The sequence below is a fragment of the Mesorhizobium sp. GbtcB19 genome (genome assembly GCF_019091085.1).
Lineage (GTDB): Bacteria > Pseudomonadota > Alphaproteobacteria > Rhizobiales > Rhizobiaceae > Mesorhizobium.
Window position 1 is genome coordinate 795040 of record NZ_JAGXJY010000001.1, and the last position, 56093, is coordinate 851132.

At 65.5% G+C, this 56093-nt stretch carries 53 protein-coding genes and 1 pseudogene (2 of these 54 only partly in view); 24 read left to right on the top strand and 30 right to left on the bottom strand.

Annotation, left to right across the window (positions count from 1 at the left end):
• The 7 genes from KVT37_RS03715 to KVT37_RS03745 all read right to left on the bottom strand — a co-directional run.
• Window positions 1-278, bottom strand: partial view of an ABC transporter permease gene (locus KVT37_RS03715; RefSeq protein WP_217569734.1) — the start only. The gene continues 511 nt to the left of window position 1, outside the view; the window shows 278 of its 789 coding nt (coding positions 1-278); it begins with the start codon at window positions 276-278; its stop codon lies off the left edge, out of view.
• Window positions 278-1147, bottom strand: a complete 870-nt coding sequence (locus KVT37_RS03720) for an ABC transporter permease (protein WP_217569735.1) — start codon at window positions 1145-1147, stop codon at window positions 278-280. The genes KVT37_RS03715 and KVT37_RS03720 overlap by 1 nt, the downstream gene beginning before the upstream one ends.
• A gap of 28 nt (window positions 1148-1175) precedes the next feature.
• The gene (locus KVT37_RS03725) at window positions 1176-2240 is read right to left on the bottom strand and encodes an ABC transporter substrate-binding protein (RefSeq protein ID WP_217569737.1); all 1065 of its coding nucleotides are present in this window, start codon (window positions 2238-2240) and stop codon (window positions 1176-1178) included.
• A 39-nt stretch (window positions 2241-2279) separates the two neighbouring features.
• The gene (locus KVT37_RS03730; RefSeq protein ID WP_217569739.1) at window positions 2280-3254 is read right to left on the bottom strand and encodes a PfkB family carbohydrate kinase; all 975 of its coding nucleotides are present in this window, start codon (window positions 3252-3254) and stop codon (window positions 2280-2282) included.
• Window positions 3251-4285 carry an ADP-ribosylglycohydrolase family protein gene (locus KVT37_RS03735; RefSeq protein ID WP_217569741.1) on the bottom strand — a complete coding sequence of 345 codons (1035 nt, stop codon included), beginning with the start codon at window positions 4283-4285 and terminating at the stop codon, window positions 3251-3253. The genes KVT37_RS03730 and KVT37_RS03735 overlap by 4 nt, the downstream gene beginning before the upstream one ends.
• Window positions 4286-4287: 2 nt before the next feature.
• Window positions 4288-5013, bottom strand: coding sequence for a GntR family transcriptional regulator (locus KVT37_RS03740; protein ID WP_217569743.1), 726 nt, complete (start codon window positions 5011-5013; stop codon window positions 4288-4290).
• 337 nt (window positions 5014-5350) lie between these two features.
• Entirely contained in the window at window positions 5351-6133 is a 783-nt protein-coding gene (locus tag KVT37_RS03745) for an IclR family transcriptional regulator C-terminal domain-containing protein (protein WP_217569745.1), read from the bottom strand.
• 92 nt (window positions 6134-6225) lie between these two features.
• Here KVT37_RS03745 and KVT37_RS03750 point away from each other — a divergent pair, with 92 nt between their 5' ends.
• Genes KVT37_RS03750 through pcaF form a run of 3 tightly spaced genes read left to right on the top strand, consistent with a single transcriptional unit; the run spans window position 6226 to window position 9080 of the window.
• Window positions 6226-7083 (top strand): CoA transferase subunit A, encoded by an 858-nt coding sequence (locus KVT37_RS03750; protein ID WP_217569747.1) that lies wholly within the window; start codon window positions 6226-6228, stop codon window positions 7081-7083.
• Complete coding sequence (locus KVT37_RS03755; protein WP_217569749.1) at window positions 7080-7874, top strand: CoA-transferase subunit beta; 795 nt, start codon at window positions 7080-7082, stop codon at window positions 7872-7874. The genes KVT37_RS03750 and KVT37_RS03755 overlap by 4 nt, the downstream gene beginning before the upstream one ends.
• Complete coding sequence (gene pcaF, locus KVT37_RS03760; protein WP_217569751.1) at window positions 7875-9080, top strand: 3-oxoadipyl-CoA thiolase; 1206 nt, start codon at window positions 7875-7877, stop codon at window positions 9078-9080.
• 10 nt (window positions 9081-9090) lie between these two features.
• On the opposite strand, the gene pobA is transcribed toward pcaF, so the two are convergent.
• The 6 genes from pobA to pcaD are packed head-to-tail and all read right to left on the bottom strand — an operon-like array spanning window position 9091 to window position 13895.
• Entirely contained in the window at window positions 9091-10263 is a 1173-nt protein-coding gene (gene pobA / locus KVT37_RS03765; protein WP_217569753.1) for a 4-hydroxybenzoate 3-monooxygenase, read from the bottom strand.
• On the bottom strand, window positions 10263-11315 hold the full coding sequence (locus KVT37_RS03770) for a 3-carboxy-cis,cis-muconate cycloisomerase (RefSeq protein ID WP_217569755.1): 1053 nt from the start codon (window positions 11313-11315) through the stop codon (window positions 10263-10265). Before KVT37_RS03770 ends, pobA begins: the two co-directional genes overlap by 1 nt.
• Before the next feature lie 11 nt (window positions 11316-11326).
• Window positions 11327-11941 (bottom strand): protocatechuate 3,4-dioxygenase subunit alpha, encoded by a 615-nt coding sequence (pcaG, locus tag KVT37_RS03775; RefSeq protein ID WP_217569757.1) that lies wholly within the window; start codon window positions 11939-11941, stop codon window positions 11327-11329.
• Complete coding sequence (gene pcaH, locus KVT37_RS03780; RefSeq protein WP_217569759.1) at window positions 11941-12693, bottom strand: protocatechuate 3,4-dioxygenase subunit beta; 753 nt, start codon at window positions 12691-12693, stop codon at window positions 11941-11943. Before pcaH ends, pcaG begins: the two co-directional genes overlap by 1 nt.
• Window positions 12686-13090: a 4-carboxymuconolactone decarboxylase gene (pcaC, locus tag KVT37_RS03785; protein ID WP_217569761.1), complete on the bottom strand. Its 405-nt coding sequence runs from the start codon at window positions 13088-13090 to the stop codon at window positions 12686-12688. The genes pcaH and pcaC overlap by 8 nt, the downstream gene beginning before the upstream one ends.
• Window positions 13083-13895 (bottom strand): 3-oxoadipate enol-lactonase, encoded by an 813-nt coding sequence (gene pcaD / locus KVT37_RS03790; protein WP_308642546.1) that lies wholly within the window; start codon window positions 13893-13895, stop codon window positions 13083-13085. The genes pcaC and pcaD overlap by 8 nt, the downstream gene beginning before the upstream one ends.
• Window positions 13896-13987: 92 nt before the next feature.
• Between pcaD and pcaQ the strand changes: the two genes are divergently transcribed.
• The 8 genes from pcaQ to KVT37_RS03830 all read left to right on the top strand — a co-directional run bounded on the left by pcaQ (window position 13988) and on the right by KVT37_RS03830 (window position 22106).
• Window positions 13988-14905, top strand: coding sequence for a pca operon transcription factor PcaQ (gene pcaQ, locus KVT37_RS03795; protein WP_217569765.1), 918 nt, complete (start codon window positions 13988-13990; stop codon window positions 14903-14905).
• Window positions 14906-15085: 180 nt separating this feature from the next.
• The gene (locus KVT37_RS03800; protein ID WP_217569767.1) at window positions 15086-16399 is read left to right on the top strand and encodes an ABC transporter substrate-binding protein; all 1314 of its coding nucleotides are present in this window, start codon (window positions 15086-15088) and stop codon (window positions 16397-16399) included.
• 28 nt (window positions 16400-16427) lie between these two features.
• Window positions 16428-17159, top strand: coding sequence for an ABC transporter ATP-binding protein (locus KVT37_RS03805; RefSeq protein WP_217569927.1), 732 nt, complete (start codon window positions 16428-16430; stop codon window positions 17157-17159).
• On the top strand, window positions 17156-17878 hold the full coding sequence (locus KVT37_RS03810; protein WP_217569769.1) for an ABC transporter ATP-binding protein: 723 nt from the start codon (window positions 17156-17158) through the stop codon (window positions 17876-17878). The genes KVT37_RS03805 and KVT37_RS03810 overlap by 4 nt, the downstream gene beginning before the upstream one ends.
• Window positions 17875-18771, top strand: coding sequence for a branched-chain amino acid ABC transporter permease (locus KVT37_RS03815; RefSeq protein WP_217569771.1), 897 nt, complete (start codon window positions 17875-17877; stop codon window positions 18769-18771). The genes KVT37_RS03810 and KVT37_RS03815 overlap by 4 nt, the downstream gene beginning before the upstream one ends.
• Complete coding sequence (locus tag KVT37_RS03820) at window positions 18768-19832, top strand: branched-chain amino acid ABC transporter permease (RefSeq protein ID WP_254633764.1); 1065 nt, start codon at window positions 18768-18770, stop codon at window positions 19830-19832. Before KVT37_RS03815 ends, KVT37_RS03820 begins: the two co-directional genes overlap by 4 nt.
• A gap of 2 nt (window positions 19833-19834) precedes the next feature.
• Window positions 19835-20620 (top strand): coniferyl-alcohol dehydrogenase, encoded by a 786-nt coding sequence (locus KVT37_RS03825; RefSeq protein ID WP_217569929.1) that lies wholly within the window; start codon window positions 19835-19837, stop codon window positions 20618-20620.
• A 40-nt stretch (window positions 20621-20660) separates the two neighbouring features.
• Window positions 20661-22106, top strand: a complete 1446-nt coding sequence (locus tag KVT37_RS03830; RefSeq protein WP_217569773.1) for an aldehyde dehydrogenase — start codon at window positions 20661-20663, stop codon at window positions 22104-22106.
• Window positions 22107-22278: 172 nt separating this feature from the next.
• On the opposite strand, the gene KVT37_RS03835 is transcribed toward KVT37_RS03830, so the two are convergent.
• The 5 genes from KVT37_RS03835 to KVT37_RS03855 all read right to left on the bottom strand — a co-directional run bounded on the left by KVT37_RS03835 (window position 22279) and on the right by KVT37_RS03855 (window position 27168).
• On the bottom strand, window positions 22279-23133 hold the full coding sequence (locus KVT37_RS03835; protein WP_217569774.1) for a sugar phosphate isomerase/epimerase: 855 nt from the start codon (window positions 23131-23133) through the stop codon (window positions 22279-22281).
• A 1-nt stretch (window position 23134) separates the two neighbouring features.
• On the bottom strand, window positions 23135-23911 hold the full coding sequence (locus KVT37_RS03840; RefSeq protein WP_217569776.1) for an ATP-binding cassette domain-containing protein: 777 nt from the start codon (window positions 23909-23911) through the stop codon (window positions 23135-23137).
• The gene (locus KVT37_RS03845; protein ID WP_217569778.1) at window positions 23908-24900 is read right to left on the bottom strand and encodes an ABC transporter permease; all 993 of its coding nucleotides are present in this window, start codon (window positions 24898-24900) and stop codon (window positions 23908-23910) included. The genes KVT37_RS03840 and KVT37_RS03845 overlap by 4 nt, the downstream gene beginning before the upstream one ends.
• A 139-nt stretch (window positions 24901-25039) precedes the next feature.
• Window positions 25040-26029: a substrate-binding domain-containing protein gene (locus KVT37_RS03850; RefSeq protein ID WP_254633766.1), complete on the bottom strand. Its 990-nt coding sequence runs from the start codon at window positions 26027-26029 to the stop codon at window positions 25040-25042.
• A gap of 77 nt (window positions 26030-26106) precedes the next feature.
• Window positions 26107-27168 (bottom strand): LacI family DNA-binding transcriptional regulator, encoded by a 1062-nt coding sequence (locus KVT37_RS03855; RefSeq protein WP_217569782.1) that lies wholly within the window; start codon window positions 27166-27168, stop codon window positions 26107-26109.
• Window positions 27169-27311: 143 nt separating this feature from the next.
• Here KVT37_RS03855 and KVT37_RS03860 point away from each other — a divergent pair, with 143 nt between their 5' ends.
• A complete protein-coding gene (locus KVT37_RS03860; RefSeq protein ID WP_217569784.1) occupies window positions 27312-28343 on the top strand; it encodes a hydroxyacid dehydrogenase in 1032 nt (343 codons plus the stop codon).
• A gap of 16 nt (window positions 28344-28359) precedes the next feature.
• Here KVT37_RS03860 and KVT37_RS03865 read toward each other — a convergent pair whose 3' ends face one another.
• Entirely contained in the window at window positions 28360-29037 is a 678-nt protein-coding gene (locus KVT37_RS03865; protein WP_217569786.1) for a GntR family transcriptional regulator, read from the bottom strand.
• 139 nt (window positions 29038-29176) lie between these two features.
• Between KVT37_RS03865 and KVT37_RS03870 the strand changes: the two genes are divergently transcribed.
• From KVT37_RS03870 to KVT37_RS03905, 8 genes are all read left to right on the top strand, one after another.
• On the top strand, window positions 29177-29764 hold the full coding sequence (locus tag KVT37_RS03870) for an amino acid synthesis family protein (protein ID WP_217569788.1): 588 nt from the start codon (window positions 29177-29179) through the stop codon (window positions 29762-29764).
• Window positions 29757-31595: an alpha/beta fold hydrolase gene (locus tag KVT37_RS03875; RefSeq protein WP_217569790.1), complete on the top strand. Its 1839-nt coding sequence runs from the start codon at window positions 29757-29759 to the stop codon at window positions 31593-31595. The genes KVT37_RS03870 and KVT37_RS03875 overlap by 8 nt, the downstream gene beginning before the upstream one ends.
• Window positions 31596-31600: 5 nt before the next feature.
• The gene (locus KVT37_RS03880) at window positions 31601-32653 is read left to right on the top strand and encodes an LLM class flavin-dependent oxidoreductase (protein WP_217569792.1); all 1053 of its coding nucleotides are present in this window, start codon (window positions 31601-31603) and stop codon (window positions 32651-32653) included.
• Window positions 32650-34125 carry an aldehyde dehydrogenase gene (locus tag KVT37_RS03885; RefSeq protein ID WP_217569794.1) on the top strand — a complete coding sequence of 492 codons (1476 nt, stop codon included), beginning with the start codon at window positions 32650-32652 and terminating at the stop codon, window positions 34123-34125. The genes KVT37_RS03880 and KVT37_RS03885 overlap by 4 nt, the downstream gene beginning before the upstream one ends.
• Before the next feature lie 66 nt (window positions 34126-34191).
• Window positions 34192-35196 carry an ABC transporter substrate-binding protein gene (locus KVT37_RS03890; RefSeq protein ID WP_217569796.1) on the top strand — a complete coding sequence of 335 codons (1005 nt, stop codon included), beginning with the start codon at window positions 34192-34194 and terminating at the stop codon, window positions 35194-35196.
• Window positions 35197-35259: 63 nt separating this feature from the next.
• Window positions 35260-36120 (top strand): ABC transporter permease, encoded by an 861-nt coding sequence (locus KVT37_RS03895; RefSeq protein ID WP_217569798.1) that lies wholly within the window; start codon window positions 35260-35262, stop codon window positions 36118-36120.
• A 1-nt stretch (window position 36121) separates the two neighbouring features.
• A complete protein-coding gene (locus KVT37_RS03900; RefSeq protein ID WP_217569800.1) occupies window positions 36122-36922 on the top strand; it encodes an ABC transporter permease in 801 nt (266 codons plus the stop codon).
• On the top strand, window positions 36919-37995 hold the full coding sequence (locus KVT37_RS03905) for an ABC transporter ATP-binding protein (RefSeq protein WP_217569802.1): 1077 nt from the start codon (window positions 36919-36921) through the stop codon (window positions 37993-37995). Before KVT37_RS03900 ends, KVT37_RS03905 begins: the two co-directional genes overlap by 4 nt.
• Window positions 37996-38124: 129 nt before the next feature.
• Here the strand turns inward: KVT37_RS03905 and otsB are convergent, their stop codons facing one another.
• From otsB to KVT37_RS03945, 8 genes are all read right to left on the bottom strand, one after another.
• A complete protein-coding gene (otsB, locus tag KVT37_RS03910; RefSeq protein ID WP_217569811.1) occupies window positions 38125-38907 on the bottom strand; it encodes a trehalose-phosphatase in 783 nt (260 codons plus the stop codon).
• Window positions 38904-40691 (bottom strand): trehalose-6-phosphate synthase, encoded by a 1788-nt coding sequence (locus KVT37_RS03915; RefSeq protein ID WP_217569812.1) that lies wholly within the window; start codon window positions 40689-40691, stop codon window positions 38904-38906. Before KVT37_RS03915 ends, otsB begins: the two co-directional genes overlap by 4 nt.
• 152 nt (window positions 40692-40843) lie before the next feature.
• Window positions 40844-43006: an amylo-alpha-1,6-glucosidase gene (locus KVT37_RS03920; RefSeq protein WP_217569815.1), complete on the bottom strand. Its 2163-nt coding sequence runs from the start codon at window positions 43004-43006 to the stop codon at window positions 40844-40846.
• A 39-nt stretch (window positions 43007-43045) separates the two neighbouring features.
• Window positions 43046-44104 (bottom strand): glycosyltransferase family 4 protein, encoded by a 1059-nt coding sequence (locus KVT37_RS03925; protein ID WP_217569817.1) that lies wholly within the window; start codon window positions 44102-44104, stop codon window positions 43046-43048.
• Between the two features lie 72 nt (window positions 44105-44176).
• Window positions 44177-44995, bottom strand: coding sequence for an ABC transporter permease (locus KVT37_RS03930; protein WP_217569819.1), 819 nt, complete (start codon window positions 44993-44995; stop codon window positions 44177-44179).
• Between the two features lie 2 nt (window positions 44996-44997).
• Window positions 44998-46278, bottom strand: a complete 1281-nt coding sequence (locus KVT37_RS03935; protein WP_217569821.1) for an ABC transporter permease — start codon at window positions 46276-46278, stop codon at window positions 44998-45000.
• A 9-nt stretch (window positions 46279-46287) separates the two neighbouring features.
• Window positions 46288-47340 carry an ABC transporter substrate-binding protein gene (locus tag KVT37_RS03940; RefSeq protein ID WP_217569823.1) on the bottom strand — a complete coding sequence of 351 codons (1053 nt, stop codon included), beginning with the start codon at window positions 47338-47340 and terminating at the stop codon, window positions 46288-46290.
• On the bottom strand, window positions 47337-48515 hold the full coding sequence (locus KVT37_RS03945; protein ID WP_217569825.1) for an ABC transporter ATP-binding protein: 1179 nt from the start codon (window positions 48513-48515) through the stop codon (window positions 47337-47339). Before KVT37_RS03945 ends, KVT37_RS03940 begins: the two co-directional genes overlap by 4 nt.
• A 286-nt stretch (window positions 48516-48801) precedes the next feature.
• Between KVT37_RS03945 and KVT37_RS03950 the strand changes: the two genes are divergently transcribed.
• From KVT37_RS03950 to KVT37_RS03965, 4 genes are all read left to right on the top strand, one after another.
• Window positions 48802-50190 (top strand): PLP-dependent aminotransferase family protein, encoded by a 1389-nt coding sequence (locus tag KVT37_RS03950; protein ID WP_217569827.1) that lies wholly within the window; start codon window positions 48802-48804, stop codon window positions 50188-50190.
• 4 nt (window positions 50191-50194) lie between these two features.
• The gene (locus tag KVT37_RS03955) at window positions 50195-51448 is read left to right on the top strand and encodes an FAD-binding oxidoreductase (protein ID WP_217569829.1); all 1254 of its coding nucleotides are present in this window, start codon (window positions 50195-50197) and stop codon (window positions 51446-51448) included.
• A gap of 161 nt (window positions 51449-51609) precedes the next feature.
• Window positions 51610-52815 (top strand): ROK family transcriptional regulator, encoded by a 1206-nt coding sequence (locus tag KVT37_RS03960; protein WP_217569831.1) that lies wholly within the window; start codon window positions 51610-51612, stop codon window positions 52813-52815.
• Between the two features lie 6 nt (window positions 52816-52821).
• Window positions 52822-53316 carry a peptide deformylase gene (locus KVT37_RS03965; protein ID WP_217569833.1) on the top strand — a complete coding sequence of 165 codons (495 nt, stop codon included), beginning with the start codon at window positions 52822-52824 and terminating at the stop codon, window positions 53314-53316.
• Between the two features lie 10 nt (window positions 53317-53326).
• Here KVT37_RS03965 and KVT37_RS03970 read toward each other — a convergent pair whose 3' ends face one another.
• From KVT37_RS03970 to KVT37_RS03980, 3 genes and pseudogenes are all read right to left on the bottom strand, one after another.
• Window positions 53327-55336 (bottom strand): beta-N-acetylhexosaminidase, encoded by a 2010-nt coding sequence (locus tag KVT37_RS03970; protein WP_217569835.1) that lies wholly within the window; start codon window positions 55334-55336, stop codon window positions 53327-53329.
• 33 nt (window positions 55337-55369) lie between these two features.
• Window positions 55370-55846, bottom strand: a complete 477-nt coding sequence (locus KVT37_RS03975; RefSeq protein WP_217569837.1) for a GNAT family N-acetyltransferase — start codon at window positions 55844-55846, stop codon at window positions 55370-55372.
• Window positions 55847-55859: 13 nt separating this feature from the next.
• Window positions 55860-56093 (bottom strand): annotated as a pseudogene (locus KVT37_RS03980) (ABC transporter ATP-binding protein); it runs 705 nt beyond the window's last position.

Genomic DNA, 56093 nt, shown 5'->3' on the forward strand with positions numbered 1-56093 from the left:
TCGTAGCGATAGAGCGCCAGCGAGGCCATCGAGCCGAGCACAGTCGAGATCAAAGTGGTGATGACGGCGATCTCGATGCTGTTCCACGTCGCCGCGATCAGCTGGTCGTTCTGCCAGAGCGAGGCGTACCAGTCCGTCGTCCATTCGAACGGCAGTTGATAGAAGGGCGAGGCATTGAAGGACATTGCCGCCATGATGATGATCGGCAGATAGAGGAAGCCGAGCAACAGCACGATGTAGAAGCGCCCCAGTCCTTCGAGGATGCGCGTCGTCGCCATCAGCCGGCCCTCCGCAGCACAGGTGCTGCCAGCGCCAGGATGATCAGCACCACAGCGAGCAGAATGAAGGAGAGTGCGGCGCCTAGCGGCCAGTTGAAGACGGCGACGAACTGGTCCTCGATGACTGTGCCGTAGAAGGTGCCGGTGCGGCCGCCGAGGATGCGCGGCTCCATGAAGGAGCCGACGACCGGCACGAAGATGAGCGCTGAGCCCGCGATCAGGCCGGGCATCGACAGCGGAATGATCACCCGCCACAGCACCTGCCGACGCGATGCGCCGAGCGAGCGCCCCGCCTCGATCAGCGAGTCGTCGATAGCCTGCAGCGTGAGATAGCAGGTCAGCACCATGTAGGGCACGTAGGAGTGCACGAGGCCGATGATGACGGCCGGATAGGAATACATGAGATCGATGTTGATCTTGAACGGCAGCACGGCATTGAGCGCCGTGTCGAGGATGCCACCTTCACGCAGCACCATCGCCCAGGAGAAGATGCGCACCAGCCCGTTCGACCAGAACGGCAGGATGACGAGCAGGAAGATCGCCTCGCGGCTACGCCCCTTCAGCACCTTGGCGAGCACGTAAGCCGCCGGATAGCCGATGACGACGCACCACAGCGTCACCTCGAGCCCGAGCCGCAACGAGGCGAACAGCAGCGTCGAATAGAGGCTTTGCGAAAAGAAGGCCGCATAATTGCCGAGCGTGAAGGCCCAGTCTTTGCCTGCCAGCGGGAGGTCGGTCATGAACGAGAAAAAGACCATGGCCGACAGCGGCAGGAAGATCGCCACCGTCAGCCACAGATAGGCGGGAAGGAGAAGCGGCAGGGCCGGCCTCAGTCCGCGGCGCGAACCGATCGCAAGCTGGTCAGCCATGATGCCTCTCCTCCCCGAAAGACGTCGATTACTTGACGTTGACCTTCAGCTCCTGCCACAGCGCCAGGTACTTCTCGCGCTGCTCGTCGGTGACCGGCGCCTGGAACTGGATGCGCTTGGCGACATCGGGGCTGCCCATGACCTTGCGGTTGAAGGCATCCTCAGGCAGGGCGTCGACCGCCTTGGTGTTGGCCGAGACCGGCGCGCCGACCTTGGTGACCCATTCGACATAGAATTTCGGGTCGATCATGTAGTTGATGAAGGCCTCGGCGCCGGCGACATTCTTGGAACCGGCCGGGATCGAGAAGGCATCGAGCCAGGCGACGGAACCTTCCTGCGGGATGACCAGCGAGACCGGCAGCTTGAAATGCGTCTTGGCGCGATCGGCCGAGCCGCTCCAATAGGTGCCGATGTCGATCTGGTTGGAGGCGACCATCTGGTTCCAGTCGTTCTCCGAGCTCCAGAAGGTCTTGATCTGCGGCATCAGCGAGGTGAGCTTCGCCTTGACCGCTTCCATATCCTTGATGTCGTTGATGTTCTGCCCCGAGGCCAGCGCGCCGAACTGCACCGCCTCGACGGCGTCGTCGCGGATGATGACGCGGCCCTTATGCGCCGGGTCCCACATTTCGGCGATGCTCGTCGGCGGCTTGTCGAAGGATTTTTCATTGATTGCGAGCGCCGTCAGGCCCCACACCCACGGCACGCCGTAGACCTTGCCGTCATGGTTGAGCATCGGCGAGCCGGCCTTGTCCTTGGCGATGTCGGCATAGTTGGAAAGCTTCGAGACGTCGATCGGCTGGATCAGCTTGCCGGCCATCGCCTGGTCGTTGAAGGCGGCGTTGATCATGACGACGTCGTAGAGGCCGGGATTGGTGCGGATCTTGGTCAGCATCTCCTGTTCGGAGTTGAAGAAGTCGTTGACCACCTTGAAGCCGGTCGCCTTCTCGAAATTGGCGACCGCCCACGGCTCGTCGGCGCCATAGCCCTTCCAGTTGAGGACGTGCACTTCTTCGGCGGCCTGAGCGGCCAGCGTGAAGGCGGAAACGAAGACGGCCGTCGCCGTCAGAAAAGCGGTCAGTCTGGGCATGCGCATGTTTCTTTCCTCTCATTGTTCGCCCGGTTTGCGGGCTTGTTAAGTTGTGGCCTCTTGTTCCTGGCCCTGCGCGCTCGCCGCTCGATCGCGATGGGCAAGGAATTCCTGGATTTCGCTGTCGGTCGGCGCCGATGACCCGCCATGGCGGGTGACGGAAAGCGCGGCCGCCGCATTGGCGTAGCGGGCCGCGTCGCAAGCGCGCATGCCGCGCGAAAGGCCGCTGACGAAGGCGCCGATATGCGTGTCGCCGGCACCATTGGTATCGACGGCTTCCACCTTGAAGCCGGGCACCGAACGGGTACCGCCCTCGGCCATGCGCACGAGACAGCCATGCGCGCCGGCGCGGATGACGACGCCTTCGGCCCTGGGGCAATGCTCGGCGAGCAATCGGATGGCGACGGTCTGGGCATCGCCGGCGCCGGCGATTTCGGCGGCCTCGTCGGTGTTGCAGCTCAGCCAGTTCGTACGCGCCAGCACCCGGTCCAGGATCGAGCGCGGAATGTCGGCGATCACCGGCGTCGGATCGAACACGAACGGAATGTCAGCCGGCAATGCCTCGATCCAATCGGCGAGCGCGTCGCGGCTGCCGGGATAGCTCAGCGTATAGCCCGAGGTGAAAACCCAGTCGTCCTGAACGACTTGGACCGGCGCCATCATGTCGAGCGTGAGCCGGCTCTCGGCCCCCGGCCAGGAAACGAAGGTGCGCTCAGCGTCACCGCTGATCATGGCGACGCAATTGCCGCTGTCCATCAGGGGTGACGGCGGTGTCAGCGTCTCGATGCCTTCGGCGGCGAAAGCGGCGCGCAGGAAGTCTCCGTCCGGCCCGGTGCCGAGCTGGCCGCCGAACACCACCGTCATGCCGGTGCGGCTTGCCGCGACCATCATGTTGAAGCCGCCGCCGGCGACCCGCGCGTAAGCCGACGCGGTCTTTTCCGTACCAGCTGCCGGCAAGGCATCGATGCGGTAGACATAGTCGACCACGGCGCTGCCGACATGGACGAGCCGCCCGCTCATGCGGCGTCCTCCTTGCCTGAACCGGCCTTGGAGCCGCGTGCCGCCACCAGATCGCCGGCCAGCGCTCGGACGTCGGCGATGTCGATGCCATGCAACTCGGCAATACGATCTTGCGGCAGCATCGACAGGCCGGTGCAGGCGCCGGCCATGCCGGCGGCGATCGCGCCGATCGTGTCGGTGTCGCCGCCGAGATTGGCGGCGATCACGGCAGCCCGCCATGCATCGCCCTGCGCGACCTCCAGCACCGCGAAGGCCGCCGGAACCGATTCCTGGCTGGCGACGCCGGTGCCGACCAGGTCGACGATCAGCTTGATGGCTTCCTTCTCCGCCTTGCCGCGCACTAGCTCCTGCGCCCAGACAATGCGCGCGGCGATGTCGCCGCCGGTAACCCAATGACCAAGCTCGGCGCCCAGCCGTGCCGCCGCGACGGCATGGCCGCAAGCGGCGCGCCAGTCGCCGCCCGAGACACCGAGGCTGACAGCGGCGGCGACGGCGCTGGCGGAAGCTATTGCGATGGATGTGTTGTGCGTGGCCCGGCAGGTTTCCGCCACCTTGGCGACCAGTGCCGCGAGCGGCTCCGGTGGCATCATGATGCCGACCGGGGCGATGCGCATCGCGGCACCGTTGGTGTCGCCGCTGCGCCCGGCCTCTTCGGCCGCCACGCCGCTGTTGATGGCATCGATGGCGCGCTTGGTCGACGGTCCAAGCAGGTCGTAGCTGCCGCGCGCCTTGACGTCGCGCTCCCAATCGAGCAGCGCGTTGACCCAGCGCGCATGATCGAAACGCTCGCCTGACTCGACGAGGATGCGGCCGAGAAGAAGCGCCTGCTCGGTGTCGTCGGTGATGGCGCCGGCCGGCAGTCCCTTGGAAACCGGATGGTCGTCGGATGGCGCAACGAATCCCTCGACATGACCGTAGAGCTCGGCGATGCGGGCCGGCGACAGAAGCTGCGTCGGCATGCCGAGCGCATCGCCAAGCGCGCCGCCGATCAGCGCGCCCATTGCCCGATCCATCGAGGCAGCGTCCGCCATGCTCAGAACTCCAGATGCAGCGCGAAATGCGCCGGGTTGAGCAGGCTGGTGACGAATTCGATGGCGCGTCCGTCGGCGGCGCGCGTCAGGCGGCGTGTGCGCAGGAACGGCGTGCCGGGCGCGCAGTCGAGAATGGCGGCATCCGCCGCGCTCAGCATCTCGATGTCGGCCCATTCCTCGCCATGGTCGGGCACGAGCCCTGCCTCGCGCAGCGTCTGGTGCAGCGAGCCTTCACGCAATCCACGCAAAGGCACATCTTCCAATTCGGGCGACAGCGGCAGGCGGCTGCGCTCGATCGAGATGGCGTGGCCGTCGTCGGCATTGGTGCGGGCGCGGTCGACGGCGATGAAGGACGGGTTGTCGACCCCGAGCCTGGCCGCCAGTTCCGCATCCTCGATAATCTCGAGACGCAATGTGCGAGTCTCGGCATTGGCGCCGGCATTGGCAAGCGCACGCGACCAGCCGATCGCATCATCGACCGGCATGCCGTCGAAGGTGACGAAGGAGCCGATACCGACCTTGGTGGTGATCAGCCCGCGACTCGACAGTTCTTCGAGCCCTTTGCGGACGGTGTTGCGGCTGACGGAGAAGCGCTGGACAAGCTCGTTCTCGCTCTGCAGGCGGTCGCCGAAGCCGAGCACGCCGGAGCGGATTTCATGCTCCAGAACCGTCGCGATCTGCTCGGGCTTGCCCGTGCCGGGAGTGATCTGCGTTGCGCGACGGGCCATATCGATACCTGTTCAATGAACCTGTATAATCCTGTTCAATATTGAAGTTTCGACGCGCGGTCAACGGTATATTTTGTTTCACGCATATGCGCTCCCTTCGCCCTCAGGTGTCGCTTGTTTGCACGGCGATGCTAATCGGATAGGGCGCTCCCCTCTCCGTCTCGGCTTCGCCGATCCACCTCTCCCCACTATCGTGGGGCGAGGAACCCAAGCCTTTCAACGGCAGCGACCCTCGAAGATTAGCGTTTCCTCGCCCCCACAACGTGGGGGAGAGGTGGCTCGGCGAAGCCGAGACGGAGCGGGGGCCTGCGCTGCCTTAGACGATTGGCCGCCCCACTCAAACGAAGAAGAACTCCTCCACCCGCTGCTTGGCTGTCCGCAGCGCCGGCAGAACGTCGCGCTCCATTGCATCGACCTCAAACCGCGCCGACTGCGTCGAGACGTTGATCGCCGCGACGGTGCGGCCGGCGCGATCCTTGATCGGCACCGCGATCGAGCGCAGGCCGAGCTCCAGTTCCTCATCGACGATAGCGAAGCCGTCCGCTCTCGCCTGGTCGATGGCCATGCCGAGCGCGGCGCGGCCGGTGACCGTCTTCGGCGTCCGCCGTTCGATCCTCGCCTCGCCGAGAAACGTCTTCAATTCATCCGGGGCCAGGCCAGAGAGCAGCACACGGCCCATCGAGGTGCAGTAGGCCGGCAGCCTCGTGCCGACATCGAGCGCGACGCTCAGGATGCGGCGCCCGGGAATGCGCGCGACATAGACGACATCCTCGCCCGACAGCACAGCCGCGTTGCAGGCTTCGTCGAACCTGGCCGCCACCTCGCGCATGACCGGCGCCGCGAAGGTCCACAGCGAAGCGCCGCCGAGCCAGGTCCGCGCTACGGTCAAGAGGCGCGGCGACAGCGAAAACAAGCGCCCCGAATGCGTCGCGTAGCCGGTCGCAGTCAGCGTCAGCAGGAAGCGCCGCGCGCCGGCGCGGGTCAATCCGGCTTCCTCGGCCATCTCGGTCAGCGTCATGCCTTCTGGATGGCGCGCGAGGATTTCCATCACCGTCAGGCCGCGCTCCAGCGAACCGACATGGTCGCGCGAACCAGCCTCATCGTCCGCCGCCGCTTCCATGACGTTGACTCCCAATAATTGTCAGATTAAAAAGTATCGCATATCAAACATATGTTCGCAATGCGAACTTTTCGGACCGCCGGAGTTTGGAAATGGTGAAATTCCTGCCGCTGAAAGAGGCTGTCGCGGAAAATCTGCATGACGGCGACAGTGTCGCTTTCGAGGGCTTCACCCATCTGATCCCGACCGCTGCCGCGCATGAAGCGATCCGCCAGGGTTTTCGCGACCTGACGCTGATCCGCATGACGCCGGACCTGATCTACGACCAGATGATCGGCATGGGTATGGCGAGGAAGATCGTCTTCTCCTATGTCGGCAATCCGGGCGTCGGCCTGCTGAGGCGCGCCCGCGATGCCATCGAGACCGGCTTTCCCCGCGCCATCGAAGTCGAGGAGCACAGCCATGCCGGCATGGCCAATGCCTATGAGGCAGGCGCCGCTGGCCTGCCTTGCGCGGTGTTTCGCGGCTATCGCGGCGCCGGTCTGGCTGAAGTCAATCCCAACATCAAATCAGTCACCTGCCCGTTCACCGGCGAGGTGCTGGCCGCCGTTCCGGCAATTCGTCCCGACGTCACTTTCATCCACGCGCAGAAGGCCGACCGCAAAGGCAACGTGCTGGTCGAAGGCATCATCGGCATCCAGAAGGAGGCCGTGCTTGCTGCTAAGCGCGCCGTCGTAACGGTCGAGGAAGTGGTCGACAATTTCGACGACCTCCACCCCAACCTCACCGTGCTGCCCAACTGGACGATCGCGGCGATTTCGGTCGTGCCGGGCGGCTCGCATCCTTCCTACACGCATGGCTATTACGAGCGCGACAACGCCGCCTACCTCGAATGGGACGAGATCGCCGCCGACCGCGACCGCTTTCAGGCGTGGATGCAGAAGAACGTCATCGAAAGCAGCGCGGGCGATTTTGCCGGCCGCGTCGAGCATCTGAGGAAAGCCGCATGAGCGAACTCGGTTTTACTCCCAACGAGATGATGACGATCGCCGCCAGCCGCGCCTTGAAGAGCGACGATGTCTGCTTCGTCGGCATCGGCGCGCCGTCGGCCGCCTGCAACGTCGCGCGGCTGACGCATGCACCCGACATCACGCTGATCTACGAGAGCGGCACCATCGGCACCGCGCCCGATGTTTTGCCGCTGTCGATCGGCGACGGCGAATTGTGCGAGACGGCGGTCACCACCGTCGCGGTGCCGGAAATGTTCCGCTACTGGCTGCAGGGCGGCCGCATCTCGATCGGCTTCCTGGGTGCCGCCCAGCTCGACAAGTTCGGTAACATCAACACCACCGTCATCGGCGACTATGCGCATCCCAAGACCCGCCTGCCCGGCGGCGGTGGCGCGCCGGAGATCGCTACCTCGTCGAAGCAGGTCTACATCACCATGGCGCAGTCCAAGCGTGGCATGGTCGAGAAGATCGACTTCTTCACCTCCTTCGGCCATGGCGAAGGCGGCGACCATCGGCAGCGCCTCGGCATCGACACCGCCGGCCCGACGCTGCTGATCACCGACCTCGCCATCTGGAAACCGGACCCGGTGACCAAGGAATTCACCGTCGTCTCACTGCATCCCGGCGTCACGCGCGAGCAGGTGCAGGATAGCTGTGGCTGGGTCGTAAAATTCGCCGAGGCTCTTGACGAGACGCCGGCGCCGACGGAACTCGAGCTCAAGACATTGCGCGACCTGCAGGCCCGCACCAAGGCGGCGCATGCAGGAACCGCCAAAGGGAAAGCTGCTTAGATGACCGAGGCCTTCATCTGCGATTACATCCGCACGCCGATCGGCCGCTTCGGCGGTTCGCTGTCCTCGGTGCGCGCCGACGATCTCGGCGCCATCCCGCTGAAAGCGTTGGTCGAGCGCAATTTGGGCGTCGATTGGGCGGCTGTCGATGACCTCGTCTATGGCTGCGCCAACCAGGCCGGCGAGGACAACCGCAACGTGGCGCGGATGGCGCTGCTGCTTGCCGGCCTGCCGCAGGACATCCCGGGCTCCACCGTCAACCGCCTGTGCGGCTCGGGCATGGACGCCGTCACCATCGCCGCGCGCGCCATCAAGTCAGGCGAGGCCGAGCTGATGATCGCCGGCGGCGTCGAATCGATGAGCCGCGCTCCCTTCGTCATGCCCAAGGCCGACACGGCTTTCTCACGCAATGCGGAGATCTACGACACCACCATCGGCTGGCGCTTCATCAACCCGCTGATGAAGAAGCAGTATGGCGTCGACTCCATGCCGGAGACCGGCGAGAACGTCGCCGAGGATTTTTCCGTCGGCAGAGCCGACCAGGACGCCCTCGCGGTGCGCAGCCAGGACAAGGCGGTGGCCGCGCAAGCGAGCGGCCGGCTGGCGAAGGAGATCACGCCGGTGACGATCCCTCAGAGGAAGGGCGAAGCCATCATCGTCACGAAGGACGAACATCCCCGCGCCGGCACGACCATCGAGGCACTGGCCAGACTGCCGACGCCATTCCGCCCGGGCGGCACCGTCACTGCCGGCAACGCTTCCGGAGTCAATGACGGCGCCGCCGCCCTCATCATCGCCTCCGAAGCGGCGGCAAGGAAGCACGGCCTGACGCCGATCGCCCGCATCCTCGGCGGTGCCGTCGCGGGCGTTGCGCCGCGCATCATGGGCATTGGCCCCGCCCCGGCCACGAAGAAGCTTTGCGCCCGCCTCGGCCTGGCGCCGGACCAGTTCGACGTGGTCGAACTCAATGAAGCCTTCGCCTCGCAAGGCATCGCGGTTCTGCGCCAGCTCGGCATCGCCGAGGACGCCGTGCACGTCAATCCGAATGGCGGCGCGATCGCGCTCGGTCACCCGCTCGGTATGTCGGGCGCGCGTATCACCGGCACCGCGGCGTTGGAGCTGCGCGAACGAGGCGGCAAGCTGGCTTTGGCCACCATGTGCATCGGCGTCGGCCAGGGCATCGCCATCGCGCTGGAGCGCGTTTGACGGCCTCCGATCAATAGGGAAGGCCGACGTAATTTTCCGCCAGCGCCGTCGACGCGGCTTTCGAATGCACGAGATAGTCGAGCTCGGCCTCCTGGATGCGCTGGCCGAACTCGCCCGTCTCGGGAAAGCGGTGCAGCATCGTCGTCATCCACCAGGAGAAGCGCACCGCTTTCCACACCCGCGCCAGCGCCTTGGCCGAATAGGAATCGAGCCCGGCCTCTGACTTACCGTCATAGAATTCGCGAAGTCCGGCAAAGAGATAGCGCACGTCGCTGGCAGCGAGGTTGAGGCCCTTGGCGCCGGTCGGCGGCACGATATGGGCGGCATCGCCGACCAGGAACAGTTTTCCGAAGCGCATCGGCTCGGCGACGAAGGAGCGCAGCGGCGCGATCGATTTCTCGAAGGACGGCCCAGTGGTGACGGCGGCCGCTATCTGCGGCGGCAGGCGGCGGCGCAACTCGTCCCAGAAGCGCTCGTCGGACCAGGCCTCGACGCGCTCGTCGGCGGGAACCTGCACATAGTAGCGGCTGCGCTGCGGCGAGCGCATCGAGCAAAGCGCAAAGCCGCGCTCGTGATTGGCATAGACCAGCTCATGGTCGGCCGGCGGCACCTCGGCCAGTACGCCCAGCCAGCCGAACGGATATTGCCGCTCGAAGGTTTTCAGCGCGCCCTCCGGCACCGACCTGCGGCTGACGCCGTGATAGCCGTCGCAGCCGGCGATGAAGTCGCAGTCGATGCGATGCGTCGCGCTGTCCTTGTCATAGGTGACGAAGGGGGACGAGCCATCGAAATCATGCAGCGCGACATCCGACGTTTCGAACACCGTTGGGAGTCCCGCCGCTTCGCGCTTCTGCATCAGGTCCAGCGTCACCTCGGTCTGGCCATAGACCGTGACATGCTTGCCGCCGGTAAGCGCCGTCATGTCGATGCGATGCGCCCGGCCGTCGAAGGCAAGCGAGATGCCGGCGTGCGGCAGGCCCTGGGCATGTAGCCTGTCCGCCGCGCCCGCTTCGCCGAGCAGGTCGACCGTGCCCTGTTCGAGCACGCCGGCGCGCACACGGCCAAGCACGTGCTCGCGGCTTGAGCGTTCGAGAATGATTGTCTCGACGCCGATGCCGGCAAGCAACTGGCCGAGCAACAGGCCGGACGGTCCCGAGCCGATGATGACGACCTGCGTGCGCATCAGTGGCCAAGACTCTCGATCTGTCCGGCCAACTCGGCCGCGAGCCGGAGCGCGGCCGCCGTCGCCACCACCATCTGCGGCAGGATCAGCCATTCTAGCGTCCAGGCCGCGCCCGAGCGTTCCTGCTCATGCACCAGCGCCTGATGCATGCCGGAGAGCTGCACGGCGTTGAAGCGCGCCAGCGCCACCAGCGCCTCCGCCTTCACCGGGTTCTGCTTGTGCGGCATGGCCGACGAGCCGCCACCGCCGGACAATTTGATGTCGGGGCCGAACTCCGCCATCAGCACGACATCCTGCCCGAACTTGCCGAGGCTGCCGGTCGTCAGCGACAGCCAGCCGGCGAACTCGGCGAGCCCGTCGCGCTGGCTATGCCATTGCGGCGCGTCGGCAAGACCGAGCTTCGCGGCGAGCGCGGCGCGCACGGCGGCGGCCTTGTCGCCGAGCTTCTCCAGCGTGCCGGCGGCCCCGCCGAATTGCAGCGCCAGCAGCCGTCCCGACATTTCGGCAAGACGGACTTGATGGCGTTCCAGCGGCGCTCGCCAGGAAGCGATCCTGTCTGCGACTGTGATTGGGATCGCCGGCTGCATGCGCGTCACGGCCACAAGCGCACGATTTCCAAATTCCAGGTCCAGGCCGGTCAGGCGAACGACATTCTCGCCAAGCAGCAGGCCGATATGGTCGATGACCTGCCGCAGGCGCAGCACCAGCGAGGTGTCGATGACATCCTGGCTGGTGGCGCCGAGATGAACGAACTCGCCATGCGGCTCACCAACCGCCACCCGGATCTGCCGAACCAGTTCCGGCACCACGACGCCATCCTTGGTAACCCCTGCCCGCAGCTTCGCCGTGTCCGGCCTGAACGCGGCCAGCGCTTTCACGATCGCCGACTCGGCATCGCGCGGGATGACGCCGCATTCGGCCTCTGCTTCAGCCAGCGCCCGCTCGAAATCGAGCATCGCGGCGATATCGGCTTCAACGGAAAAATGCCTGGCCGCCTCCTCGTCGCCGAGCAGGCCGGAAAGCAGCGGATGATCGAAAGGCGAAACGGTCATGGCGGTTACGGTCAGCTGTCGAAGAAGACCGTCTCCTTTTCGCCCTGCAAATGGACATCGAAGACGTAAGTATCGCCCTGCCGCGCGGCGATCAGCGTCGACACGCGCAGGCGATGTTCGATGCGGGCAAGGATCGGATCCTCGGCATTGGCTTTTTCTTCATCGGAAAAATAGAGCCTGGTGTGCAGGCCGATATTGATGCCACGCGCCACGACCCACAGCGTGATGTGCGGCGCCATCAGCCGACCGTCGCGGAACGGCACCCGGCCCGGCTTGATGGTCTGGAACAGGCAGACACCCGTTTCCATGTCGGTCGGCTGCCGGCCCCAGCCCAAAAAATTCGGATCGGCCGCGCCGCGCAGCTCGGCCGGTGAATTGTAGAGACCTTCGGCATCAGCCTGCCAGATCTCGATCAATGCATCCTTCAGCGGCGTGCCGGTGCCGTCGAGCACGCGGATGCGCAATTCGATGCGCTCGCCTTTGGTCTCATCATTGACTATGGTCGAGCCGAGGTCGCTCGCATAGATGCCCTCGATGCCGCAGAAATTCGGTGTCAGCCCGATATGCACGTAAGGGCCGGCGGTCTGCGAAGGGCTCTCCTTCAGCCGGTCGAGCGACTGCGCCATCAATTGCCCTCCGGCCGGTTCTCGAACAGCGTCGAGCGGCGCCCGCGCAGCACGATGTCGAACTTGTAGGCGAGCGCGTCCATCGGGATCGTCGCGTGCATGTCCAGCGCGGCGATCAGCGCCTCGATGGCGGCCTTGTCCGCAATGCCGCCGACGATCGGGCAGCGCCAGATCAGCGGGTCGCCCTCGAAATACATCTGCGTGATCAGCCGCTGCGCGAAGCCGTGGCCGAACACCGAAAAATGGATATGCGCCGGGCGCCAGTCGTTCGGGCCATTCGGCCATGGATAGGGTCCGGGCCTCACCGTGCGAAAGACATAGCCCCCGTCCTCGCCGGTGATCGCGCGGCCGCAGCCGCCGAAATTCGGATCGAGCGGCGCGAGATACCCGTCCTTCTTGTGGCGGTAGCGGCCGCCGGCATTGGCCTGCCAGAATTCGAGCAGCACGCCCGGCACGCCTTTGCCGCGCTCGTCCAGCACGCGTCCATGGACGATGATGCGCTCACCGATGGCGCTCTCGCCGGGGTTGGCGAAGTTGTGGATCAGGTCGTTGTCGAGCTCGCCGAGCATCGCGTGCCCGAACACCGGGCCGGTCAGCTCCGACAGCGTGTTGTCGAACGACAGCAGCGCTTTCTGCGGCGAGCGCAGCACCGAGCTCTTGTAGCCCGGCGTGAACGCCGGCGGATGCCATTGCCGGTCGCGCTGGAAGAAGGCGCCGGTCTCCGGCGCCCGGTTGGAGCCGCGCTCAGCCATGGGCGGTCTTGGCTCCGTCCATCTGCGCGAACACTTCCTTGGCGATCTTGAAGGCGCGGTTGGCGGCCGGCACACCGGCATAGATCGCGACATGCAGGAAGGCCTCGCAGATGTCGTCGCGCGAGGCGCCGGTGTTGGCGGTGGCGCGCACATGCATGGCGACTTCCTCGTCATGGCCGAGCGCGGCAAGCAGCGCCAGCGTCACGATCGAGCGCTCGCGCCTCGACCAGCCTGGCCGCGCCCACACTGTTCCCCAGGCGGCCTCGGTGATCAGTTGCTGGAACGGCCTGTCGAAATCAGTCGCCGCGTCCTCGGCGCGGTCCACATGCGGGCTGCCGAGCACGGAGCGCCGGACCTCGAGACCGGTCCGGTAGCGGTTCTTCGTGACATCATCCATGAGCTGACTTTCCCTCAGGCAACGAGGTGACGAAATCGCGGATCAAAGTGACGATCGCTTCGGGCTGCTCGATGCAGGGAATGTGTCCCGCATTGCGGATCACTTCGAAGCGTGCGCCAGGGATCAGGCCGGCCAGCGAGCGGACGAGATCGGGCGGCGTCGAGCCGTCCTGATCGCCGACGATGCAAAGCGTCGGCACCGCGATGCGGCGGGCGCTGTCGGTGAAATCGGCATCGCGCACCGCCTTGCAGGTGCCGATGTAACCAGGCAGCGCCTGCCTGGTCAGCATGTTGCGGCAGCCGGCAAGCTCGGCGCCGCGTCTGGCGTGGAACTCCGGCGTGAACCAAACCTTGAGCACGCCATCGGCAATCGCCTCGATACCGTCGCGTTCGACGGTTGCGATGCGCGTATTCCAGCTTTCGGCGGTGCCGATCTTATGCGCCGTGTCACTGAGGATCAGCGCCTCGACACATTTGGGATGGCGGGTATAGAGCCGCTGCGCGATCATGCCGCCGACGGAGAGACCGAAGAGCACGACCTTGTCGAAGCCGAAATGATCGATGAGGGCGACCAGATCGTCGACATGGTCGTCGATCGCGCGCACGCCGCCGCCGATATCGGAAAGCCCATGGCCGCGCTTGTCATAGACGAGCACCGGCATTTCACCGGCAAGCTTTGCCACGACATCGTCCCAGATCCGGAAATCGGTGCCCAGCGAATTGATGAAGATGATCGGGCGCGACGTGCCGGCCGCCTGTATGTAGCGGTGGTGCAGCGTCACGCCGCCTATGCTGACGAATGGCACGATTTCGATCCTCCAAAGCCACATTGCACGAGCCGTTTGGTTCGGTAAAATGATATTTTGCGGCGTTTCATTAACTCTGAGGTTATCGAACCATGGCCGAAGGCCGGATTCGCTTCCGCCATCTGCAGGCGTTTCTCGAAGTCGCGCGGCAAGGCAGCGTCGCGCGCGCGGCCGACTTCCTGCATGTCAGCGCGCCTGCCGTGACCAAGACGTTGCGCGAGCTGGAGGAGGCGCTCGGCATCGCGGTGGTCGAGCGCGACGGGCGCGGCATCCGCGTCACCCGTCTCGGCGAAATTTTCCTCGGCCATGCCGGCTCGGCGATTTCGGCGCTCAAGCGCGGCGTCGATTCCGTGCGCCAGGATGGCGCCCTCAATCGCGACCCGATCCGCATCGGCGCGCTGCCGACCGTATCGGCGCGGGTGATGCCGCTCGCCATGAACCTGTTTCTCGAGGAAAACACCGGCGCTGCGCTCAAGATCGTCACCGGCGAGAACGCGGTGCTGCTCGAGCAGTTGCGCGTCGGCGCGCTTGACCTCGTCGTCGGCCGCCTCGCGGCGCCCGAGCACATGACCGGCTTCTTCTTCGAACACCTCTATTCCGAACAGGTGCTGTTCGTCGTCCGCGCCGGGCATCCGTTGACAGAGCCAGGGACAGACATTTTCGCGCGGCTCGACGAGTTTCCCGTCCTGATGCCGACGCGGGAATCCGTCATCCGCCCCTTCGTCGACCGGCTCTTCATCACCAACGGCATGACCGCGCCGGCGACTGAAATCGAAACAGTTTCCGATTCCTTCGGCCGCTCCTTCATGCGCCAGAGCAATGCGGTATGGATCATCTCGGCCGGCGTCGTCGCCAACGAGATCGCCAGCGGCGCCTTCATCGCCCTGCCGGTGGATACGGAAGAAACCAAAGGGCCGGTGGGCTTGACCATGCGCACCGACACCGCGCCCTCGCCCGCCTTCACCATCCTGTTGCAGACGATCCGCGAGGCTGCGCGGCACCACGCCTGACGATGGGCTCGGCAGTTCGAATTTTGCTAACCCAGAGGTTAGTAAAACACCGTAAAATATCATTTTACCGAACCAAACCGCTAGTGCAATGTGACTCTGGAGGATCGAAAGCCGTGCCGTCCGGCAGCAAACGGAAGACCCGTTTGCCGCCGTGTCGAACGGCCACTGAGGGAGGAGCAGATGTCTCGCATTATCGGCGGCAAAACCGCAATTTCCGGCATTTCACGACGCCAGTTCATCGCCACTTCGGTGGCCGGAGGCGCGGCATTGGCATTTGGCGGCAAGGCGTTCGCGCAAGCAGCCGACACGCTCAAGGTCGGCTTCGTCAGCCCGCGCACCGGCCCGCTTGCCGGCTTCGGCGAAACTGACGGTTATGTGCTCGACCTTGCCCGCAAGGCTCTGGCCAACGGCATCGAACTCGGCGGCAAGAAATACAGCGTGGAAATCCTCGATCAGGACACGCAGTCGGATCCGTCCCGGGCCGGCCAGCTTGCCAAGGACCTGATCAACAATCAGGCCATCGACCTGATGCTGGCCGTCTCGACGCCGGAGGTCATCAACCCGGTGGCCGACGCCTGCGAAGCCGCCGGTGTGCCGTGCCTCTCCACCGTCATGCCCTGGGAGGCCTGGTATTTCGGCCGCGGCGCCAAGCCCGGCGCGCCCTCGCCTTTCAAATGGACCTATCATTTCGGCTTCGGCGTCGAGGAATTCTTCAAGGCCTATATCTCGCAGTGGAACCTGATCGAGACCAACAAGAAGGTCGGCGTCATGTATCCCAACGACGCCGACGGCAACGCCATCCGCGCCCATCTGGCGCCGCTGCTGGCCAAGCAGGGTTTCACCATCGTCGATCCCGGCGCCTACGAGACCGGCACGACCGACTATTCCTCGCAGATCGCGCTGTTCAAGCAGGAAGGCGTCGAGATCTTCAACTCCTTCCCGATCCCGCCGGACTTCGCCGCCTTCTGGCGCCAGGCCGCGCAACAGGGCCTGACACGGCAGATCAAGATCGCCCAGGTCGCCAAGACCGGCCTGTTCCCCTCCGACATCGAGGCGCTCGGCGATCTCGGCATGAAGATTTCCAGCGCCGCCTATTGGCACAAGGCCTTCCCCTACAAGTCGCCGCTGACCGGCGTTTCTGGAACCGAGCTTGCCGATGGCTATGAAGCGACAAGCGGCAAGCAGTGGACGCAGCAGCTCGGCGCCTCGATGTCGCTGCTCGACGCCGGCTTCGAAACCTTGAAGGCGAGTTCCAATGCCAAGGACAAGGCGGCGGTCGCCAAGGCGCTGAGCACGCTGAAGACCGAGACCATGATCGGCAAGGTCGACTTCACCAGCGGCCCGGTCGCCAATGTCTCGCCCGGCCCGATCATCGGCACGCAATGGGTCGCCGCCAAGGATGGCAGCAAATTCCCGCTCGACTATGTCGTGACCGAAAACGCCACCGACCCGAAAGTGCCGGTCGAGGCCAAGCTCCAGCCGTATAACGGCTGATCTGTCGAGGAACCGCATCGTGAACGCCATGCCCAACGGTGCGATCCTCGATGCCGCCGGTATCCACAAGCGCTTTGGCGCGTTGGTGGTTCTGGACGACATCGACTTTGCCATGGGCGCCGAGGAAGCGGTCGGCATCGTCGGCCCGAACGGCGCCGGCAAGACGACGCTGCTCAGCGTGCTCTCGGGCGCCTATCCGCCGAGCGCCGGCACCATCGCCTTCAAGGGTGATGACGTGACGGCGCTGCCGGCCACGCGGCGCTGCCGGCTGGGGCTGGTGCGCACCCATCAGGTGCCAAAACCCTTCGGCGGCATGACCGCTTTCGAGAATGTCTTCGTCGCCGCTTCGCACGGCGCTGGGCTCGGCCGCGACGAGGCCTATGAAGAAGCGCTCGGCGCGCTGAAACTCTGCGGCATGCTGGGCGTTGCCAACCGGCGCGCCGAGACGCTCGGCCTGCTCGACCGCAAGCGGCTGGAACTGGCGCGGGCGTTGGCCGCAAGGCCGACCCTGCTCCTGCTCGACGAGATCGGCGGCGGCCTGACCGACGGCGAGGCCGGCGAGCTGGTCGAGACCATCCGCGAATTGCGCCGCCGCAGGATAGGCATCGTCTGGATCGAGCACATCGTCCACATCCTGCTGCAGGTCGCCGAACGCCTGATCTGCATGGATGCTGGAAAAATCATCGCCGATGGCGAGCCACAGGCGGTGATGGCCGACCCGCATGTGATCAGCGCCTATCTCGGCGGAGGCCCGAAATGAGCCTGTTGTCGGTTGAGGATCTCGTCGTCCGCCACGGCCTGCTGCAGGCGGTGCGCGGCGTGACCCTCAGTGTGGAGCGCGGCGAGACGCTGGCTCTGGTCGGCGCCAATGGCGCAGGCAAAACGACACTGCTGAGGGCAATCGCCGGCGCGCACCAGGCCGCCTCCGGCCGCGTGGTTTTCGACGGTGCCGACCTTTCCGGCGTGCCATCGCATGAACGCGTCCGCAAGGGCGTCGCCTTGGTGCCTGAAGGCCGTAGGCTGTTCGTGCAGATGACGGTCGAGGAAAACCTGCTGCTTGGCCGCACCGCCGGCCGTCCCGGTGACTGGAGCGTCGAGCGCGTGCTCGAAACCTTCCCCAACCTCAAGCCGCGCCGCCGTGCCAAGGCCGGGCATCTTTCCGGCGGCGAGCAGCAGGCGACGGCGATCGGCCGCGCGCTGATGAGCAATCCCGACCTGCTCCTGCTCGACGAGGTCTCGCTCGGCCTGTCGCCGCTGGTCGTCGACCGCGTCTATGCTTCGCTGCACGGGTTGATCAGCTCCGGCACGACGATCATCCTCGTCGAGCAGGACCTCAACCGCGCGCTCTCCGTCTCCAACAAGGTCATCTGCATGCTGGAGGGCCGGGTCGCGCTTGCCGGCGACAGCAGGAACGTCTCGCGCGACGAGGTGACCAAAGCCTATTTCGGCCTGCACCGCGCCGGAGGCGTACCGGCATGATGAACCAGATCGTCCAGGGCATCCTGCTCGGCGGCTATTACGCGCTGATCGCCTGCGGCCTCTCCTTCATGTTCTCGGTGATGCGCATCATCAACCTGGCGCATGGCAGTCTTGCCGTGCTGTCGGCCTTCGCGCTGTGGCTGCTCGCCTCGCGCTTCCACATCCCGCCTTTCTTGGGCCTCGCCATCGTGTTGCCGCTGATGGCCGTGATCGGCTGGGCCTTGCAGCGATTTCTGCTCGAACGCAGCGCGCGCGGTGGCGCGCTGCTGCCGATCCTCACCACCTTCGGTCTCGCCATCGTCATCGACAATGTGCTGTTCGAGCAGTTCGGCGCCGACACGCGCTCGCTGGCGCCGTTCATCGGCAGCCTGTCCTACGATTCCTGGGAATGGCCGGGCAGCATCTATGTCGGCAAGCTGGCGGTAATCATATTCGTCACCGCTGTCGTCCTGCTCGGCGGGCTGCAGCTGTTCCTCACCCGCACCGGCCTCGGCCGCTCGATCCGCGCCACGTCGGAAGACCCTGATACCGCCGGCCTGGTCGGCGTCGATGCGCGCCGCGCCAACGCCATCGCCGCGGCCATTGCCATGGTTACGGTCGGCCTTGCCGGCGCCTTCCTCGGCATGCGCGCCACCTTCGATCCCTATGCCGGCGCGACGCAACTTCTGTTCGCCTTCGAGGCGGCCGTCATCGGCGGCGCCGGCTCGCTCTGGGGCACGCTGATCGGCGGCATCGTGCTGGCGCTCGCCCAGACGCTCGGCGCGACAGTGCATCCGCAAGGCTTTCTGATCGGGGGCCACGTCGCCTTCCTGATCGTGCTGTTCATCCGCCTCTACACATCCGGCCTCGGCCTGCGCGGTTTGCTCGGTCTCGCCTCGGGGAAGGCGTCATGAGCGCCGTCTCTCCCGTCATCGAGCGCGGCACTTCCGCGTCGCGCATCGCCGGCATCGGCGTCGTGGCCATCATCGCGATGCTCGCCATCGCGCCGCAGTTCCTGTCCGCCGGCTCGGTCGACCGCATGACCGCTTTGTTCATCTACGTGATCCTCGCCGCCATGTGGAACGCGCTGGCTGGCTTCGGCGGACTGGTCTCGGTCGGCCAGCAGGTGTTCTTCGGCCTCGGCGCCTATTTCGCCATCCGGCTTGCCAATGCCGGCCTCAATCCGTTCGTCTCGCTGTTCGTCTCGGCAATCATCGTCGGGGCCGTGTCCTGGCCGATTTCGCTCTTCATGCTTCGCTTGAAGAACGGCGAATTCGCCATCGGCATGTGGGTGATCGCCGCGCTGACCCATCTCCTTGTCAATCTCGACCGGCTGATCCAGGGCGAGACCGGCACCTCGCTCATCTCGCTCAACGTCTATGACGCGTCGATGCGCCGGGTGACCATCTACTGGCTGGCGCTGGCGTCGATGACGGCGCTGCTGGCCGTCCTGTTCGGCCTGCTGCGCGGCAGCACCGGCGCCGCCATCCGCGCCATCCGCGACAATGAGGATGCGGCTGCCTCCGTCGGCGTGCGCGTCACCGGCACCAAGCGGCTGCTCTTCGTGCTCGCCGCCTTCGGCATCGGCGTCGCCGGCGCGCTGTGGCTGGCGACCGCCATCACCTTCCAGCCGAAGACCTATTTCAGCGTGCAGTGGACCGCCTACATGATTTTCATGGTGCTGGTCGGCGGCATCGGCACCTTCGAGGGCGCCATCATCGGCGCGCTGATCTTCTTCCTCATCGAAACCTGGTTCGGCGGCGCCGGCGTCTGGTACCTGATCGGCCTCGGCGCCACGGCGCTCGTCTTCTCGCTGCTGTTGCCGCGCGGCCTGTGGGGCACGCTGGAAGAGCGCTTCGGCTGGCGCCTGTTGTCGGTCGGCTACCGGGTCAGGCTTCCTGCTGTTGGCGCGGCAGACCTCGCCGCCGACACAACCGCATCGGCACAGACAACCACACACAGGGAAAAGGCATGAGCATCCTGTTCGGCAAGACGATCCTTATCACCGGCGTCGCCTCCGGCATCGGCGCCCGCACGGCCGAACTGGCGGGTCAGCTTGGCGCCGACGTGATCGGCATGGACGTCCGCGAACCGGCCGATCGTCAGGGCATCTTCGTCCAGGCCGACATCTCGTCCAAGGCCGGCGTCGATGATCTCGTCACGCGGCTGCCGCAGCGCCTGGACGCGCTGTGCAACGTCGCCGGCCTTTCCGGCAACACGGGCGCGGCATCGACGCTCGCCGTCAACTTCTACGGCCTGCGCGCGCTCTCGGAAGCGCTGGCGCCAAAACTTCGCGAAGGCGGCGCCGTCGTCAACGTCGCCTCGATCGCGGGCTTCGGCTGGCGCGCCAACCTCAACCGCGCAGCCTCGATGGTCAGCGTCGAGGGCTTTCCCGATGTCGCCAAGGTGATTGCCGACCACGCGGTGAAGAACGAGGAAGGCTATCCGGTCTCGAAGGAGCTTTTGCTCCTGTGGACGTTTCGCGCAGCACATCAGGAGCTGTTCAAGAGCCGAGGCATCCGCGTCAATGCGGTCAGCCCTGGTCCGGTCGAGACGCCGATCCTCAAACAGTTCCGTGCGGTCCTCGGCGATTCCAAGGTCGATAGCGATATCGCCCGCGTCGGCCGCGCCGGAACGTCTGGCGACATCGCGCCCGTCGTGCTGTTCCTGTGCTCCGACGCCGCACGCTGGATCAACGGCGCCAACGTGCCCGTCGACGGCGGCCTCGAAGCATCTATAAACGCCGAAGTGCTCGGCTTCTGAGACAATCTGCGACGCTCGATCGGGCGCAAGGGAGAGACCAATGGACATCGGACTTTTGATCGACGGCGACGAGCGGGCAGCGACCGGCAAGGCGTCCTATGAGCGCCTTGACCCGTTCACCGGCAAGCTGGCCACACGCGCGGCCGCTGCAAGCATCGCCGACGCCAACGCGGCAGTCGATTCCGCAGCTGCTGCGTTCGATGCCTGGTCGAAGACCGGCCCGGGCGAGCGCCGTGCCCTGCTTTCCAAGGCAGCCGACGTCATGGCCTCCAAGGTCGGCGAGTTCACCCGGCTGATGATGGAAGAGACCGGCGCCACCGGCCCCTGGGCCGGCTTCAACGTCATGCTGGCTTCCAACATGCTGCGCGAAGCAGCCGCCATGACGACGCAGATCTCCGGCGAGATCATTCCCTCGGATAAGCCCGGCACGCTCGCCATGGCGATCCGCCAGCCGGCCGGCGTCTGCCTCGGCATCGCGCCATGGAACGCGCCGGTTATCCTCGGCACGCGGGCGCTCGCGATGCCGCTCGCCTGCGGCAACACGGTGGTGCTGAAGGCTTCCGAAATGTGCCCCGGCACGCATCGCCTGATCGGCCAGGTGCTGGTCGAGGCCGGCCTGCCCAAGGGAGTCGTCAACGTCGTCACCAACGACCCGAAGGACGCAGCAGGCATCGTCGAGGCGCTGATCGCGCATCCGGCGGTGAAGCGCGTCAACTTCACCGGCTCGACCAAGGTCGGTCGCATCATCGCCGAGCTCTCCGGTCGCCACCTCAAGCCGGCGCTGCTCGAGCTCGGCGGCAAGGCGCCGCTTGTCGTGCTCGACGACGCCGACATCGGCGCCGCGGTCAATGCCGCTGTTTTCGGCGCCTTCATGCATCAGGGCCAGATCTGCATGTCGACAGAGCGCCTCATCGTCGATGAAAAGATCGCCGACGAGTTCGTCGCCAAACTGGCCGCGCGTGCCGCAAAACTTCCCGCCGGCGATCCACGCGGCCATGTCGTGTTGGGCTCTCTCATCAGCAGCCAGGCGGCCGACAAGATGGAAGAGTTGATCGCCGACGCGACCGCGAAAGGCGCGACGCTTGCCGCCGGCGGCAAGCGCACCGGCACGGTCGTGGAAGCAACGCTCCTCGACCATGTGACGCCCGCCATGCGCGTCTATGCGGAAGAGTCCTTCGGCCCGGTGAAACCGGTCATTCGCGTGAAAGGCGAAGAGGAGGCCGTGCGTGTCGCCAACGACACCGAATATGGCCTATCGTCGGCCGTGTTCAGCCGCGACATACGCCGCGCCATGGCCGTCGCCGCGCGCATCCAGGCCGGCATCTGCCACATCAACGGCCCGACCGTCGGCGACGAGGCGCAGATGCCGTTCGGGGGCGTGAAAGGCTCGGGCTATGGCCGTTTCGGCGGCAAGGCCTCGATCGCCGAATTCACCGACCTGCGCTGGCTGACGATCGAGGATCCGGGACAGCATTACCCGTTCTGATTAGCAGCTTCTTCCTTCTCCCCCTGTGGGAGAAGGTGGATCGGCGCGCAGCGCCGAGACGGATGAGGGGTGTTCCAGCGGAGTGAGACGCTGGCGTTCCCTGGAGCACCCCTCATCCGACCTCGCTTCGCGAGGCCACCTTCCCCCACAAGGGGGGAAGGAAGAGATGCCCTCACCCCAGCGTCAGTCCGGCCTTCCTCGCTTCATCGCGCAGGAACGGCAGTCCAACCTCGATGACGTCGCGCGGATCCTCCGCCACCGGCCGCCACACGGCAAGACCGCCGGCGATGTCGACATCGACATGGTTCATGCTTTCGAGTGTGATCGCGCCCTGATAGCCGATGTCAGCGATCGCCTTCATGCAGGCCGCCCAGTTGAGCATGCCGCGCCCCGGCACGCCGCGATTGGCTTCCGACACATGCACATAGCCGAGATAGGGCGCCGCCGCCTCGAAGCCGGAGGCAAAACTCTCCTCCTCGATATGCATGTGATAGGTGTCGAGATGAATGAAGATGTTGTCGGCGCCGACGCGCTCGATGATACGCGCCGCGTCGATGCCGCGGTTGATCAGATGCGTCTCGTAGCGATTGCAGGGCTCGATGCCGAGCTTGAGGCTGCGTGACTTCGCCGACTTCGCTGCCCGTTCGAGGAAGCGGCACATGCCGTCGATCTCGCGCTGCGTCGGTGCCCGGCCGGTGGTCTTACCGATCGTGCCGTAAGTGACGCCGCCAAGCGCCTCGGCGCCGACCTCGTTGCAGACCTTGAAGGCCGGCTGCAGGAAGTCGAGCGCCTCTTCCGGCCGCTCGACCACATCGAGCGCGCGCGGCAGGCCGAGCGACGGGATGAGCTGGACACCGTAATGATTGGCGAAGCCCCGCGTGCGCTTGGTGTCGATCTCCTCGGGGCGCAGCAGCGGGATCTCCATCAGGCCGATGCCAAGCTCCTTCAGCCGGTCCATCCGCGGCTCGATGCGGGCAAGGTCCCAGACCGGAGCGATGGCGAAAGTGTGCAGTCCGAAGGTATTCATATCAGCCTCGTTGTTCGTGCGCCGCCGCGGCGGCAATGTCGCCGCCGCCGACGATGCGGCTGACGACTTCGTTCATATTGGTTTTTGCCGTGACGAGATCGGCATCCGCCCTGCCATGGCGCAGTACGACGATGCGGTCGGTGACCGACAGCACGTCGTTCAGCCGGTGCGAGATCAGGATGACGGCGATGCCTTCCGAACGCAGACGCCGGATCAGGTCGAGCACGCTCTGCACCTCGCGCACGGCAAGGGCCGCCGTCGGCTCATCCATGATGACGAGCTTCGGATTGAAGGTCAGCGCACGCGCGATCGCCACCGTCTGCTGCTGGCCGCCGGAGAACGAACCGACCGACCGGTTTATCGAAGGCAGATGCGCGCCGAGACGTTCGATCATCCTGGCCGCCTGACGATCCATCTCGCTCTTGTCGACGAAGCCGGGGAACAGGCCGAACAAGCGCTTCGTCGGCTCGCGTCCAAGGAAGATGTTGGAGGCCACGTCCTGCTGCTTGGCCAAAGAAAGATCCTGGTAGATCATCTCGATGCCGAGGCGGCGGCGCTGTCCAGGGTCGAGCGCCAGTATGTCCTTGCCGTCGAATTCGATCGAACCCGAGTCGGCGCGGTAGATGCCGGTGATGGTCTTCATCAGCGTCGACTTGCCGGCGCCATTGTCGCCGACCAGGCCGACCACCTCGCCGGCCGCGACCGAGAGGTCGACGCCATGCAGCACGTCGACCGCGCCGAAGCTTTTGCGGATGCCGTGGAGCGAAAGCAGGGTCATACGCGTGACTCCTTCCGCACCTGGTACTGGTCGATGAAGACGGCGAGGATCAACACCCCGCCGATCGCCATCTGCTGGTAGTAGGACTGCACGGCGAGCAGCGTCAGCCCGTTCTGCAGAACGCCCATGATCAGCGCGCCGATCATGGTGCCGAGGATCGAGGCGCGGCCGCCGAACAGATTGGTGCCGCCGATGATCGCCGCGGTGATCGCGGTGAGCTCGTAGTTGATGCCGGCCGTCGGGTCGCCGGCATTGACGCGAGCGGTGAAGAGCAGGCCGGCGAGCCCGGCCAGCGCACCGGAGAGCGTATAGATGATGCGGCGATGATGCTCGACGCGAATGCCGGCCGCGCGGGCAGCACCCTCACTGTCCCCCAGCGCCAGCGTGTGGCGGCCGAAGCGCGTATAGGCGAGCACCATATGCGCGACGATTGCCGTCAGCACCAGGATGATGACCGGCATCGGAATGCCGAAAGGCCGCCCCTGGCCGATATAGACGATCTCCGGCGGCAGGCCGTAGATCGCCCTGCCCTGCGAGATGACCAGCGCCAACCCGCGCGCCAGGCCCAGCATGCCGAGCGTGACGATGAAGGCCGGCACGAAGGCGCGGGTCACCAATTGCCCATTGATGTAGCCGGCAATCGCGCCGGCCAGGATGCAGGCGATCACCGCGAGAACCGACGGCCAGCCGAGATTGACGGCGACGAAGGCGCCCGCGACGCCGGCCAGCCCCATGACCGAGCCGAGAGACAGATCGAGCCCGCCGGAGCCGATGACGAAGGTCGCGGCGATCGCCAGCACGCCGATCGTCGAGGTCGCGAGCAGGATGTTGAGGAAGTTGCTGAGCGACAGGAAATATGGCGACAACAACGCCATCGCCGTGCTCAGCGCCAAGAGCACCACCAGCGACTCCAGTCTTATGTGGAGCCGTTCAACGGATGCGCGCTGCACCCGAGCCCAGAAGCCGAGCTGCGTCGTTTCGGAAGCCATTTTTGACCCTTCGGGTAGGGGAATAGGGGAGTAGGTCAGTAGGGGAGTAGGGAAGGAAGGCGGTTGGACCAAGCCGACGAAGCGCAAACCACGCTCCCCTACTCCCCTATTGCCTTACTCCCCTACTCCCTTCCTTTCACTACTTCACATATTGCAGCATCGGTTCCTTGCCGGCGTCGATCACGTCCTTGGTCAGCACCAGTGTGGGCACCGCGATGCTGTCCTCGACCTTGTCGCCGGCCAGCGCCTTCTTGACGTTCTCGACCGCCTGCTTGCCGACCAGATAGGGAAGCTGCGCCACCGAGGCGTTGAGGCGGCCTTCCTTGATCGACTTCACGGCGTCCGAATTGCCGTCGACGCCGATGATCGTCACCTGCGGACCCTTGCCGGCCGCGTAGACGGATTCCACCGCGCCCAGCGCCATGCCGTCATTGGCGCAGAAGATGGCGACGAGATCAGGATGCGCGGTCAGCGTGTCGGTGGCGATCGAGGCGGCCTTGCCGCGATCCCAGTCGCCCGGCAGCGAGGCGACGATTTCGAGCCCGGGCGCCAGTTCCTTCAGCTTGTCGGCGAAGCCCTTGGCGCGCTTTTCGCCGGTGATGTTGCCGGAGAGGCCTTCGATCACCAGCACAGGGCCCTTGGCGTCCTTGCCGAGCTTGTTGGCGAGGTATTCGGCGCCCTGCGCGCCGGCGGCGATGTTGTCGGAGCCGATATGGAAGGTCACCTTGACGCCTTCCTTGTCGAGCACCGCCTGGTCGAGATTGTTGTCGAGGTCGACGATCTTGACACCGGCGTCCTGCGCCGACTTCAGGCAGGGCAGAAGGTTGGTCGAGTTGATGGCGGCGGTGATCATCGCCACCGGCTTGCGCTCCAGCATCGTGTTGCAGAGGTTGAGCTGCGGCTCGGCCGCCTGATCGCTCTCGGCCGCCTGCTGGAAATACTTCACGCCGGCTTCCTTGGCGCCGTCCTCGACGCCCTGCGCCATCGCGCCCCAGAACGGATTGGCCAGCGTCTTCATCAGCACGCCGTATTCGCCGTCTTCCGCCTTGGCGACGCCGATGGCCGAAAACGCCAGGGCGACGCCAAACGCAAGGGTAAATCGATTTATCTTCAGGCTAAGCGATGTCATTCCAGTCCTCCTTCTGATCTGGCGTGCCGGATGCCTTGGCCAGGCCGACACCGTCCTTCCGTTGTCGACAATGGGGGCTATTGTCGGTCTCCTCCCCCGGAATGCGGGCCGCTGCCTGGCGAGCCAACGGATTCCCGCATCAACACCTGGCAGGGCTCGAGCCGCGCCGTGGGTGGTCCCACGGCGCCCTCGACCCTGCGAAACAGAAGATTCATCGCCTCGCTGGCGATCCGCCGCACCGGTTGCACCACGGCGGCGATCGCCGGCCATGTCACCTGCATCCATTCGGCGTCGTCGAAGCCGACCAGCGAGATATCGTCGGGGCAGTGCCAGCCGCGCCGGCGGAACTCCGACAGCGCGACGAGCGTGCCCTTCAAGAGCAGCGAATAAACGGCTGTCGGCCGCTCACCTTGCCCAAAATAGTCGCGCAGCGAGGACCTGAGCGGCTCGACGCTGACCTCCGAGGTGATGACGTCGATGCGTACCGACGGATTGAGCGCCAGCGCCTGGGAGCGAAAACCCTCCAGGCGAGCGCGCACCGTCGCCGCCTGCTCGGCAAGGCCGATGACCAGGATATGGCTGTGGCCCTTGCCGACCAGCATCCGCGCCACCTCGGCGCTGGCCGCCGCGCTGTCGGCCGAGACCGTATCGAAGGCATCGTCGGACAGCACGCGGTCGATCAGGACGCCGGTCATGCCGTTGGCTTTCATGAAATCGGCCGCCGGACCATGCTCGTTGCGCACCGGCGCCAGCACCACGCCGGCGACGCGCCAGTCATGCATGCGGGCAAGGATTTCTTTCTCCCGCACTTCGGACTCGCGACTCGAGGCGGCGACCAGCGTGTAGCCACGCTGCTCGGCAAGGCCTTCGAGTTCGGTGACCATCTGGCCGAAGAACTCGCTTTCGAATTCCGGCATGATGGCGCCGATGATGCGGCGCTTGGCCCTGCGCATGTCGGAAGCAAGGGGATCGACGCGATAACCCAGACGCTCGACGGCATCGAAGACGCGCTGCGCGTTTTCCGGTTTCACCGTGGTGACGCCGGCCAGCACCTTGGAGACGGTGGCCGCCGACACGCCGGCATGGCTTGCCACGTCGTGGATCGACGGACGCCGCTGCGGGCTTTCCTGTTGCGCCATCAATCTCCTCCCGAAGGCAGGTGGCCGCCCACCTTCTCACCAGTGTAAACGGTAAATCGATTTTTTGCTGTTGTAAATCGTTTCATCGGGAGTAAAAACACAGATGTGATTGACGCGATCCAATCGCGCCGGGAGGAACCATCATGTCCGACAAAGCCTTGCCGCTGGTGATCAGCGCACCCGAACCGCGCACGCTCGATCTGATCTTCACGCCGCCGCAGCTGGCGCAGTTTCGCAAAAAATATCGCATCGTCGAGACAACGCCGGAAGGCGTCGCAAAGTTGCCGCCGCATGTGCTGGCCGAAGCGCGCTACATCGTCGGCCAGCCGCCGATCGCCTCGGAAACGCTGCAAAAGATGACGGCGCTGCGCTGCATCTTCAACGTCGAGACCAACCTCCTCAACAACATGCCTTATGAGACGCTGTTTGCCCGCGGCATCCATGTCGTCACCACCGGCCTTGTCTTTGCCGAACCGGTGGCCGAGCTCGGCCTCGCCATGGCGCTGAACCTGGCCAGAAACATCGTCGATGCCGACCTCGCTTTCCGGCAGGGCAAGGAATTGTGGGGCGGCGACGGCAACCAGACGGCGCGACTGCTCTCCGGCGCCGATGTCGGCATCGTCGGTTTCGGCGATCTCGGCCGCGCGCTCAACCGCCTGCTGACCGGCTTCCGCACCCGCACCAAGGTCTACGATCCGTGGCTGCCGCCGTCGATCCTGATCGACAACGGCGTCGAGCCGGCCTCGCTGGACGAGGTGTTGTCGCAAAGCGATTTCGTCTTCGTGGTCGCTTCGGTCACCAGCGAGAACCAGGGTTTCCTCGGCGCGGACTCTTTTGCCAAAATGCGCAAGGGCGCCGCCTTCATCCTGCTCAGCCGCGCCGGCGTCGTCGATTTCGCTGCACTGATCGCGGCGGTGAAAAGTGGCCACATCTTCGCCGCCAGCGACGTCTTCCCGGAAGAGCCGCTGGCGCAGGACCATCCCGTCCGGACCCTGCCCGGCTTCCTGCGGTCGGCGCACCGCGCCGGCGCCCTCGATATCGCCTTCAAGCGCATGGGCGACATGGTGCTGGAGGATATGGATCTCGTCGACCGCGGCCTGCCGCCGCTGCGCTCCAAGCGCGCCGAACGCGAGACGGTGTCGCGGATGCGCTCCAAGCCTGTCGACCGGAACTGATTTCCGGACAACCCGGCTACAGCGAACCCAGCCGCAGCGCCTCGCGCGCGATTTTCCAGGCCGTCTCCACGTGGCGCCGGGCCGCGGCCTCGGCCGCTTCCGGCTTGCGCGAACGGATGGCATCCATGATCGCATGCATCTCCGCGATCGCCGCGTCGCGGCGGTTCAGCGAGAGGATCGTCATCGAGCGCAGCTGGTTGATGCGCACATTAAGGCCGGTGACGATCTCCCAGGCGATGCGTTTGTCGGCGGCTTCGAACAGCACTTCGTAGAACCTCGCCGTCGCCCGCATCACCTCGGCCGGCACGCCCGACGCCCACGCTTCGAGCAGCTTTGCCAGCGCCGTATCGAGCAAGGCGATCTGATTGTCGGTGGCCGAGGTGGCGCAGGCTTTCGCCGCGATGCCTTCCAGCAGCGCACGCAACTCATAGATCTCGTCGGTCCGGCCGAGATCGGGCTTGGCCACTGCCGGCCCGTGCCCGGGTATCATCTGCACCAGGCCTTCGGTCTCCAGCTGGCGCAGCACCTCCCGCACCACGGAACGGCTGACCCCTAGCTGATCGCAAAGCGGCCGCTCGACTAGCCGCTCGCCGGGCTGGAAATGGAAATCCATGATCGCCTCGCGCATGCGCTCCAGCGCCAGCGTCCTCAACGTCTTGGCGGGGCGGTCGATGCGAAGCGTGGCGTCAGCCATTTTTCCTGAATCCCTAGCCTCGTCACAAAAACAGATTCCATGACCGGTTGACAAGGCACGCGGCACTCCATAGCATGGTATACCATAAGACGATACAGAAATGACGCAGCCGCGAGCGCGGCCCGTGCCGAGGAATTCCATGCAGCCGGCCATTCGCAAGATCGTGACCTATACCGAGAACACGCTGATCGAAGGGGGCAAGGCGGCTCCGCGGCCACTGCGCCTGATCGGCGTCGCCGCGGTGCTCACCAACCCGTGGGCCGGCCGTGGCTTCACCGAGGACCTCTCTCCCGAGATCCGCGCTTTCGCGCCAGTGCTCGGCGAGACGCTGACCAATGAGATCATCGGCATAGCGGGCTCCGGCGAAGCCATCGAAGGCTACGGCAAGGCCGCCATCTGCGGCACGTCGGGCGAGGTCGAGCATGCCTCGGCGCTGATCCACACGCTGCATTTCGGCAACCACTATCGCCGCGCCGTCGGCGCCAAGACCTATCTCGCCTTCACCAATCTGCGTGGCGGTCCCAATACGCCGATCATGATCCCGCTGATGGACAAGAACGACGAAGGCCGCCGTTCGCATTATCTGACCGTGCATTTCCAGATCGGCGATGCGCCCGCCCCCGACGAGCTGGTGGTGGCGCTTGGCGCCTCGATCGGCGGCCGCCCGCACCACCGCATCGGCGACCGCTATCAGGACCTGAAGGAACTCGGAGACGTGCATGGCTGACGCCGCGACGATCCGGGGCAAGGCTCCCGACGGCACCGGCTTCATCCGCGCCGGCGCCGGCGCGCCGGTTCTGTTGATCCACGGCGTCGGCATGAGCGCCGCGATCTGGCAGCCGCAGATCGCCGCCATGCAAGACCGCTTCGACATCGTCGCCATCGACATGCTGGGACATGGCGCTTCGCCCCTGCCCCCGGAGAATGCCGGCCTCTCCGATTTCGCCGATCAGGCGATCCGGCTGCTCGACCATCTCGGCCTCGACCGCGTCGCTGTCGTCGGCCACTCGATGGGCGCGCTGGTCGCGCAGGAGATCGCGCTTCGCGCCCCGTCGCGCATCAGTTCGCTCGTCAGCCTCAATGCCGTCTTCCGTCGCCCGCCCGAGCTCTCACAGGCAGTGCGCGAACGGGCGGCGGCGCTCGGCGGCCCCGGCGATCCGTCGGCGATCGCCGCCACGATCGCCCGCTGGTTCGGCAATCCGATCCCGCCCGCTCTGGCAGGCGCGGCCACGACGGCCCACGCGGCGCTCGAAAGCGTCGACGCCGAAGGCTATGCCCGCACCTATCGCCTCTTTGCCGGCGCCGATACCGCGCACGCCGATCGCCTGGCCGATCTCGCGGCACCGGCACTGTTTATGACCGGATCGGAAGATCGTAACTCCACGCCCGCCATGTCCGCCGCCATGGCGCGGCTTGCGCCAGCCGGACAATGCCTGGTGCTCGCCGGCGAAAAACACATGATGACAATCGCTTCGCCGCAAAAAGTGACTCAGCGCATCACGGCTTTTCTCGACCAGGTGGCAGATGTTCCCGCAAGCGCCGAGACGGGTCCGGCGTTCGATGCCGCCACATTCGACGCCCCCGCATTCGACGCCATGGAGTTCCGGCGCGCGCTAGGCTCCTTCCTGACCGGCGTCACCATCGTCACCACGATCGACGAAACAGGCGATCCGCGCGGCTTCACCGCCAACTCCTTCACCTCGGTCTCGCTCGAGCCGCCGCTGGTGCTGGTCTGCATCGCCAAGAAGGCGCTGGGGCATCAGGCCTTCTCGACCTCCAGGGGTTTCGCCATCAACATCCTGGCGGAAGCCCAGAAGGCGGCGTCCGGCATCTTCGCCTCGAAGGCCGCGGACAAGTTCGCCTCCGTCGCGTGGCAGCCCGGGCAGACCGGCAATCCGCGGATCGAGGGATCGGTCGCGGTGTTCGATTGCGACATGGAGCAGTTGGTCGATGCAGGCGATCATTCGATCCTCATCGGCCGCGTCCATGACTTCACCCACAATGGCGCCCAGCCGCTCGGCTACTGCCGCGGTGCCTATGTCACGCCGGGCCTCAGCCAGGAAGCGCTTGCCGCGGCCGCGCCGCCCGGAACCGAGGTCGGCGCCATCCTCGAGAATGACGGCCGCGTGCTCTTCTTCGAGACTGCCGAGGGATCCTGCCAACTGCCCGCCGGCCGCGGCCTCGGTGCCGCGAACGATGCTCGCAGCCTCAGGGGAAAACTTGCCGCCAAGGCGATCGACGCCGAGCTCGGCTTCCTCTACGCCGTTTGGGACGATGCGACGGACGCCTCGCGCACCCATGTCTATTATCGCGGAACGGTGGATGCTCCCGTCTCCGGCGACGGCCAGATCCGCTTTGTCGAGATCGAACGCATCGCTGAATTGAAGATCGCGGACCCGGCCGTCCGCTCGATGCTTGCGCGATATGCGCGCGAGCGCGCCGAGGACACGTTCGGCGTCTATGTCGGCAACGAGGTCGAAGGCGAGGTCCGGCCGCTCGCCAAGCCGGCTGCGTCAGCGCCACTCCATTCCGGCCCAATCCATTCCGGCCAGCGGTGAGACCGATGAAATTTTCGCTTTTCGTCCATATGGAGCGCTCGGATCTCGCCAAGCCGCATTCCGAATTGCTGGCGGAACTGGAAGAGCTCGTCCTGTTGGCGGAAGAAGCAGGTTTCGAGACGGCCTGGATCGGCGAGCATCACGGGATGGAATTCACCATCTCGCCGAACCCGTTCATTAACATCGCCTATCTCGCGGCGAAGACGACAACCATCCGTCTCGGTACCGGCACGATCATCGCGCCCTTCTGGCATCCGATCAAACTCGCCGGCGAAGCGGCCATGGCCGACGTCATCACCGGCGGCAGGCTGGATCTCGGCATCGCGCGCGGCGCTTACAGCTACGAGTATCAGCGCGTGTTCCCGGGGCTTGATGCCTGGGGCGCCGGCCAGCGCATGCGCGAGATCATCCCGGCGATCCGCGGCCTCTGGGACGGCGACTACGGGCACTCCGGCGAGTTCTGGCAATTCCCGCCGACCACCTCCTCGCCCAAGCCCTTGCAAAAGCCCTACGTGCCGATCTGGGTGGCGGCGCGCGATCCGAACTCGCACGACTTTGCCGTCGCCAACAAATGCCAGGTGCAGGTGACGCCGCTTGCCTCAGGCGATGGCGAGGTCGCAAGCCTGATGGAGCGCTTCAACGCCGCCTGTGCCGCGCATCCGGACATCGAGCGGCCGGAAATCATGCTCCTGATGCACACTTTCGTCGCCGAGGATGCGGCCGACGCCGACCGCCTGACCCAGGACCTGTCGCAGTTCTACTGCCAGTTCGGCGCCTGGTTCCAGAACAAGAAACCGGTGCGCCAGGGTGTTCTGGAGCCGCTGACCGAGGACGAGATCGCGGCTATGCCGCAATACGCGCCCGACAAGATCCGGCAGAACCTCGTCATCGGCGAGGCCGACGAGGTGATCGCCAGGCTGAAGACCTACGAGGCGCAGGGCTACGACCAGTACTCGATCTGGATCGACAGCGGCCTCTCGCACGAGCGCAAGAAGAAGTCGCTGCAGCTGTTCATCGACAAGGTGATGCCGGCCTTCCAGGAGGCGGGGTCGCGATGAGCAGCACGGCCTTCAGGAACTACATAGACGGCCAGTTCGCCGAGCCCGCCTCCACCTTCGACAGCATCGACCCGTCGACGGGCTTGCCCTGGGCGACGATGCCGGCCGCGACAACCGCCGATGTCGACCGGGCCGTCGAGGCCGCACACCGGGCGCTGCGCTCCGGCCCCTGGGCGGCGATGACCGCGACGGCGCGTGGAAAACTGCTGGTCAAGCTTGGCGATCTCGTCGCCGCCAATGCCGGCCGGCTGGCCGAATTGGAGACGCGCGACACCGGCAAGATCATCCGCGAGACGCGCGCCCAGATCGCCTATGTCGGCGACTACTACCGCTATTACGGCGGGCTGGCCGACAAGCACGAAGGCGCCTTCATCCCGATCGACAAGGCCGACATGGAGGTGACGGTGCGGCCCGAACCGATCGGCGTCGTCGCGGCCGTTGTGCCGTGGAACTCGCAGCTCTTCCTGTCGGCGGTCAAGCTCGGTCCGGCGCTGGCCGCCGGCTGCACCGTCGTGCTCAAGGCCTCCGAGGATGGTCCGGCGCCGCTGCTCGCCTTCGCCGAGCTCGTGCATGAGGCTGGCTTCCCGGCCGGCGTTGTCAACATCATCACCGGCTTCGGCCATGATTGCGGCCATCGCCTGACTAGCCATCCGCTGGTCGCCCGCGTCGCCTTCACCGGCGGTCCCTCGACTGCCCGGCGGATCGTCGCCAACACGGCCGAGAACCTTGCGTACACGACGCTGGAGCTCGGCGGCAAAAGCCCGGTGGTCGTCTTCGCCGACGCCGATCTCGACAGCGCCGCCAATGCCGTCGTCGCCGGCATCTTCGCGGCCACCGGCCAGAGCTGCGTCGCCGGCTCGCGGCTTTTGATCGAGCGTTCGGTCAAGGATGATTTCCTCGCCCGGCTGAAGCGTAAGGCCGAAGCCATCGTCATCGGTGACCCGCAGGATCCAGCAACCGAGATGGGTCCGTTGGCGACCTCGCGCCAGCGCGAAAGGATCGAGACGATCGTTGCGGAAAGTATCTCCGCAGGCGGACGGCTGATCACCGGCGGCGCGCGGCCGAAGGACAAGGCTGACGGATACTACTACGCGCCGACGATCATCGAGGCGCAGGATCAGGCCCTCGCCTGCGTACGCGAGGAACTGTTCGGTCCGGTGCTCAGCGCGATTGCCTTCGACAGCGAGGCCGAGGCGCTGGCTCTAGCCAACGACACGCCCTTCGGGCTCGCTTCCGGCGTCTTCACCTCGAATCTCGCCAAGGCGCATCGCATGGCGCGCGGCATCCACGCCGGCGTCGTCTGGGTCAACACCTACCGCGCCGTCTCGCCGCTGGTTCCGTTCGGCGGCTACGGCCTCTCCGGCCTCGGCCGCGAAGGCGGGCTCAATGCCATCCGCGACTACACGCGCTCGAAATCGGTGTGGATCCGCACGTCGGACGACCCGATCCCCGATCCCTTCGTCATGCGCTGAAAACGGCATGGCGAAGGTTGGACTGACAAGAACAAGAAACGGAACAACCAATCAGAGGAGAATGACATGAAACTGATTTTCGCCGGCATCCTTGCCGGGCTTATGGCGACCACGGCCGCCAAGGCTGACGAGATGGTGTTCACCAGCTGGGGCGGGACGACCCAGGAAGCCCAGACCAAGTCATGGGCGGAACCTTTCGCCGCTTCGTCGGGCATCAAGGTGCTGCAGGACGGGCCGACCGATTACGGCAAGCTGAAGGCGATGGTCGACGCCAAGAACGTCACCTGGGACGTCGTCGATGTCGAGATGGACTTCGCCATCAAGGCGGCCAAGGACGGCCTGCTCGAGCCGATCGACTTCGCCGCCGTGCCGAAGGCCGATCTCGACCCGCGCTTCAGCAACGAGAACGCCGTCGGCAGCTTCTACTATTCCTTCGTTCTGGCCTGGAACAAGGGCGCCGTATCCGGCGAGCCAGCCGGCTGGGCCGACATGTTCGACACCAAGAAATTCCCTGGAAAGCGCACCTTCTACAAATGGTCGGCGCCGGGCGTGATCGAGATCGCCCTGCTCGCCGACGGCGTGCCGGCCGACAAGCTCTATCCGCTCGATCTCGACCGCGCCTTCAAGAAGCTCGACACCATCAAGTCGGACATCGTCTGGTGGGGCGGCGGCGCTGAATCGCAGCAGTTGATCGCTTCCGGCGAGGCCGCCTTCGGCCAGCTCTGGAACGGCCGCGTCTTCGCGCTGGAGAAGGACGGCGCCGATGTCGGCGTCTCCTGGAACCAGAACCTCACCGCTGCCGACGTTCTCGTCGTGCCGAAGGGCGCCGGGAACAAGGACGCGGCGATGAAGTTCCTCGCCGCCGCGACCAGCCCGACCGGCCAGGCGAAGTTCGCCGAGGCGAGCGGCTACGCGCCGATCAACACCAAGGCCAAGGCAGAGATGCCGGCCGATGTGGTCAAGGGCCTGCCCGACGCCCATGTCGACGGCCAGATCAATCTCGACATGAACTATTGGGCCGAGCACCGCGATGAGATCGCCAAGCGCTGGTACGCCTGGCAGGCGAAGTGACATCAGCCTTTTCGTGACCGGATCGGGACGCGGGCCGTCCTGATCCGCAACTTGGGAGCCGCCATGTCGGTGGAAGCACAGCAAGGCATCGCAACCCCGCGCATACCGGCAGGCCTTGGCGGCCTGCTGCCGGCGTTGACCCTGATCGGGCTTTTCTTCGTCGTGCCGGTGCTGGCGCTGTTGCTGCGTAGCGTCACCGACCCTTCTCCCGGCCTGCAGAATTACGCGGCGCTGCTCGGCGACGGGACTTACGCGCGGGTGTTCTTTAACACCTTCCTCGTCGCCGCCGTCGTCACCATCGTCACCGTGCTCGTTGCTTTTCCGGTTGCCTGGATGCTGGCGATCATGCCGGCCGCACTTGCCTCGATCCTGTTCGGCATCATCATCCTATCGATGTGGACGAACCTGTTGACCCGCACCTATGCCTGGATGGTGCTCCTGCAGCGCACCGGCGTCATCAATCGGGCGCTGATCGGCGCCGGCATCATCGACCAGCCGCTGCCGCTCATCAATAACCTCACCGGTGTCACCATCGGCATGGTCTACATCATGCTGCCCTTCATGATCCTGCCGCTGGTCGGCACCTTGCGTGCGATCGACCCGATGACCTTGCGCGCCGCAGCCCTTTGCGGCGCAAGCCCGCTTGCTGCCTTCCGCCGTATCCTGCTGCCGCTCTCGCTTCCCGGCATCGCCGCCGGCGGCCTGATGGTGTTCGTCATGTCGCTCGGCTATTTCGTCACGCCGGCGCTGCTCGGCGGCACGTCGAACATGATGCTCGCCGAAATGATCGCGCAGATGATCCAGTCGCTGCTCAACTGGGGTCTGGGGAGTGCTGCCGCCTTCATCCTGCTCGTCGTCACCATGGCGCTCTATGCGCTGCAGCTGCGCCTGGTCGGCTCAAAACGCGCGGCGGGAGGCGCCTGAGATGCTGCTCGATTATGATCGCCTCGGCTGGCTGAAGGTCGCGCTGCTTGGCTTCACCACCCTGGTCGCCGCCTTCCTGCTGCTGCCAGTGGTCTTCATCGTGCTGCTCTCCTTCGGCTCGTCGCGTTGGCTGGCCTTCCCGCCGCCCGGCTGGACGCTGAAATGGTATCAGGAGCTGTTTGCCGATCCGTCCTGGATCGAGGCCGCGTTGACCAGCGCCCGCATCGCCACGATGACGGCAATCCTCGCCGTCGCCATCGGCCTGGTCGCCTCGTTTGCGCTGGTCCGCGGCCAGTTCCGCGGCCGTGAGGTCCTGCGCGGGCTGCTGCTCACGCCGATGGTGCTGCCAGTCGTCGTCTTCGCCATCGCCATCTACGCCTTCTTCCTGCGGCTCGGCCTTGGCGGCACCACGATCGGCTTCGTCGTCGCGCACACCGTGCTGGCGCTGCCCTTCGCCATCATCCCGATCGCCACCGCGCTCGAAGGCTTCGACAAGTCGATCGAGGACGCGGCCATCGTCTGCGGCGCCAGCCCACTCCAGGCCAAGCTCCGCATCACCTTGCCCTCCATCCGCATCGGCATCTTCTCCGCCGCGATCTTTTCCTTCCTGGCCTCCTGGGACGAGGTGGTCGTGGCGATCTTCATGGCGAGCCCCACCTTGCAGACCTTGCCGGTCAAGATCTGGGGCAGCCTCCGCTCCGACCTCACCCCTGTCATCGCCGCCGCCTCCAGCCTGCTGGTCGCGCTCACGCTGGCCCTGATGATCGTCACGGCACTCTTGCGCCGAAAGCTCCAGACATGACTCAAGCCTTTCTCTCGATCCGCAAATTGCACAAGGCATTCGGTGCCTTCACCGCCGTTCATGATGTGACGCTGGATATTCCGAAGGGCGAGTTCCTGACCTTTCTCGGGCCGTCCGGCTCGGGCAAATCGACCACGCTCTACGCCATCGCCGGCTTCCAGGACCCAACCTCGGGCGACGTGCTGCTGCAGGACAAATCGCTGCTGTCGGTGCCCTCGCACAAGCGCAACATCGGCATGGTCTTCCAGCGCTACACGCTGTTCCCGCATCTGAGCGTTGCCGAAAACGTCGCCTTCCCGCTCCGCGTACGTCGCCGGCCCGAGGCCGAGGTCAAGCGCAAGGTCGCCGACATGCTTTCGCTGGTGCGGCTGGAAAACTTCGCCGAACGTCTGCCCGCCGCGCTTTCGGGCGGCCAGCAGCAGCGCGTCGCGCTTGCTCGCGCCTTGGCCTACGATCCGCCGATCCTGCTGATGGACGAGCCGCTGTCGGCCTTGGACAAGAAACTGCGCGAAGAGATCCAGGCCGAGATTCGCCGCATCCATCGCGAGACCGGCGTCACCATCCTCTACGTCACCCACGACCAGGAGGAAGCGCTGCATCTGTCGGACCGCATCGCGCTCTTTCGCGACGGCCGCATCGAGCAGATCGGCACGGGCGAGGACCTCTACCTCCGACCCGCCACCGATTTCGTCGCCGGCTTCATCGGCAACTCGAATTTCCTCGCCGCCGAGCACCTGGAAACGGTTGATGGCGCGGCGACGGTGCGCCTCGCTGACGGCTCGCTCGTCTCAGGCATCAATGCGAATGGCAGTTTCCAGCGGGGACAGAAGACCAGGCTGATGATCAGGCCCGAGGCGTTTCGGCTCGACCAGGGCTCGAACGGCGCCAAGCTTGCCGTCGAGATCGTCGACGTCGCCTTCTATGGCGAGCGCCGGCGAATTGTCGCGCGTACCGGCGCCGGACAGGAAATCGACATCCGGCCAACCTCCACCGCGCTCGCCGCGCAGGATGTCGCATCCTCTCATCGCCCGGTGTTTTTCGATCCGGGCGCGGCTTTCCTGTTTCCCGCCTGACGGCCGCCAGAGCAATTCCAGGAAAAGTGTGAGCGGTTAGGCTCGGCGACTTCGCCGTAGCCTTCGTCCGGAATTGCGCAAAAACAAAAGATAGAGCGTTTCGCCGTTTCCGTGAAACGGTGAAACGCTCTAGGCTACGAGATTGCCGCGACCAGCCTGTTCGGCATGATCGCCGAAATTGGCTTCGAGCCAGGCGATCGCGCTGGCGACATCTTCGATGGCGAAGCGCGCAGCCGTTTCGCCCTGCGGCTTCACGCGGATCGAAATTCCTCCGGCGGCATTGACCGTGTCGAAGCCGTTCTCGTCGGACGTATCGTCGCCGAGAAACACCGGGCGCCTGCCGGTGAACGGATCGAGCTGCATGAAGCGCCGGATCGCGGCGCCCTTGGCAGCTTCGAGCGGCATCAGCTCGACGCCGGCATTGCCGGCGATCACACGATAGCCCTTCGGCAGGCGTACAAGCGCAGCCTCGACCAGTTCCGTCGCTCGCGCCAGAAGCTGCGGCGCGGCTCTCGTATGGATTGCCAGCACCGGCCCCTTGCGCTCGACATAGACGGCCTTGCTTGCCAGCTCCAGTTCGATCTCGTCGGCAAGTGCCGCCATATCCGCCGGCGCATCGGCGGCCTCGATCGCGCCGGCCGGCGCCAGCCGGTGCTCCAGTCCGTAAAGACCCGCGATCCGCAACTTCAGCGGATCGAACAGATGGTCGACGGCGGCGATCGAGCGGCCGGTGATGAAGGCGAGCGCTCCGTCGAGACGCTGCTCGACCCTCTGCAGGAGAACGCGCAGCTCCTCGCTGACCGATACCGCGTCTGGATGCGCCGCGTGCTCCAGCAGGGTACCGTCGATGTCGAGGAAAAGCGCCCAGCGGCCTTCGGGAAGCGGCGGGGTGAGGTCTGCCTGAATGTTCATCTAAATCCAACTGCCTGTTTGCGTTCGAACATGGAAACGACATTGTCCCCGGCGGGACCATTCGCCCGGTCGTATGAGGCGGTCACCCGGTCCAGGTCGCCGCGCTTTCTCAGCCGCGCCGCGTCGAGCAGCATGCTGCCGGCCCAGCGATAGACATTGTTGTCGCGCACGATCTCGCGCATGCGGCGCATGCGCTCATGCTGCTCGTCCGACCCCATGGTCAGCGCCTGCAGCATCGCCTCGCTCATCATCGCCGCGTCGTAGGGATTGACGATCAGCGCCTCCAGGAGTTCGCGCGAAGCGCCGGCAAAAGTGCTGAGCAGCAGCACGCCCTGCTCATCGTCGCGCGACGCTACGAACTCCTTGGCGACGAGGTTCATGCCGTCATGCAGGCTGGTGACCATGCAGATGTCGGCCGCGCGATAGATTTCGTAGACCGAGGCCTGCGAATGATGTTCGGCCACCATGAGGACGGGCCGGTAGCTCTCGCTACCGTAGCGCTCGTTCAACTCCTCGGCATAGCGCAGGCATTCCTCGTACAGTTGCTTGTAGGCCGGCAGGGTGCCTCGGCTGGGCGCCGCGATCTGCAGGAACACGACCTTGCCCACCAGTTCCGGATGACGGATGAACAGCTCCTCCAGCGCGTGGAAGCGATCGAGGATACCTTTGGTGTAGTCGAGACGCTCGACGCCGACGCACAGCTTGGCGCCGGCTGGAATTTTGAACCGCCTGCGAACGCGCGCCCGGCACTCCTCGACGCTAGGCAGGGACTGCAGAAGCTCGACCGGCCATTCGATCGAGATCGGATAGGCATGCACCAGCGTCACCTGGCCGCCATAGGAAATGGCCGCGTCAGCTCGCTCGATCCGGCTTTCCATGAAGCGGTCGACGCTCTCGGTGAAGTTGTTTGCATGGAACTGGGTGTGGAAGCCTACAATCGAACTGCCCAGCAGGCCGTCGAGGATGCGCTCGCGCCACGGGCAGATGCTGAACACTTCCGAATTCGGCCACGGAATATGCCAGAAGGTGATGACGATCGCTTCGGGCAGCCGCTCGCGGATCATGCGCGGCAAGAGCGCGAAGTGATAGTCCTGGACCAGCACGATCGGCCGCTCGTTGCGCGCCTCGGCAACCACCGTCTCGGCAAACTTGCGGTTGACGGCCTCATAGGCCTCCCAGTCCGACTCGCGAAAGATCGGCCGCGTGAAGGCGATATGGCAAAGCGGCCACAGGCCCTCATTGGCGAAGCCTAGGTAATAGCCCTGATATTCCTCGTCACTCAGCCAGACCCGCCGCAACGTATAGGAAGGATGGCCGGGCGGCACCTGCACCCGGTCGTTCCTGTCGACCACTGTCCGATCGGCGGTGCCGCCGCCATAGGCGATCCAGGTGCCGGCGCAGGCGCGCGTGATCGGCTCCAGCGCCGAGACCAGTCCGCTCGCCGGCACCACCAATTCGACATCGCCGTCCTCGGTCTCGTTGTGGATATAGGGTTCGCGGTTGGAGACGACGATGACTTGAGCATCCGGCAGGTCCTCGGCAAGGATCTTGCGCAAGGTCTCGGGCGACCAGCTCACGAGCGCCGCGTCGACCGACTGGCCGTTCTTCTCGAACTCGCGCAGGACTTTTCGCGCCGCCTCGGACGCAACATCATCGCCCGGCGGAGGCGAGCCTCGCGCATGCTGGCGCCGATTCCGTGAAAATGTAACGAAGATCGCGAGAGCGGAAAGTCCGAGGCTTGCGAGAACAAGGACCAAAAACAGGTCGACGCCATATTGTGTCATTGAGATGCCAGGTTGCCTCCGGCTGTCCGCTCTTTTTTGTTTTCGTTGTTGCCGGCTGCGGACCGGGAGACCGGTTCAAGTTTGCAAACGCGCGAGGCGGATATCGGTTCCGACATTTTTCGATTGTTGAATGCGGAGTTGCAGCGCTTTGTTTACGTTCGAACGATGAGCGGCACCTGGCCCTCATGCCGGTCGGACAGAAAAGCGACGACGCGGTCGCCGACCCGCTGGAAGGTGAGATCGACCGCCTTGTCGCCGACACTGAGATGCCGCAGTGTCAGCGTGTCGATACCGATCGGCAGCCTTGGCCGCGTGACATGCAATTCGCCCTCCCAGCCGTCGATTTCCAGGCCGAGGCACGCCTGCATCAGCATGAAGGTGGAGCCTGCCGACCAGGCCTGCGGCAGGCAGGCGACGGGATAAGCGATGGGCGCCTCGCCCGGTGCGCGGGTGAAGCCGCAGAAAAGTTCCGGCAGCCGCATGTTGAAATGCACGGCCGACTCGAAGGTGCCGCTCATCAGCCGCACCACGCTGTCGCGTTCGCCGTAACGCGCAAGGCCAACGCCGCAAAGTGCTGTGTCGTGCGGCCAGATCGAGCCGTTGTGATAGGACATCGGGTTGAAGAACACCGCGTCGTCGGCGAGCGTCCGCAGCCCCCAGCCGGAATGGAAGGAGGCAGACAGCAGCTGTTCGGCGACCAGCCTGGCGCGCTCGGGTTGCGGCAGCCCGACGAAGAGCAGGTGCCCGGCATTCGTTGTTCGCACCTTGCAGGGCTGGCCCTCGCCGTCGATGGCCAAAGCGTAGAAATTCAAGTCGTCCAGCCAGAAATCGCGTTCCACGGCGACCCGCATTTCCTCGGCGCGGTTTTCCCAGTGCTCGGCGTCCGCGAATTCGCCACGGCGGCGCGCCAGCGCCGCCAGGCCACGGAAGGCGGCGAAGACATAGCCCTGCACCTCGACCAGCGCGATCGGCCCCCTAGGGATGCGCCCATCGGCATGGAAGACGGAGTCGAAACTGTCCTTCCAGCCCTGATTGGCGAGGCCGGACTCGGCGGCGCGCTGGTAGGTGACGAAGCCGGTGGCGCGGCTTGCCTCCTCGGTCCATTCGACGGCGGCCCTGAGCGAAGGCCACAATTTGTCGATGAAGGCCATGTCGCCGGTGCGCTCGGCATAGGCCGCGGCGAGATGGATGTAGAGCGGCGTGGTGTCGACGCCGCCATAGTAACGGCCGAAGGGAAGCTCGCGCAGCGCCGCCATCTCGCCCTTGCGCGTCTCATGCATGATCTTGCCGGGTTGGGAATCGCTGAAAGGCGAGGTCTCCGTCGCCTGGTGCTCGGCGAGAAATGCCAGCACGCCGCGCGCAAGACCTGGGTTGAGCCAGAGCATCTGCAGGCTCGATATCACACCGTCGCGGCCGAACGCCGTCGAAAACCACGGGATGCCGGCATAGGGATAAGGCCCGGTCGAAAGCTCGGTGGTGAGCAGTGCGACATCGGCGCGGGCGCGCTCGACCCAATCGTTGAAGACGCGGCCCGAGCTGTGCACCGTGGCGCCATGCCTGCGCTTGGCGCGCATGCCGAAGCGCGCGCGCGCCGCCGCGGCGCGGAAACGGTCACGGTCGGGCGGATCGGTGACCTCGGGCCCAACTTCGACATAGAGCACCTTCTGGCTGCGCTTGGTCACCGCGATGAGGAAATCGGCGCGGTTGTCGCTCAACTGGTCGGGCGCCTGCGAGAATGAGATCGCGGAACGCCGCGGCAGGCCGTCGAGGCCATCATAGCCGAGCAGCACCGAGGTCTTGTCGGTCTTGGCGACATGCGTCGTGCCGCGCTTCACCCGCGTCGAGCCGCGCACCTCGAACATGTCGCGAAAGTCGGCGGAAAAATGCAGCGAGACGGTGATGGTCGAATGCTCGCGGCTGTAATTGGAAAGCGTGATCCGCTCGAACAGCCTGTCCTGCCACAGCAGCCTGACCCGCTCGATATGGATCGCGCCCTGCGGGATATCGCGGCCGCCGGCACTCTGGATCGGCAGGTTGGTGAGGTTGGACGTGAACAGCACATTGTCCTGGCTCAGCGAGGCGCCGAGCAGCGACATCTGCCTGCCGCCGATGGTCAGCCGGAATTCAGAGAGCACGCGCGTGTCGTCACGGAAGAACCCGTCGCCCGAACCCCTGATGTCGCCATAGGCGTCGGCGACGGCGAAGCAGTCGCCCTGCTTGAGGGCGAACAGCCGATGCGGTTCCCTTGGTGCCGTTGCGTCGAGTGAGGATAGGGCCACGGCGGGATCGAGCTTGCGCTCGTCGAGCTCCGTCATTCGTCACCTCTTCGTTTGCCCCGCCCTAGGCAGTCAAGGTCAGGAGGCCTTGGCCTCCGGCATGCCGGTCAGGCGCATATAGGCAGCGAGGTAGTCGCGCGCCATTCTTGCCGCCGAAAACCTTGTCTCGAAGACCGCCCTCACCTGTCGCCTGTCGAGATCGAGAAGCGCCGGCATCTTCGCGACCGCATCATCTACACTGTCCACGACGAAGCCGGTGACGCCATTGTCGACGATCTCCGGCAGGGCGCCGCTGTTCCAGGCGATCACCGGCGTGCCGCAGGCCATCGCCTCGATCGCGACAAGGCCGAAGGGCTCGGGCCAGTCGATGGGAAACAGAAGGCCCGCAGCATTGCCGAGAAATGCGGCCTTCTCGTCCTCGGTGATCTCGCCGACATAGTCGATCCGGTCGCCATCGATCAGCGCCTCGATGTTGTCGCGGAAATAGGCCCGGTCGTCGTCGCCGATCTTGGCCGCCAGCTTCAGCTTCAACCCGGACCGGCGCGCGATCTCGATGGCGCGGTCCGGCCGCTTGTCGCGCGACAGGCGGCCGAGGAAGGCGAGATACGGCTCCTCCGCCCGTGGTTCGTAGGTCGGGAGATAGGCGTCGAGCGGCAGCCCGTGGTGGATCGTGGCAAGCCAGTTCGCATCCGGCAAACCGCGCTTCTGGCTGTGCGAGATCGAGATCATGGGAAAGCGCGGGAAGCGTTTGTAGGCCGGCGCCAGGTCGACATAGTCGAGCCGGCCATGCGGCGTCGTCACCGTTTGCCCCGCGATCTGCTCGAAGAACGGAAAATGCAGGAAGTGGCTGAGATGGAAATGGATGACGTCGAACTCTTGGGCGCGCTCGCGCACATCGGCGAGCATCGCCAGATGCGCGGCGATCTCCGATTTCTTCGGCCGCGGGTCGAGGCGTATCGCCTGGTCGCGCCCAGGCACCAGCCTGGCCGACGTCTCGCTGTCGCCGCTGGCGAACAAAGTCACATCATGGCCGAGCTCGACCAGCGCTTCGGTGATGTAAAAGACGATCCGCTCCGTTCCGCCATAGAGTTTTGGTGGCACGGATTCATAGAGCGGCGCGACATGGGCGATGCGCATTAAGTCCCTCAGCGGTTGACGCGAAGCAAAATGCGTCAGCCGCGAGATCGTTCCTGCCCAATTGGTCGCGGGCTAAGCCGAGGGCTTCCTTCCGCGCCGCGCGAGAAGGTTCGCGACCAGCAAAAGCAGGATGGACAGGCCCATCATCAGAGTTGCCGCGGCGGTGATCGCGGGCGAGAGTTTTTCCCGCAAGCCGATGAACATTTCGAGCGGCATGGTGCGCTGGCCGGCGCTGGCCAGGAACTGCACGACGACCACCTCGTCGAAGGAGGTGACGAAGGCGAAGGCCGCCCCCGACAGCACGCCGGGCAGGATCAGCGGCAGCATGACGCGGAAGAACGACGTCAGCGGCCTGGCGCCCGAGATCGCCGCGGCGCGCATCAGGTTGCGGTCGAAGCCGGTGAGGCTGGCGCCCACAGTCACCACCACGAAGGGGCTGGCGAGAGCCGTGTGCGCCAGGATGATGCCGGCATAGGTGCTGGCCAGCCCGACGCGGGCGTAGAACAGATACGAGCCGACGGCGGTGATCACCACCGGCACGATCAGCGGCGACAAGAGCAGCGGCATGATGATGCGACGACCGGGGAATTTCTCGTCGGACAGCGCGATCGCCGTCAGCGTGCCGAGCGTCGTCGCGATCACCGTCGTGCCGAAGGCGACGATCAGGCTGTTGCCGATCGCCGACTGCCAGCGCTGGGTGCCCAGCACCACCTCGTACCAGCGCGTCGAAATCCCCTCCAGCGGGAAGATGAAGAAGGCGCCGCTGTTGAAGGAGAGCGGCACCGGGATGAGGATCGGCACCAGCAGGAACAGGATGACCAGCCCGCACCAGATCCACAGCAGCGTGATGCGGATGCGTTCGCTGGTTGTAGGGTAAGGGGACAACAGCATGGCTACACCAGCTTCAGGCGGTCGAGGCCGAGGACGCGGGCGAAGATGCCGAACAGCGCCAGCGTGAAGACGAGCAGGATGAAGGACAGCGCCGCCGCCATCTCCCAGTTCAGTTCGACATTGACGTAGTTGGCGATGAAATTGCTGATCAGCTGATCGCTCGCGCCGCCGATCAGCGCCGGGGTTATGTAATAGCCGAGGCACAGGATGAAAGTGAGCATGCAGCCGGCCATCACGCCCGGAAACACCTGCGGAATGTAGATGCGACGGAACGCCGTGAACGGCCGAGCTCCCAGCGAATAGGCGGCCTTCATCTGCGATGGCGGGATGGTGCGCATGACGCTGTAGATCGGCAGCAGCGTGAACGGCAGCTGGATATGCGTCATGGCGATGATCAGGCCGATGCGGCTGTACATCAGGTCGAGCCGGTCGCTGGCAATACCGATGAACAGCAGGAAGTCGTTGACCAGGCCGAACTTCTGCAACAGCACAGTCCAGGCGGCTGTGCGCACCAGGATGGAGGTCCAGAATGGCAAGAGCACGGCGACGATCAGGATGGCGGCCAGCCCCTTCGGCACGTTGGCGATCAGATAGGCGAGCGGAAAGGCGAGGATCAGCGTTGCCAGCGTCACCGACGCCGCGACGAAAAAGGTGCGCAGGAACACCTGGATGAAGATCGCCTGCTCCGGCGGCACCCGTTCGATGCCGCCATCGGCGTTCCAGCGCAGGTCGAGCGCGCTCAGCAGGTAAAAGGAAGTGAGGCTGTTTGTGCCGCTCCGGATCGCCGGCCAGGTCGTCGGCGCCGACCAGAACGGGACCGACTTCATGGCGTCGAGCGCGGCCTGGCCGTCGGCGCTTTCGAGCTTGCGCACCGTCTTCAGGAGTTGGCTGCGCGCACCGGGCAAACGGGCGTTGAGGCTCTTCGCCAGTTCATAAGCCGTGCCCTTGGCCTGGTTGTCCTTCAGGTCCGCCGCCAGCGCGGCGAACGCATCGTCGCCGGGCAGGCCCTGGTCGTTCCAGCCGGCCAGGGCCACGGTCGTCTTGGGCAAAGCATCCGCGATGGTCGGGTCATAGACCGCGCGCGACAAAAGCAGCACGATCGGAATGCCGAAGCTCAGCGCCAGAAGGACGAGCAGCGGCGCCGCCAGCAGCAGCGAACGCATCCGGTCGCCGAATTCGGCGCGCCGGAGCGCCGCCGACACGGATTTGAGATCCGCATCGGCGGCTGACCGGTCGCGGGCCAGCGTCGGCCGGTCGAGTTCGCTGGGCTGGAGCGCCGACATCAGATAATCCTACTGGGCAAGCCAGGCGTTGAAGCGCTTGACGAGGTCCTCGCCATAGTCGCCCCAGAACTCGGTGTCGGCGACGAGATAGGCGCCGGCGAGATGATCCGGAGCGTTGGGCAGTTTCGGCAGCGCGTCGGCCGCGACGAAGGACGCCGCGTCGGTGCGCACCGGCCCGTAGGTGATGAAGCTGGCGAGCTTGGCGTTGTTCTTAGGCTCGCTGATGTAAGCGAGATACTTGTAGGCGAGCTCGGGATTGCGCGCCCCCTTCGGGATGGCGATCATGTCGTATTCGAGGATCTGGTTGTTCCAGACGATCTTGAACGGCTTCTTGTCGGTGTCGATGGCGTTCTGGATGCGGCCGTTCCAGGCGGTCGTCATCACCACTTCCTTGGAGGCGAGAAGCTGCGCCGGCTGCGCGCCGGCATCCCACCAGACGATGTCCTTCTTGATCGTGTCGAGCTTCTTGAAGGCGCGGTCGACGCCTTCCGGCGTTGCCAGCACCTTGTAAACGTCGGCGGGTGCGACGCCATCGGCCATCAGCGCCCATTCGAGGTTCTGCGCCGGGAACTTGCGCATCGCGCGCTTGCCGGGGAATTTGGTCGTGTCGAACAGGTCGAGCACCGAGGTCGGCGCTTCCTTCAGCACAGTCGGGTCATAGGCGAGGATGTCGCCGTAAGCATCGAGCCCGACTCCGCAATCCAGCGCCGAGCCTTCGATGAATTTGTCGCGCGGACCGATCTTGGCATAGTCGAGCCGCTCGAGGATGCCGGCGTCGCAGCCCTGCAGCACGGTCGCGGTCTCGACCGTCACCAGGTCGATCGGCACGTTGCCGGTCTCGACCATGGCTTTGACCTTGCCGAGATCGCCGAGATATTCCTGTTCGAGGATCTTGGCGCCGCTTTCCTTGCTGAACGGCTCGAACCAGGCCTTGCGCTGCGCGTCCTGCCAGGCGCCGCCGCTCGCCATGATCGAGAGCTCCTCGGCGAAGGCGGTACCGGCGATCGTCATGCAGGCGGTGGCGGCCGCAAGCGCGAATAGGCGTGTTCTCAACTGTGTCATTTCATTTTCCCCTGTTTTGGAATGGCGCCGCCCGTTCCGGCATCGGCCGGAAAGGCGCGGCAATCGTTGGGCGCGCAGGAGACCGTCACGGTCTCGCCATTCGCCATCGTCGCTTCGGGGCCGACCTTGACGGTCAGCACCTGATCGTTGGCGAGCCTGGCCAGGAGGCGCAGGTGATCGCCGAGATAGATCCGCCCGTCGACGGTCGCCGGCAGCGCGTTGCCGCCATTGGCGGCAGCCGACAGGCTGAGCCGTTCGGGCCGGACGGCAACATGGCAGGCGCTGCCTTGCGTCACGCCAACCGCCAGCGCGGTGATCTCGCCGCCGCCATTCAGGCGGACGCGGCACTCTCCACCCGAGACGCGGTCGACCACGCCTTCCAGCGTGTTGTTCTCGCCGATGAAGCTGGCCACGAACGAGCTTTGCGGGGTGTTGTAGAGATCGTCGGGCGAGCCGAGCTGGGCGATGCCGCCCTGGTTGAAGACGGCGACGCGGTCCGACATCGTCAGTGCCTCGCTCTGGTCATGCGTGACATAGACGATGGTGACGCCGAGCATCGTGTGGATCTGCTTGATCTCGAGCTGCATGTGCTCGCGCAATTTCTTGTCGAGCGCGCCGAGCGGCTCGTCCATCAGCACCAGGCTCGGCTGGAACACCAGCGCGCGAGCCAATGCCACGCGCTGCTGCTGGCCGCCGGAAAGCTGCGTCGGCCGGCGATCGCCGAATTGCTTCAGCCGCACCATGTCGAGTGCCCGGCCGACGCGCGCCGCGATATCGGCCTTGCTCACCTGACGGACGGAAAGCGGGAAGCCGACATTCTCCTCGACCGTCATATGCGGGAACAGCGCATAATTCTGGAACACCATGCCGATGTTGCGCTGATAGGGCGGCAGGCGGTCGACCGGCTGCCCTTCCAGCGTGATCGTGCCATGCGTCGGCCGCTCGAAGCCGGCCAGCATGTTGAGCGTCGTCGTCTTGCCGGAGCCGGACGGCCCGAGCAGCGTCAGGAATTCGCCGCGCGCGACGGAGAGGTTCATCCGCGTCACCGCGAAAGTGCGGCCGTCATAGGACTTCTCGACATCGGCGAACTCGACGAATCCCTGGCCGGCGCTCGCCTGCGCTGGACGCGCGGTCGAGGCGCCGCCTGCCGCCGCAAGGGCCCGGCTGGCGCTCATCGCGTGGAATCCCGGCTGCCAGTTAGCGATTCGTCATGCGGCTTGCGATCCATGCCTCGTCCTCCCGGTACCGGCCCGTGGAAACAGCGCGCCGTCCGACTTGTATGGTCATACAATCAAGCTGAAATCGACCATAAATGCGGACAACTTTGCCCATCAAGCCGAAAATTGCAGGATTGTGTGATAATTTTTGTCGAATTGAATGTCGGACAAGCTCTATTGTACGGATCGTTGTCTTATGCTAGATGCCCGACAAGTGAGACGTCAGCCGCAGTTCGAATCCCCTATGCTCGAAGATCTTCGCCTCACCGAGGATGAAAGCCCGGTCTATCGCCGTCTTGCCGACGCGATCGCCGAACGCATCGCCGCGGGCACGCTCGCCGTCGGCGACCGGCTGCCGCCGCAGCGCGAGATCGCGCGCGCTTTGGGCATCAACGTCACGACCGTGACGCGGGCGCTGTCCACCCTGCAGGAGCAAGGCCTGCTCGAGGCGCGTCCCGGGCGCGGCACGACGGTTGCCGCCCGCGACATAGTCGAGCGGCCGGGTTTCGTGTCGGCGCCGAGCGACCAGAGCGGCATCATCGACCTCTCGGTCAACCGGCCGCCCACGTCAGCCTATCTCGACGCGGTCGCGGCGCTAATGCCGCGCCTTTCCAAGGATCGCCACTACGCTTCGCTGCAGGACTACCATCCGCCGGAAGGACCGCTTTGGGGTCGTGTGGCGGTGGCCGATTGGTTCAAAGCCGTCGCCGGCGACGGCGACCCGGGCCGCGTCGTGCTCGCAGCCGGCGCCCAGCATGGCCTCGACTGCGTTCTGGGCGCCGTCACCCGGCAAGGCGAGGTGATACTTGCCGACGAGGTGACCTATCAGGGCATCAACGCGCTGTGCCGGGTTCATGGTCTCGACTTGCGCGGCGTCGCCATGGATCGCGGCGGCATGCGTCCGGACGCCTTCGAGGCCGCTTGCGCGCAGCTCCGGCCGCGTGCCGTATTCCTGGTGCCGACACTGCACAATCCGACGACGATCACACTGAGCGCGGAGCGCCGGCGCGAATTGGCGGCGGTCGCCCGCCGCCACAACGTGCTGATCATCGAGGACGACGTCTACCGTCCATTGGCCGATGACCCGCCGCCCTCCTTCGCCAGCCTGGAACCGGAGCTGACGATCCATCTCGGCGCGCTGTCGAAATGCCTGGCGCCCGGCCTGCGCCTCGGCTTCGTCATCGCCCCGCGCCCGATCGCCGGCCAGGTTGCCGCCGCCCTGCGCATCAATTGCTGGAGCATCAGCCCCTTGACGGCGCTGATCGGCGCCAGGCTGATCGAGGAAGGTGCGGCCGCTCGCATCATCGACATCCAGAAACAGGAACTGCGCCAGCGCCAGGCGATCCTCGCCGAAATCCTTGGCCGCTTCGACGTCCAGAGCCACCCGACCTCGACCCATGCCTGGCTACGCCTGCCGGAACCGTGGCGCGGCGCCGGCTTTGCCCGCACCTGCCTGGAGCGCGGCGTCGCCGTGCTGCCGGGTGACGCCTTCGCCGTCGGCCGCGAACCGGTGCAGCACGGCGTGCGCATCAATGTCGGCGCGGCGCGCTCGCAAGAGGATTTGCGCTCGGCGCTGACCACCATGGCCGAGCTGCTCGCCGCCGGTCACCTGCAATTGCCCGGTTTCGTCTGAGACGATGACCTCCGCAGCCGCGCCGAAATCGGTCGAGATCGCCATCGTCGGCGCCGGCGTCGTCGGCCTGGCGACAGCCTTGCGCCTGGCCGGCGAGGGCCGCGAGGTCCTGCTCATCGACCCGAACGAGCCGGGCTCGGGCGCTTCGTTCGGCAATGCCGGCACGATCGCCGAATATGCCTACATGCCGGTCGGCAATCCCGGCGTGCTGCGCGCGCTGCCGAAGCTGCTGCTCGATCCCGACAGCCCATTTTCGCTGCGTTGGGCAGCGCTTTTCCAGCTCGCCCCATGGCTGGTCCGCTTCGTTCGGCAGTCGCTGCCTAAGGCCACTCGCGCCAATGCGCTGGCGCTGGCCGGTCTACTTTCCGAAGCCCTGCCGGCCTGGGGCGAAATGGTACAGGAGGCCGGGCTTCAGGATCTGATGCGCCGCAATGGCTGCCTCTATGTCTATCGCCGCGACGGCGATTTCGCCGCCTCCGCGGGCGGCCGGGCCTTGCGGGCCGAACTCGGCGTCCATCAGCAGGTGCTGAGCGCCGATCAGGTGGCCGCGCTGGAGCCGCGGCTTGCGGCGTTCGAGACCAAAGGCCTCTATTTCCCGGATTCGATCAATGTCAGCGATCCCGGGGCGGTCATGGCGCGGCTGGCCGCCGCCGCTGCCGCGCGAGGCGCTCAATTCATGCGTGCGAGCGTCACCGGTCTCGCAACGCGTGCCGGCGGCGTGCGGCTGAGCGGCCCGGGGCTCGCCGTCACGGCGCAAAAGGTGGTACTTGCGGCGGGCGCGCGCTCCCGGCCGCTCGCTGCCCAGGCCGGCGACCGGATCCCGCTCGACACCGAACGTGGCTACCATCTCGAGTTCCAGACTTCAGCGCCCTTGCTCAACCGACCGGTCTGCCCGGTCGATCTCGGTTTCTACATGACGCCGATGGACGGCCGGCTGCGGGTCGCCGGCACCGTCGAGTTGGGCGGCCTGAAAGCGCCGCCCAATCCGCGCCGGCTGGCGCTGCTCGATCGCGGCGTGCGGCAGTTCTTCCCCGATCTCGACAAGCCATCATCGCAATGGCTGGGCTTCCGGCCGTCGCTGCCGGACTCGCGCCCGGTGATCGGGCCATCGACGAAATCGCCTGATGTGATCTACGCCTTCGGCCACGGCCATCTGGGGCTGACGCTCGCCCCGGTGACAGCCCGCTGGGTCGCCCGCTTCATCGCCGGCCAAGGCGTGCCGTCAGCCGTCGATTTTGCCGCGGCGCGTTTCGGCTGAGCCACCGCGCCAGGCGGTTGGATATTTCCTATACGTCGAAACCGTGTGCCCTTACTGGAGCTGGACCCAGGCCTCTGGCTGGCTGCTCACCATCAATATAATTAAATCAACTTGATTTTCTAAAGTGGTATTATACACTTGCTGTGACTGGTAAGTACCTCATGATCCTCAAGAAAGCCATCTCCGGCACAAATCTCGAGCAGGCGAAATCGCACAACCGGCGTGTGGTGATCGAAACGATCCGCACCAACGGCGCACTGTCGCGCGCGGCGATCGCCAGGCTGACGGCGCTGTCGTCGCAGACCATCTCCAACATTGTCGAGGAATTGGAAGAGGCCGGGCTGCTGCGCCCGGAAGCGACGCTGAAGGGCGCGCGCGGCCAGCCGGCCGTCCCCTACTCCATCAACCCGGATGGCGGCTATTCGATCGGCCTGCAGCTCGACCATCAGCTCGCCGTCGGCGTCGTCACCGATCTCTCCGGCACGATGCGCGCCCGCGTCGAGCGGAATGTCGACCGACCGACGCCCGCCGAAGCGATGCCGCTGCTTGCCGCGATCTCGAGCGACCTGATCGCCACCTCCCGCCTCGACCGGACAAAGTTGCTCGGCATCGGCATGGCGATGCCCGGCCCTTTCGGCGTCGAGGGCATGACCTCGGTCGGCCCGACCGCCCTGCCCGGCTGGCATGACTTTCCGGTGGCGGAAGAGCTGGAACGGCTGACCGGCATCGCCGTGATCGTCGAGAACGACGCCACCGCGGCCGCAATAGGCGAGCGGCTCTATGGCGTCGCCCGCAAGCTCGACAGCTTCGTCTATCTGTTCATCGGAACCGGCCTCGGCGCCGGTCTCTTCCTCGACGGCCATCTCTACAAGGGCAGCCGCCACAATGCCGGCGAGATCGGCCACATCATCGTCAAGCCGGGCGGCCTGCCCTGCGGCTGCGGCAAGCGCGGCTGCCTGGAACGCTACGTCTCGCTGCGCGCGGCCTATGACAGGCTTGACCTGCCGGATCCCGATCACGCCTCGCCCGACCTGCTGGAAGAGCTGTTAGCCAATGGCGACAGTCGTTTCGAGGCCTGGCTCGCCGAGGCGGTCGAACCGCTGCGCCAGGCAATCGACGTCGTGGAAATGGCGCTCGATCCCGAGACCGTCGTGCTCGGTGGCTTCATGCCGCTGCCGGTGATCGAGGCTTTGGCCGGCCGGCTCGAGCCGCTGCATCTCTCGGTCAGTTCGGCCAGCGCCCGCGCCACGCCGCGCGTCGTGGTCGGCGCCGCGGGCAAGGACACGTCCGTGCTCGGCGCGGCGGCCCTGCCGATCTTTTCGGAAACCAATCCGCAATTCGACGTGCTGCAGAAGCCTGTGGGCTGAATTCCTATGGCGGTTCGGCCGATCGTAAAATTCCCCGATCCCCTGCTGAGGGTTGTCGCGCACCCCGTGGAGTTGTTCGACAGCGATCTGCGCAACCTGGCCGGCGATCTCATCGACACCATGCACGCGGCGCCCGGGATCGGCATAACGGGCCCGCATATCGGCATCCTGAAACGCCTGGTCGTGATCCAGTTGCCGCCCGCCGCAAAGCCTTTGATCTATGTAAATCCATCGATCATCCAGAGCTCGTCCGAAATGATCCGGCATACCGAAGGCAGCGTTTCGATGCCCGGTGTCACGGAAGAGATCGAACGGCATGCCAGCGTTCGGGTTCATTACCAGGATCTCGAGGGCAAAGAGCATTTCGAGGACGCCGACGGGCTGCTGGCGGTGTGCCACCAGCACGAGATCGATCAGCTCGGCGGGATCTTCTGGATAAACAGGCTGTCGCGCCTGAAGCGTGACCGCCTGATCAAGCGCTACAACAAATTACAACGCTAAATTGGCGAGGCTACGCCAAACCGTAAAGCACCGGCATCAGTCCAGCGAGCGCGCTGAAACGCGACCACAACTTCCGCTCGGGCGCGGTCCAGCCGGTTTCGGCCAGCGCCGAAAGCCGCGGGAAGATCAGCCGGTCGAAGACGGCGCGATCGGTCATCGGCTCCGACCAGATGCAGCATTGCACGCCGAGAAAATGCTTCCTCTGCGCCTCGCTCCATCCTTCCACCGGGTCGAAACCGTAGAGCTTTTCCGGCGACGACCAGCCGGCCCAGGCCGCGCCCGGCTCCGACCATTCCGGGCTGTTCGCCATGTCGAGGTAATAGACCTGTCCCGGATTGACGACCATGTCGTAGCCTTCGCCGGCGAGTGCCGCCGAGACTTCCACACTGCGCCAGCCATTGAGGTAACACTTCGTCTTGTCGATGACATTGCCATGGGCTGCCTCCTGCCAGCCGCCGGTGACACAGCCGCGCGAGGCAAGGAAGGCCTGGACGCGCTTGAGGAACTCGGCCTGCAGCACGGCCGCGCCCGAGCCTTCGATCTCGTCGGCGCCATGCGTGTTGGTGACGACATCGAGCCGCTTCGCATGCGACTGCGCGGCGGCCTCGCCGGCAATCTCACCGAGCCGTTTCAACGCCTGCGGCGAACCCGACCAGGCGCCGGGCGGCACCTCGTCGGCGCCGATATGGATGGTCTTGAACGGGAACAACTCGATCAGCTCGTCGAAGATCGTCTCCAGCACGCGAAAAGTTTCCTCGCGCGCCGGGTTGAGGCAATTGTTGGGAAAGCCCTGCACCGAAAAATACTCGCCATGCTCGCCGGGATCGCGCAGCTCCGGCAATGCCTTGAGCATGGCGTAGCAGTGGCCCGGCACGTCGATCTCCGGCACCACCTCGATGCCAAGCCTGCCGGCCAGCGCGACGATATGGCGAACCGCAGCTTTGCTGTAATAGCCGCCGGTCTTTTGCGCGCCCGAGCCAAGCAGCGACGGGACGGCCAGGCCGTGGCCGCGCCATGCGCCGAGGCGGGTCAGTTGCGGATAGGCCGATATCTCGACCCGCCAGGCCTCGTCGTCCGACAGATGCCAATGGAAGCGATTGAGCTTGTTCCAGGCCAGTATCCTGAGGAACTTTTCGACCTCGGCCGACGCATAGAATTGCCGTGCGACATCGAGATGGCAGCCGCGCCAGTCGAGCGACGGCTCGTCGCGGATTTCACCGCTTGCCGGGAACGTGAACGTCGCCGGATGTTGTCTCGCGCCGCGCAGGATCTGGCCGAGCGTGATCAGGCCGTAGAGGAACCCCGCGCGCGTCGTCGCCGCGACGCTTGCCGCATCCGAGCCGAACGTGATCACGTTGGCTTCCGGGCCAAGCCCGTCCTGCAGCGCCATCCTGACCGGAAACCCGCCTTCGGCCGCCGGGCGCACGATGCCTTCGACCGCAAACAGGCTGGCGGTGAGTTCGGCGAAGGCCGAGGCGGCGGCGCTGGCCGCTTCGCCTTCCGGCTGCGGGTCGAGCCCCGCCGGCGCCGAGACGGCACCAGCGACTTCTACATGGCGCGGCCAGGGAATGACCGAGACGGCAACCGGCGCCACGGCGGGCACTGGATAGGGTTCCGCGCCGCGCTTCAGCGGCGCGTTGTCTCCGACCGCTCGCGTCGGCTCCACCACGATGCGCCGCGTGCTGCCGTCGGCGAAAGCGAGATAGGCGCCGGTGGCGCCGTCGGTCCAGTGGCGCAGCGGGTAGCTCAGGCCGCGCGCCGTCAGCGTCCATGTGGCGCCCGGCTCGAGCGCAAAGCCCTCCCGCGGCAAGAACTCGGCATGATTGGAGAGCCGCACCGCAAGCGTGCCGCCTTCGATGGTGGCCGCCGGATCGATCCGGTCCGGTCCGCTGATGCAAAGCCGGAAGCCGCGCAAAGCCTGGCGGGAGGCATTGGTGAGCCGTAGCTCATAGGCCAGTGGTTGGCCCTCTTTGGCCGGCGTCCAAAAGCTTTCGAGCCGCAAGGCAAGTATCTCGGTCATTTCAGTCTCTTCGAAAGGTAAGCGTGAAAAAGGTCAGTCGGCGGATTTCAGCAGTCCGGCATAGATGCCGGGTTCCGAGTTGGGGATCTGCGTCGCGCCGACGGTGCGTTCGTAGAATTCGGATGGGCCGACATCGCCGATGATGGCGTAGGCGTAGCCCATCACCTTGAGATCGAGCAGCGAGGCAAGCAGCAGCGCGTGGCCGACGCCCTGCCCGCGCGCCGCTTCGTCGACCCCGGTCGGACCGAAGAAGCCGCGCGCGATCGATTCATGGCAGGCGAAGCCGATCAGCTTTTTGTCCTTGGTAGCGAGAAAACAGGTCGGCGGCTGGCGCATCATCGAAACAGCGGTCTCGCCCGCCCAGCCGGCGGAAAACTTGCGCCGCACCCAGCCGGTGACGAGCTCATATTCCGGCGCCAGCGCGCGGCGGATGATGACGCCGGCCTTCGCCATGCGCGCGTCGAGCGCCGCATCGGGTCCGAGCAAGGAAAGATTGACGAGATAATCCATTCAACAATCCAAATCAGGAAGGCATGCCGAGCGCGCGAACGAAGTGATCCGGCCCGACCTGCTCGATCACCGACGAGGCCGGTCGCGACAATCGCCTCACCTCCTCGGCATGGCCGAGGAAGCGCGCGCTGTCGCCCGGCACGAAGGGGCGGTTGGGGTCAGGCACGGCCGAGAGCAGGAGCTGCGTGTAGAGATGGCGCGGGTCGCCGATCACCGCATTGGTCGAACCCCACTCGACCATCTGCCC

Coding starts and splice junctions, on each gene's coding strand:
- KVT37_RS03720 (WP_217569735.1), bottom strand. CDS start 1,147: ATGGCTGACCAGCTTGCGATCGGTTCGCGCCGCGGACTGAGGCCGGCC.
- KVT37_RS03725 (WP_217569737.1), bottom strand. CDS start 2,240: ATGCGCATGCCCAGACTGACCGCTTTTCTGACGGCGACGGCCGTCTTC.
- KVT37_RS03730 (WP_217569739.1), bottom strand. CDS start 3,254: ATGAGCGGGCGGCTCGTCCATGTCGGCAGCGCCGTGGTCGACTATGTC.
- KVT37_RS03735 (WP_217569741.1), bottom strand. CDS start 4,285: ATGGCGGACGCTGCCTCGATGGATCGGGCAATGGGCGCGCTGATCGGC.
- KVT37_RS03740 (WP_217569743.1), bottom strand. CDS start 5,013: ATGGCCCGTCGCGCAACGCAGATCACTCCCGGCACGGGCAAGCCCGAG.
- KVT37_RS03745 (WP_217569745.1), bottom strand. CDS start 6,133: ATGGAAGCGGCGGCGGACGATGAGGCTGGTTCGCGCGACCATGTCGGT.
- KVT37_RS03750 (WP_217569747.1), top strand. CDS start 6,226: ATGGTGAAATTCCTGCCGCTGAAAGAGGCTGTCGCGGAAAATCTGCAT.
- KVT37_RS03755 (WP_217569749.1), top strand. CDS start 7,080: ATGAGCGAACTCGGTTTTACTCCCAACGAGATGATGACGATCGCCGCC.
- pcaF (WP_217569751.1), top strand. CDS start 7,875: ATGACCGAGGCCTTCATCTGCGATTACATCCGCACGCCGATCGGCCGC.
- pobA (WP_217569753.1), bottom strand. CDS start 10,263: ATGCGCACGCAGGTCGTCATCATCGGCTCGGGACCGTCCGGCCTGTTG.
- KVT37_RS03770 (WP_217569755.1), bottom strand. CDS start 11,315: ATGACCGTTTCGCCTTTCGATCATCCGCTGCTTTCCGGCCTGCTCGGC.
- pcaG (WP_217569757.1), bottom strand. CDS start 11,941: ATGGCGCAGTCGCTCGACCGGCTGAAGGAGAGCCCTTCGCAGACCGCC.
- pcaH (WP_217569759.1), bottom strand. CDS start 12,693: ATGGCTGAGCGCGGCTCCAACCGGGCGCCGGAGACCGGCGCCTTCTTC.
- pcaC (WP_217569761.1), bottom strand. CDS start 13,090: ATGGATGATGTCACGAAGAACCGCTACCGGACCGGTCTCGAGGTCCGG.
- pcaQ (WP_217569765.1), top strand. CDS start 13,988: ATGGCCGAAGGCCGGATTCGCTTCCGCCATCTGCAGGCGTTTCTCGAA.
- KVT37_RS03800 (WP_217569767.1), top strand. CDS start 15,086: ATGTCTCGCATTATCGGCGGCAAAACCGCAATTTCCGGCATTTCACGA.
- KVT37_RS03805 (WP_217569927.1), top strand. CDS start 16,428: ATGCCCAACGGTGCGATCCTCGATGCCGCCGGTATCCACAAGCGCTTT.
- KVT37_RS03810 (WP_217569769.1), top strand. CDS start 17,156: ATGAGCCTGTTGTCGGTTGAGGATCTCGTCGTCCGCCACGGCCTGCTG.
- KVT37_RS03815 (WP_217569771.1), top strand. CDS start 17,875: ATGATGAACCAGATCGTCCAGGGCATCCTGCTCGGCGGCTATTACGCG.
- KVT37_RS03820 (WP_254633764.1), top strand. CDS start 18,768: ATGAGCGCCGTCTCTCCCGTCATCGAGCGCGGCACTTCCGCGTCGCGC.
- KVT37_RS03830 (WP_217569773.1), top strand. CDS start 20,661: ATGGACATCGGACTTTTGATCGACGGCGACGAGCGGGCAGCGACCGGC.
- KVT37_RS03835 (WP_217569774.1), bottom strand. CDS start 23,133: ATGAATACCTTCGGACTGCACACTTTCGCCATCGCTCCGGTCTGGGAC.
- KVT37_RS03840 (WP_217569776.1), bottom strand. CDS start 23,911: ATGACCCTGCTTTCGCTCCACGGCATCCGCAAAAGCTTCGGCGCGGTC.
- KVT37_RS03845 (WP_217569778.1), bottom strand. CDS start 24,900: ATGGCTTCCGAAACGACGCAGCTCGGCTTCTGGGCTCGGGTGCAGCGC.
- KVT37_RS03850 (WP_254633766.1), bottom strand. CDS start 26,029: ATGACATCGCTTAGCCTGAAGATAAATCGATTTACCCTTGCGTTTGGC.
- KVT37_RS03855 (WP_217569782.1), bottom strand. CDS start 27,168: ATGGCGCAACAGGAAAGCCCGCAGCGGCGTCCGTCGATCCACGACGTG.
- KVT37_RS03860 (WP_217569784.1), top strand. CDS start 27,312: ATGTCCGACAAAGCCTTGCCGCTGGTGATCAGCGCACCCGAACCGCGC.
- KVT37_RS03865 (WP_217569786.1), bottom strand. CDS start 29,037: ATGGCTGACGCCACGCTTCGCATCGACCGCCCCGCCAAGACGTTGAGG.
- KVT37_RS03870 (WP_217569788.1), top strand. CDS start 29,177: ATGCAGCCGGCCATTCGCAAGATCGTGACCTATACCGAGAACACGCTG.
- KVT37_RS03875 (WP_217569790.1), top strand. CDS start 29,757: ATGGCTGACGCCGCGACGATCCGGGGCAAGGCTCCCGACGGCACCGGC.
- KVT37_RS03880 (WP_217569792.1), top strand. CDS start 31,601: ATGAAATTTTCGCTTTTCGTCCATATGGAGCGCTCGGATCTCGCCAAG.
- KVT37_RS03885 (WP_217569794.1), top strand. CDS start 32,650: ATGAGCAGCACGGCCTTCAGGAACTACATAGACGGCCAGTTCGCCGAG.
- KVT37_RS03890 (WP_217569796.1), top strand. CDS start 34,192: ATGAAACTGATTTTCGCCGGCATCCTTGCCGGGCTTATGGCGACCACG.
- KVT37_RS03895 (WP_217569798.1), top strand. CDS start 35,260: ATGTCGGTGGAAGCACAGCAAGGCATCGCAACCCCGCGCATACCGGCA.
- KVT37_RS03900 (WP_217569800.1), top strand. CDS start 36,122: ATGCTGCTCGATTATGATCGCCTCGGCTGGCTGAAGGTCGCGCTGCTT.
- KVT37_RS03905 (WP_217569802.1), top strand. CDS start 36,919: ATGACTCAAGCCTTTCTCTCGATCCGCAAATTGCACAAGGCATTCGGT.
- otsB (WP_217569811.1), bottom strand. CDS start 38,907: ATGAACATTCAGGCAGACCTCACCCCGCCGCTTCCCGAAGGCCGCTGG.
- KVT37_RS03915 (WP_217569812.1), bottom strand. CDS start 40,691: ATGACACAATATGGCGTCGACCTGTTTTTGGTCCTTGTTCTCGCAAGC.
- KVT37_RS03920 (WP_217569815.1), bottom strand. CDS start 43,006: ATGACGGAGCTCGACGAGCGCAAGCTCGATCCCGCCGTGGCCCTATCC.
- KVT37_RS03925 (WP_217569817.1), bottom strand. CDS start 44,104: ATGCGCATCGCCCATGTCGCGCCGCTCTATGAATCCGTGCCACCAAAA.
- KVT37_RS03930 (WP_217569819.1), bottom strand. CDS start 44,995: ATGCTGTTGTCCCCTTACCCTACAACCAGCGAACGCATCCGCATCACG.
- KVT37_RS03935 (WP_217569821.1), bottom strand. CDS start 46,278: ATGTCGGCGCTCCAGCCCAGCGAACTCGACCGGCCGACGCTGGCCCGC.
- KVT37_RS03940 (WP_217569823.1), bottom strand. CDS start 47,340: ATGACACAGTTGAGAACACGCCTATTCGCGCTTGCGGCCGCCACCGCC.
- KVT37_RS03945 (WP_217569825.1), bottom strand. CDS start 48,515: ATGAGCGCCAGCCGGGCCCTTGCGGCGGCAGGCGGCGCCTCGACCGCG.
- KVT37_RS03950 (WP_217569827.1), top strand. CDS start 48,802: ATGCTCGAAGATCTTCGCCTCACCGAGGATGAAAGCCCGGTCTATCGC.
- KVT37_RS03955 (WP_217569829.1), top strand. CDS start 50,195: ATGACCTCCGCAGCCGCGCCGAAATCGGTCGAGATCGCCATCGTCGGC.
- KVT37_RS03960 (WP_217569831.1), top strand. CDS start 51,610: ATGATCCTCAAGAAAGCCATCTCCGGCACAAATCTCGAGCAGGCGAAA.
- KVT37_RS03965 (WP_217569833.1), top strand. CDS start 52,822: ATGGCGGTTCGGCCGATCGTAAAATTCCCCGATCCCCTGCTGAGGGTT.
- KVT37_RS03970 (WP_217569835.1), bottom strand. CDS start 55,336: ATGACCGAGATACTTGCCTTGCGGCTCGAAAGCTTTTGGACGCCGGCC.
- KVT37_RS03975 (WP_217569837.1), bottom strand. CDS start 55,846: ATGGATTATCTCGTCAATCTTTCCTTGCTCGGACCCGATGCGGCGCTC.